Origin of the sequence: Olsenella sp. An188, from assembly GCF_002160255.1 — a bacterium.
Classification (GTDB): domain Bacteria; phylum Actinomycetota; class Coriobacteriia; order Coriobacteriales; family Atopobiaceae; genus Thermophilibacter; species Thermophilibacter avistercoris.
In genome coordinates this window covers 113,905-170,652 of record NZ_NFKF01000005.1, presented here as the reverse complement: position 1 = coordinate 170,652, position 56,748 = coordinate 113,905, and the positions used below count along the sequence as shown (strand labels likewise).

51 protein-coding genes and 1 tRNA gene (2 of these 52 cut by a window edge) are annotated in these 56,748 nt (G+C 69.6%); 13 read left to right on the top strand and 39 right to left on the bottom strand.

The window, feature by feature from the left end; genetic code table 11:
• A protein-coding gene (locus tag B5F23_RS07045; RefSeq protein ID WP_087353142.1) for a fructose-1,6-bisphosphatase crosses the window boundary here: on the top strand, window positions 1-835 show its end. The gene continues 1,070 nt to the left of window position 1, outside the view; 835 of the gene's 1,905 nt are visible here — the last part of the coding sequence; its start codon lies beyond the left edge, outside the window; its stop codon occupies window positions 833-835.
• 36 nt (window positions 836-871) lie between these two features.
• On the opposite strand, the gene B5F23_RS07040 is transcribed toward B5F23_RS07045, so the two are convergent.
• From B5F23_RS07040 to B5F23_RS06985, 14 genes are all read right to left on the bottom strand, one after another.
• Window positions 872-1,219 carry a hypothetical protein gene (locus B5F23_RS07040; RefSeq protein WP_143786386.1) on the bottom strand — a complete coding sequence of 116 codons (348 nt, stop codon included), beginning with the start codon at window positions 1,217-1,219 and terminating at the stop codon, window positions 872-874.
• Window positions 1,216-1,692: a hypothetical protein gene (locus B5F23_RS09585; protein ID WP_143786385.1), complete on the bottom strand. Its 477-nt coding sequence runs from the start codon at window positions 1,690-1,692 to the stop codon at window positions 1,216-1,218. Before B5F23_RS09585 ends, B5F23_RS07040 begins: the two co-directional genes overlap by 4 nt.
• A 98-nt stretch (window positions 1,693-1,790) precedes the next feature.
• Window positions 1,791-2,315: a hypothetical protein gene (locus B5F23_RS09580; RefSeq protein WP_143786384.1), complete on the bottom strand. Its 525-nt coding sequence runs from the start codon at window positions 2,313-2,315 to the stop codon at window positions 1,791-1,793.
• Between the two features lie 619 nt (window positions 2,316-2,934).
• Entirely contained in the window at window positions 2,935-4,887 is a 1,953-nt protein-coding gene (locus B5F23_RS07035) for a LuxR C-terminal-related transcriptional regulator (protein ID WP_087353138.1), read from the bottom strand.
• On the bottom strand, window positions 4,887-5,246 hold the full coding sequence (locus tag B5F23_RS07030) for a PLP-dependent transferase (protein ID WP_087353136.1): 360 nt from the start codon (window positions 5,244-5,246) through the stop codon (window positions 4,887-4,889). Before B5F23_RS07030 ends, B5F23_RS07035 begins: the two co-directional genes overlap by 1 nt.
• A gap of 2 nt (window positions 5,247-5,248) precedes the next feature.
• Window positions 5,249-7,012, bottom strand: coding sequence for a threonine--tRNA ligase (gene thrS / locus B5F23_RS07025; RefSeq protein ID WP_087353134.1), 1,764 nt, complete (start codon window positions 7,010-7,012; stop codon window positions 5,249-5,251).
• Between the two features lie 367 nt (window positions 7,013-7,379).
• A complete protein-coding gene (locus B5F23_RS07020) occupies window positions 7,380-7,811 on the bottom strand; it encodes a zinc ribbon domain-containing protein (RefSeq protein WP_087353133.1) in 432 nt (143 codons plus the stop codon).
• A 69-nt stretch (window positions 7,812-7,880) separates the two neighbouring features.
• The gene (locus B5F23_RS07015; protein ID WP_087353132.1) at window positions 7,881-9,287 is read right to left on the bottom strand and encodes a bifunctional folylpolyglutamate synthase/dihydrofolate synthase; all 1,407 of its coding nucleotides are present in this window, start codon (window positions 9,285-9,287) and stop codon (window positions 7,881-7,883) included.
• Window positions 9,288-9,480: 193 nt separating this feature from the next.
• Window positions 9,481-10,089: a GTP cyclohydrolase I FolE gene (gene folE, locus B5F23_RS07010; RefSeq protein ID WP_087353130.1), complete on the bottom strand. Its 609-nt coding sequence runs from the start codon at window positions 10,087-10,089 to the stop codon at window positions 9,481-9,483.
• Window positions 10,079-10,921 (bottom strand): formate/nitrite transporter family protein, encoded by an 843-nt coding sequence (locus B5F23_RS07005; RefSeq protein ID WP_241145827.1) that lies wholly within the window; start codon window positions 10,919-10,921, stop codon window positions 10,079-10,081. Before B5F23_RS07005 ends, folE begins: the two co-directional genes overlap by 11 nt.
• A complete protein-coding gene (locus tag B5F23_RS07000; protein ID WP_087353126.1) occupies window positions 10,918-11,772 on the bottom strand; it encodes a bifunctional 5,10-methylenetetrahydrofolate dehydrogenase/5,10-methenyltetrahydrofolate cyclohydrolase in 855 nt (284 codons plus the stop codon). The genes B5F23_RS07005 and B5F23_RS07000 overlap by 4 nt, the downstream gene beginning before the upstream one ends.
• Complete coding sequence (locus B5F23_RS06995) at window positions 11,772-12,410, bottom strand: cyclodeaminase/cyclohydrolase family protein (RefSeq protein WP_087353124.1); 639 nt, start codon at window positions 12,408-12,410, stop codon at window positions 11,772-11,774. Before B5F23_RS06995 ends, B5F23_RS07000 begins: the two co-directional genes overlap by 1 nt.
• 48 nt (window positions 12,411-12,458) lie before the next feature.
• Window positions 12,459-14,132 (bottom strand): formate--tetrahydrofolate ligase, encoded by a 1,674-nt coding sequence (locus B5F23_RS06990; protein ID WP_087353122.1) that lies wholly within the window; start codon window positions 14,130-14,132, stop codon window positions 12,459-12,461.
• Between the two features lie 97 nt (window positions 14,133-14,229).
• Complete coding sequence (locus B5F23_RS06985; RefSeq protein ID WP_241145826.1) at window positions 14,230-15,255, bottom strand: LacI family DNA-binding transcriptional regulator; 1,026 nt, start codon at window positions 15,253-15,255, stop codon at window positions 14,230-14,232.
• A gap of 148 nt (window positions 15,256-15,403) precedes the next feature.
• Between B5F23_RS06985 and B5F23_RS06980 the strand changes: the two genes are divergently transcribed.
• From B5F23_RS06980 to B5F23_RS06970, 3 genes are read left to right on the top strand one after another with little or no spacing between them, the layout of a single operon-like run.
• The gene (locus B5F23_RS06980; protein WP_087353119.1) at window positions 15,404-16,477 is read left to right on the top strand and encodes an aldose epimerase family protein; all 1,074 of its coding nucleotides are present in this window, start codon (window positions 15,404-15,406) and stop codon (window positions 16,475-16,477) included.
• Window positions 16,478-16,532: 55 nt separating this feature from the next.
• Entirely contained in the window at window positions 16,533-17,744 is a 1,212-nt protein-coding gene (locus tag B5F23_RS06975) for a galactokinase (protein WP_087353116.1), read from the top strand.
• A complete protein-coding gene (locus B5F23_RS06970; protein ID WP_087353114.1) occupies window positions 17,735-19,354 on the top strand; it encodes a UDP-glucose--hexose-1-phosphate uridylyltransferase in 1,620 nt (539 codons plus the stop codon). The genes B5F23_RS06975 and B5F23_RS06970 overlap by 10 nt, the downstream gene beginning before the upstream one ends.
• Before the next feature lie 109 nt (window positions 19,355-19,463).
• On the opposite strand, the gene B5F23_RS06965 is transcribed toward B5F23_RS06970, so the two are convergent.
• Genes B5F23_RS06965 through iorA form a run of 3 tightly spaced genes read right to left on the bottom strand, consistent with a single transcriptional unit; the run spans window position 19,464 to window position 23,297 of the window.
• Window positions 19,464-20,699: a phenylacetate--CoA ligase family protein gene (locus tag B5F23_RS06965; RefSeq protein WP_087353111.1), complete on the bottom strand. Its 1,236-nt coding sequence runs from the start codon at window positions 20,697-20,699 to the stop codon at window positions 19,464-19,466.
• Between the two features lie 52 nt (window positions 20,700-20,751).
• Window positions 20,752-21,399, bottom strand: coding sequence for an indolepyruvate oxidoreductase subunit beta (locus B5F23_RS06960; protein ID WP_087353109.1), 648 nt, complete (start codon window positions 21,397-21,399; stop codon window positions 20,752-20,754).
• Entirely contained in the window at window positions 21,396-23,297 is a 1,902-nt protein-coding gene (iorA, locus tag B5F23_RS06955; RefSeq protein WP_087353107.1) for an indolepyruvate ferredoxin oxidoreductase subunit alpha, read from the bottom strand. Before iorA ends, B5F23_RS06960 begins: the two co-directional genes overlap by 4 nt.
• 148 nt (window positions 23,298-23,445) lie before the next feature.
• Between iorA and B5F23_RS06950 the strand changes: the two genes are divergently transcribed.
• Window positions 23,446-24,171 (top strand): tRNA threonylcarbamoyladenosine dehydratase, encoded by a 726-nt coding sequence (locus tag B5F23_RS06950; RefSeq protein ID WP_241145825.1) that lies wholly within the window; start codon window positions 23,446-23,448, stop codon window positions 24,169-24,171.
• A gap of 4 nt (window positions 24,172-24,175) precedes the next feature.
• Here the strand turns inward: B5F23_RS06950 and B5F23_RS06945 are convergent, their stop codons facing one another.
• From B5F23_RS06945 to B5F23_RS06930, 4 genes are all read right to left on the bottom strand, one after another.
• A complete protein-coding gene (locus B5F23_RS06945; RefSeq protein WP_087353103.1) occupies window positions 24,176-25,657 on the bottom strand; it encodes a hypothetical protein in 1,482 nt (493 codons plus the stop codon).
• Window position 25,658: 1 nt separating this feature from the next.
• Window positions 25,659-26,306: an ABC transporter ATP-binding protein gene (locus tag B5F23_RS06940; protein ID WP_087353102.1), complete on the bottom strand. Its 648-nt coding sequence runs from the start codon at window positions 26,304-26,306 to the stop codon at window positions 25,659-25,661.
• A 48-nt stretch (window positions 26,307-26,354) separates the two neighbouring features.
• On the bottom strand, window positions 26,355-27,494 hold the full coding sequence (locus B5F23_RS06935) for a helix-turn-helix domain-containing protein (RefSeq protein WP_087353101.1): 1,140 nt from the start codon (window positions 27,492-27,494) through the stop codon (window positions 26,355-26,357).
• A gap of 374 nt (window positions 27,495-27,868) precedes the next feature.
• Entirely contained in the window at window positions 27,869-30,556 is a 2,688-nt protein-coding gene (locus B5F23_RS06930; protein WP_087353099.1) for a valine--tRNA ligase, read from the bottom strand.
• A gap of 386 nt (window positions 30,557-30,942) precedes the next feature.
• Here B5F23_RS06930 and B5F23_RS06925 point away from each other — a divergent pair, with 386 nt between their 5' ends.
• Window positions 30,943-31,707, top strand: coding sequence for a TatD family hydrolase (locus tag B5F23_RS06925; RefSeq protein WP_241145824.1), 765 nt, complete (start codon window positions 30,943-30,945; stop codon window positions 31,705-31,707).
• A 102-nt stretch (window positions 31,708-31,809) separates the two neighbouring features.
• Window positions 31,810-32,934, top strand: coding sequence for a glycosyltransferase family 8 protein (locus B5F23_RS06920; RefSeq protein WP_241145823.1), 1,125 nt, complete (start codon window positions 31,810-31,812; stop codon window positions 32,932-32,934).
• 136 nt (window positions 32,935-33,070) lie between these two features.
• Here the strand turns inward: B5F23_RS06920 and clpX are convergent, their stop codons facing one another.
• From clpX to B5F23_RS06880, 8 genes are all read right to left on the bottom strand, one after another.
• On the bottom strand, window positions 33,071-34,387 hold the full coding sequence (clpX, locus tag B5F23_RS06915; RefSeq protein WP_087353095.1) for an ATP-dependent Clp protease ATP-binding subunit ClpX: 1,317 nt from the start codon (window positions 34,385-34,387) through the stop codon (window positions 33,071-33,073).
• A gap of 5 nt (window positions 34,388-34,392) precedes the next feature.
• The gene (locus tag B5F23_RS06910; RefSeq protein ID WP_087353093.1) at window positions 34,393-35,010 is read right to left on the bottom strand and encodes an ATP-dependent Clp protease proteolytic subunit; all 618 of its coding nucleotides are present in this window, start codon (window positions 35,008-35,010) and stop codon (window positions 34,393-34,395) included.
• Between the two features lie 75 nt (window positions 35,011-35,085).
• Window positions 35,086-36,444: a trigger factor gene (gene tig, locus B5F23_RS06905; protein WP_206392310.1), complete on the bottom strand. Its 1,359-nt coding sequence runs from the start codon at window positions 36,442-36,444 to the stop codon at window positions 35,086-35,088.
• A gap of 52 nt (window positions 36,445-36,496) precedes the next feature.
• Window positions 36,497-36,583: transfer RNA gene (locus B5F23_RS06900), tRNA-Leu, on the bottom strand.
• Between the two features lie 441 nt (window positions 36,584-37,024).
• Entirely contained in the window at window positions 37,025-38,797 is a 1,773-nt protein-coding gene (locus tag B5F23_RS06895; protein ID WP_087353091.1) for an ABC transporter ATP-binding protein, read from the bottom strand.
• A gap of 120 nt (window positions 38,798-38,917) precedes the next feature.
• Window positions 38,918-39,313 (bottom strand): helix-turn-helix transcriptional regulator, encoded by a 396-nt coding sequence (locus tag B5F23_RS06890; protein WP_206392309.1) that lies wholly within the window; start codon window positions 39,311-39,313, stop codon window positions 38,918-38,920.
• Entirely contained in the window at window positions 39,259-40,113 is an 855-nt protein-coding gene (locus tag B5F23_RS09990; RefSeq protein ID WP_241145822.1) for a helix-turn-helix domain-containing protein, read from the bottom strand. Before B5F23_RS09990 ends, B5F23_RS06890 begins: the two co-directional genes overlap by 55 nt.
• Before the next feature lie 327 nt (window positions 40,114-40,440).
• Complete coding sequence (locus B5F23_RS06880; protein WP_087353087.1) at window positions 40,441-40,731, bottom strand: hypothetical protein; 291 nt, start codon at window positions 40,729-40,731, stop codon at window positions 40,441-40,443.
• A gap of 130 nt (window positions 40,732-40,861) precedes the next feature.
• Here B5F23_RS06880 and B5F23_RS06875 point away from each other — a divergent pair, with 130 nt between their 5' ends.
• On the top strand, window positions 40,862-41,422 hold the full coding sequence (locus tag B5F23_RS06875) for a hypothetical protein (protein WP_087353086.1): 561 nt from the start codon (window positions 40,862-40,864) through the stop codon (window positions 41,420-41,422).
• A 16-nt stretch (window positions 41,423-41,438) separates the two neighbouring features.
• Here B5F23_RS06875 and B5F23_RS06870 read toward each other — a convergent pair whose 3' ends face one another.
• The 8 genes from B5F23_RS06870 to B5F23_RS06835 all read right to left on the bottom strand — a co-directional run bounded on the left by B5F23_RS06870 (window position 41,439) and on the right by B5F23_RS06835 (window position 48,609).
• Window positions 41,439-41,756, bottom strand: a complete 318-nt coding sequence (locus B5F23_RS06870) for a YbjQ family protein (RefSeq protein ID WP_072370345.1) — start codon at window positions 41,754-41,756, stop codon at window positions 41,439-41,441.
• A complete protein-coding gene (locus B5F23_RS06865) occupies window positions 41,753-42,808 on the bottom strand; it encodes a sensor histidine kinase (protein WP_241145821.1) in 1,056 nt (351 codons plus the stop codon). Before B5F23_RS06865 ends, B5F23_RS06870 begins: the two co-directional genes overlap by 4 nt.
• Window positions 42,805-43,626 (bottom strand): hypothetical protein, encoded by an 822-nt coding sequence (locus tag B5F23_RS06860; protein ID WP_087353082.1) that lies wholly within the window; start codon window positions 43,624-43,626, stop codon window positions 42,805-42,807. Before B5F23_RS06860 ends, B5F23_RS06865 begins: the two co-directional genes overlap by 4 nt.
• A complete protein-coding gene (locus tag B5F23_RS06855; protein WP_087353080.1) occupies window positions 43,623-44,420 on the bottom strand; it encodes a hypothetical protein in 798 nt (265 codons plus the stop codon). The genes B5F23_RS06860 and B5F23_RS06855 overlap by 4 nt, the downstream gene beginning before the upstream one ends.
• Window positions 44,420-45,370: an ABC transporter ATP-binding protein gene (locus B5F23_RS06850; protein WP_087353078.1), complete on the bottom strand. Its 951-nt coding sequence runs from the start codon at window positions 45,368-45,370 to the stop codon at window positions 44,420-44,422. The genes B5F23_RS06855 and B5F23_RS06850 overlap by 1 nt, the downstream gene beginning before the upstream one ends.
• 149 nt (window positions 45,371-45,519) lie before the next feature.
• Window positions 45,520-46,221 (bottom strand): response regulator transcription factor, encoded by a 702-nt coding sequence (locus B5F23_RS06845; RefSeq protein WP_087353076.1) that lies wholly within the window; start codon window positions 46,219-46,221, stop codon window positions 45,520-45,522.
• A gap of 71 nt (window positions 46,222-46,292) precedes the next feature.
• Window positions 46,293-48,008, bottom strand: coding sequence for an ABC transporter ATP-binding protein (locus B5F23_RS06840; RefSeq protein WP_087353074.1), 1,716 nt, complete (start codon window positions 48,006-48,008; stop codon window positions 46,293-46,295).
• 208 nt (window positions 48,009-48,216) lie between these two features.
• Window positions 48,217-48,609, bottom strand: a complete 393-nt coding sequence (locus tag B5F23_RS06835; protein WP_158096142.1) for a LytR/AlgR family response regulator transcription factor — start codon at window positions 48,607-48,609, stop codon at window positions 48,217-48,219.
• A 282-nt stretch (window positions 48,610-48,891) separates the two neighbouring features.
• Between B5F23_RS06835 and B5F23_RS06830 the strand changes: the two genes are divergently transcribed.
• From B5F23_RS06830 to B5F23_RS06810, 5 genes are all read left to right on the top strand, one after another.
• On the top strand, window positions 48,892-50,043 hold the full coding sequence (locus B5F23_RS06830) for an ABC transporter substrate-binding protein (RefSeq protein WP_241145820.1): 1,152 nt from the start codon (window positions 48,892-48,894) through the stop codon (window positions 50,041-50,043).
• Between the two features lie 49 nt (window positions 50,044-50,092).
• Complete coding sequence (locus B5F23_RS06825; protein ID WP_087353071.1) at window positions 50,093-51,040, top strand: ABC transporter permease; 948 nt, start codon at window positions 50,093-50,095, stop codon at window positions 51,038-51,040.
• Window positions 51,040-51,876: an ABC transporter permease gene (locus B5F23_RS06820; RefSeq protein ID WP_087353069.1), complete on the top strand. Its 837-nt coding sequence runs from the start codon at window positions 51,040-51,042 to the stop codon at window positions 51,874-51,876. The genes B5F23_RS06825 and B5F23_RS06820 overlap by 1 nt, the downstream gene beginning before the upstream one ends.
• Before the next feature lies 1 nt (window position 51,877).
• On the top strand, window positions 51,878-52,909 hold the full coding sequence (locus B5F23_RS06815) for an ABC transporter ATP-binding protein (protein WP_087353067.1): 1,032 nt from the start codon (window positions 51,878-51,880) through the stop codon (window positions 52,907-52,909).
• 122 nt (window positions 52,910-53,031) lie between these two features.
• On the top strand, window positions 53,032-54,027 hold the full coding sequence (locus tag B5F23_RS06810; protein WP_087353065.1) for a histidinol-phosphatase: 996 nt from the start codon (window positions 53,032-53,034) through the stop codon (window positions 54,025-54,027).
• 14 nt (window positions 54,028-54,041) lie between these two features.
• Here B5F23_RS06810 and B5F23_RS06805 read toward each other — a convergent pair whose 3' ends face one another.
• Both B5F23_RS06805 and carB read right to left on the bottom strand, forming a co-directional pair.
• Window positions 54,042-54,884, bottom strand: a complete 843-nt coding sequence (locus tag B5F23_RS06805; protein WP_087353063.1) for a PHP domain-containing protein — start codon at window positions 54,882-54,884, stop codon at window positions 54,042-54,044.
• A 155-nt stretch (window positions 54,885-55,039) separates the two neighbouring features.
• Window positions 55,040-56,748, bottom strand: the 3' portion of a protein-coding gene (gene carB / locus B5F23_RS06800) for a carbamoyl-phosphate synthase large subunit (protein ID WP_087353061.1). 1,501 nt of this gene lie beyond the right edge of the window; 1,709 of the gene's 3,210 nt are visible here — the last part of the coding sequence; its start codon lies off the right edge, out of view — the gene reads right to left on this strand; its stop codon occupies window positions 55,040-55,042.

The window sequence follows — 56,748 nt, the reverse complement described above, 5'->3', positions numbered from 1 at the left end:
CGAGCGCCGCGTGATGGACAACCTCCTCGAGGCGGTGCGCACCTCAGACAAGCTCCGCGCCCACGTGAACTTCCTCTACGAGCACGGCAGCGCCTACCTCGTGAGCAACGACAACCTGCTCTTCCACGCCTGCGTCCCCATGAACGAGGACGGCACCTTCCACCCCGTCAACCACCAGGGGCAGCTCCTCTCGGGCCGGGCCTACTACGACTACGCGGACCGCCTCGCGCGCCGAGCCTGGCTCGAGCACGACCAGGTCTCGCTCGACTGGATGTGGTACCTGTGGTGCGGGCGCTACTCCCCGCTCTCCGGGCGCGTCGTCAAGACCTTCGAGCGCACCTACTTCACCGACCGCTCCACCTGGGAGGAGCCGCGCGACCCCTACTACGCGCTCACCGACGACCCGGCCACGTGCCGGCGCGTCCTCGAGGAGTTTGGCTGCGACCCCGAGCGCGGCCACATCATCAACGGGCACACCCCGGTGCACGCCTCCGCGGGCGAGCGCCCGGTGCGAGCCGGAGGCAGGCTCGTCGTCATCGACGGTGGCTTCTGCCAGGCGTACCACAAGACGACCGGAATCGCCGGCTACACGCTCATCGCCGACCCGCGGGGCATGCGCATCAAGGCCCACCGCCCCTTCGCGTCCATCGCCGACGTGCTCGACCTCAACGCGGACATCATGAGCGACGACGACCGCTTCGAGGTCGAGCCCCGACCCCTCACCGTGGGCGACACCGACACCGGGGTGGGCATCCGCTCCCAGATAGCCGACCTGCGCGCGCTGCTCGACGCCTACCGCGCCGGCGAGCTTCCCGAGCGCACCGCACGGTCCTAAGGATTTGGCGGCAGAACCGCGCGCCCAAGGCGTAGCTCATCGAGCGATGAGACGTTTCCCCGCAACGTCCCACAGCATGAGGAAGAGGGCCCACACAAGCGCCTTCATGCACAGCTGGGCAGCAGGAGCCACGAGGCGCACCACCACCTCAGAGAGGAGGCAGCCGATAAGCAGCCATATCTCAAGGGCCGGGGTCGGCGCTTCCGCCCCCTCCCCTCCAGAGCGCAGAAGGCTTCTGCCAACAAGAACGACGGTTGCCAACGCGATTGCCAAAAGAACGCCCGCAACCCATGGCAGGTCAGTCAAGGAGCCGAGCAGGAGGTACGACAGCCACAGCAGTCCGAGGAGCAGCATGAACCTTGCAAAAGACTTCACGTGACTCACGCCAAGCTCACCACCCCGTCAGCAATCCAGCGATCCATTGCTGACTCAAAGCCGGCAGTATCAGACCCCATCTCAAGCTTCTGAAATACCCGACCATCCTTAGTTCTATATATGCTTGGGAATGATAAGGGCTCTCCGAAAATGTTTTCCAGGAAATCTCGTTCTTCTTCTCGCCGCTCCGCGGGAACTTCGTACTCATACAACGTAATGTTGTGATTTAATAGATAATCATGTTCGGCAAAGTCGAGAGCTTCACAATATATGCATCCCTCAAGAGTCAGCTGAATCGTATATTCCTCATCCCTCTTAACCATCTCAATGAGCTCATTAATTGAATTTACCTTAACGACCTCCCCTCTAGTCCCTCGTCCAATACTTATAGAAAGAAGAGAGGCCAGGCATCCAATCAACAGGAAAACACAGTAGAGAAAGACTTCGCCCAAGCGTGGCATTTTCATAGACTTAAGTCTCATTATCTCATCCCAAAGGACTCTGATTTGTTGGGGTTTGTATATCAAAAATAAGGACGCACCCATTGGAAGGATGCGCCCAAATGTATCTTTACTTCATATCATCCGTAAACACACTTAACCCATTGGAACGAATGTGGAGGATAGAAGTCACAATCGAACTTCAAGGTTTGCTGATAAGGCCTGTCGAGCAGTCGGAGAGCAACGTCGGAGATCATTCCAGTAAGCCCACCGTCATAGCCAGTTATCTCTTCAACAATGCCATCAATCACCTTCACTACCACAGCGCCGAGCAGTCTTTTCCCGACATAAACCAGGACAGACAAAAGGGTGCCCGATATAGCCCGAGTCTCCACTTGAGACTGCACAAATTCATCGTATGACTCGTATGTGTTCACTACCTCAGGCTGACCATCTTCTCCCATCCGATATGTCACCCAGTTTCCACCGCGATTGTCCGCATATCGGAGATAATCTTCTGGTATAAGCTCGTACAGCGAATTGTTCTCTGCGCGAAGGACACATTCCCCCTCATCAGCAAGAGCAATTCTGGGAAGCACAAATCCTGCCAGACCAAAAGCTGCGACTCCGATAAACGCCCTTCTGGACATTTCGTTCTTTTTCATGCTTTCTCCTCTCTGAGCAGATGTCTAATCACACCCCGTACTTCTGACGTTCCCTCCCCTCCGCTACCGGGCCGTTATTACCAGCTGTACATTGCTACATCTGAACTCGTTACTCGCCTGCCGTCTGTTGGCTTTGACATGACAAAGTAGTACGCCCCAGGACCAACGCCCTCCCATGTCGCTTTTGTAAAGCCATTTCGCTTGAATTTGGCTGTCCCAAGTGAGGCGCTTGAATTGCCCTCAATCCGCATCAGGGTAACGTTAAACGTCCCAGACGCATTTGAGCTACAGGTCATCTCAATACCAACATTGTTTCCGTCGTAATAGTGAGTCGAAGTTTCGTACGTTGTGTATAGGACCATGGTCGAACCAAACCAAGCCCTTGGCATGGCGTCAACTTCCCTAATGTATGAGACGGTAGGATTTACGTCGTTGCTTAGTCCCTTTGCATGCGCGGGCAGCGCGCCCACGGTCACCAAGCCCGTAACCAAAACCATTGCAAAGACGGAACGCATCCTGGAGCTTTTCATCGCTGTCCTCCTCAACCCGTTGAGGAAAACGTAATCGAGCGAATGCCAGCCGTCGCGTCAGCAACCTATATGAAATCCGTCCGACACCGTCAACCTGCACTTTTCTTCAAAAGTTTCCTAAGCTCAATGCTGCTGTGCACACCGAGTTTTCGATAGGCAGTCGCTTTTGCCCCATTGACGGTACCCTGCGCAATGCATAGATGATGGGCGACCTGGCTCCGAGACATCCCAAAAAAGACGAGGACAACAACTCGCGCTTCCGTCTCCGTAAGTCCGTAATCTTCGAGAGACTTAAGAAGCCCCGCTTCCCTCTTAAGAGGACCCTCCCCAATTATTTTCGTTCTTTTATGAATCTGCCTCACAGAAGAGATAAAGGAAAAGCCGGCACCAAGCACAGCACCAACGAAGAATCCCTCCTGAAGGCCTGTATTAAGCAAGGCAGCCCGATGCGAAGAGAGGCCAGACCCGACCAGCAACAAAAAAGCGGGGCAACGAACGCACAGTAGACGCAGTCCGATACCTAGGCAAGATGCAAGTCGCAGTTGATGCGTCTGGGAGTCGGGGCGAAATCTAAATTCTTGAGCAATCCCTTCGCGCAATGCAGTAAAACAAATCAAGAACTCAGAAAGAGCAACGTTTACAAATCCCCAAGGTAATCCACCGTAGTTCACGGAGATAAGACATCCGAGAGATTGAGCGCATGCGCAGGTTAACACAAAAGATCTCGCACCTGAGCCAACAGGACAACGACCCCACAGCCTTTCGTCGAGCGTGCTCATTTGAGCAAGCGCAACGACAACGAGAGTGGCTCCCACAATGAGTAAGGCAGTTTCCTGGTATGGCAATGGGGCGGTCGCAACGAGTGGCAGTAAGGTCAGCGTAACGGGGAGCGCTTTCAATACAACAGGACGCATGTCACCCTCTCCGTGAAAGGCAGTGCCTTCAGAAACATTCTTATCGCGCATCGTTTCCAGATGAAAGGACAATTGATCAAGACTCTCGAAACCAAGTGCGTCCAGAGCGCGCCTCTGGAACGTGCTTACCGTCCCCCTTCCTATCCCAAGCTCTTTGGCGACCTCGGCACCCTTCATGCCCTTGAGTCGCAACACAATCACGTCGCGCTGACGGGCGCTTAACGAGTCGCCCCCGGGCAAAAGCGGGAGGAGATCGCACGCAGCGGCTTCATGGGGCTGGACGTGGGGGGACAAGTCTTCGCCCGCGCACCACCGCTTTCGAACATATGCGGCGGCAACGCAGAGCACAAGAGCGACTGAGGCCACTCCCAGCATCACGATGCAGGCGGACCCTAACGGGTCCGCGTCGGGGAAGTTGACGGGATGGTACAGAAGGACGTCAGAGAGCGCCCTGCAAAGGGCCGATGAGGCGTAGAGCCCACCCAAAAGCACAAGCGCACAGTCGAGAAAGCCAGAAATCCCACCGAGGGTGAGCGAGATTTGGCGGCAAACGCGCCAGGAGAGAATGCACGCGGCCACGCAGAGCACGGGGCCTCCCCAGGCAGGGAGGCCGAGCGAGACAACAAGAAGCAGCATGGGCACAAAGACACCGCCCAGGAGCAGGCCGAGCATGAGCGACCGCCTCTCCATGACGCCAGACGGAGCGAAGGCGTCGCCAAGGCACGTTCCGAACAGTACCCAGCCCACAAGGGATAGGGTAAGTGCGACATTGCCTACGAGCTCAAACACCGGCTGCCAGGCGAGCAACGAGTAGTCGCCAAGCCTCATGGGCAACCACGCCACCTCGCTTAGCACAATCAGCGGGACGGTAACGCAGGCAACAACGGGACAGGCCATGCGAAGCACGCGCTCTGCCCGTTTCGAGGCGCGGCCCTCGCTCAGCACCTCAACCAGGACGACAGCAGACAGGGCGGCCGCAAGGGGCTCAACCTGAAACTGAAGGGGTGCCACCAGAGCGGAAACCGAAAAGAGCGAGACGACAGGTGACCTCAGCACGCAGGGCATGGCGCCGAGCAAGGCCCCCCAAAGACACCAGAGGGTGCGCGCATGACCGTCGCGGCCGCCCATCAAAGGGTCCTCTCGAGCTCCATGACCTGGTCGCGCGCGTCGCGCGCGTCGGCCTCCCAGAGGAACCACTCCCCCGCCGGGGCACCCGCGGCGAGAAACGCCACGCGCGGCCCGAAGCCTCCCACGAGCGCGTTGGCCGCGCGCGGGAAGAGCTCGTCGGACTTGAGGCCGGGGTAGCGCACGGCCACGACGCGCGGGTGGCACGCCAGGTAGCAGGCCACGACCTGCGCCGCGTCCGAGACGGCGCGCCAGCGCTCGCGTCCGAGGTCCGTGGCCAGCGCCGCGAGCGCGTCAAGCGAGAGGGCGCCCGCGACCTCGGCCGCAGACGCCCTCCGGATATCCAGGTTCTTCTCGCCCACCGCTAGCGGCGCGCCGCGATCTCGGCGCAGACGTCGGTGACGAAGTCCTCGAGGTTGGCCACGTGGGTCTCGTTGGAGCGGTCGCGCACCGAGATCGTGTTGGACTCGACCTCCTTCTCGCCCAGGATGAGCATGTAGGGCGGGCGGTCGACGGAGCGGGCCTCGCGGATCTTGTAGCCGATCTTCTCGTCGCGCTCGTCGAGCACGGCGCGGATGCCGGCGGCCTCGAGGCGCGAGGTGACCTCGCGGGCGTAGTCGCGGCTCTTCTCGGAGACCGGGAGCACCTTGACCTGGCAGGGCGCGAGCCACGTGGGGAACTTGCCGGCGAAGTGCTCGATCAGGATGCCGATGAAGCGCTCGATGGAGCCGAAGCACACGCGGTGCAGCATGATCGGGCGCTGCTTGGAGCCGTCGGCGTCCGTGTACTCGAGGTCGAAGTTGAGCGGCATCTGGAAGTCCAGCTGCACCGTGCCGCACTGCCAGGTGCGGCCGAGCGAGTCCTCCAGGTGGAAGTCGATCTTGGGGCCGTAGAAGGCGCCGTCGCCCTCGTTGACCACGTAGTCCTTGCCGAGCTTCTCCAGCGCCAGGCGAAGCGCCGCCTCGGCGCGCTCCCAGTCCTCGTCGGAGCCCATGGAGTCCTCGGGGCGCGTGGAGAGCTCGAGGTGGTAGGTGAAGCCGAACTTCTGGTACACCGAGTCGATGAGGTTCACCACGCCCACGATCTCGTCGGTGAGCTGGTCCGGGCGCACGAAGAGGTGGGCGTCGTCCTGGTTGAAGCAGCGCACGCGGAAGAGGCCGTGCAGCGCGCCGCGCATCTCGTGGCGGTGCACCAGGCCGATCTCTCCGGCGCGGATGGGCAGCTCGCGGTAGCTGTGCGGGTGGGACTTGTAGACGAGCACGCCGCCCGGGCAGTTCATGGGCTTAACGCAGTACTCCTCGTCGTCGATGATCGTGGAGTACATGTTGTCCTTGTAGTGGTCCCAGTGGCCGGAGGTCTTCCAGAGCTCCTTGCTCATGATCATGGGCGTGGAGATCTCAACGTAGCCCGCCGCGCGGTGGATCTCGCGCCAGTAGTTGAGCAGCTCGTTCTTGAGGACCATGCCGTTGGGCAGGAAGAACGGGAAGCCGGGGGCCTCGTCGCGCATCATGAAGATGTCCATCTCGCGGCCGATCCTGCGGTGGTCGCGCTTCTTGGCCTCCTCGAGCAGGCGCAGGTGCTCGTCGAGCTCGTCTTTGGTGGCAAAGGCCGTGCCGTTGACGCGGATGAGCATCTTGTTGTTCTTGTCGCCCTTCCAGTAGGCGCCCGAGACGCCCGTGAGCTTGAAGGCCTTGAGGGCCTTCGTGTAGGTGAGGTGCGGGCCCACGCACATGTCGATGTACTCGCCCTGCTGGTAGAAGGTGATGCGGGCGTCCTCGGGGAGGTCGCCGATGTGCTCGACCTTGTACTTCTCGCCGCGCTCCTCCATGAGGGCGATGGCCTCGGCGCGCGGCAGCTCGAAGACCGTGAACTTGAGGTTCTCCTTCACGATCTTTCTCATCTCGGCCTCGATGGCGTCGAAGTCCTCCTCGGAGATCTTCTGGCCCTCGGGAAGGTCGATGTCGTAGTAGAAGCCGTTGTCAGTGGCCGGGCCGTAGGCGAAGTCGGCCTCGGGGTAGAGGCGCTTGATGGCCTGGGCCATGATGTGGGCGGCGCTGTGGCGAACGACGTGCGTGACCTCCTCGGCCGGGCACTCGTCGACGTGGCCGTCGTTGTAGAGGACCTTCATGGGAACACCTTTCGCTGGGGATGAACATAAAAAAGGCCCGAGCGCGAACGCGTCGAGCGATATGCGGCGCCTGTCCGTGGCCCGCTGGCCATGGGAAGGGACAGACGCCTAGATAGTCTGAGTTCGGGCGATATGTGCGATGAAGTGGCGCATCTTTGCCTTTCGTCTCGCGTGCACCCCATAGGTTTACCACATCTGGGCGTGGCGTATGCGCGAGGAAACAGATTCGCAGCATGCGGCGGCGCGGGCGAGAAGTACGTGCGGCCCGCGGACGTTCTTCTCGACGGGGGCTGGCCCGCCCGCAAGCCGTACGAAAAAGGCCCCCGCCGAGGCGAGGGCCCAACCAGGATCGCTGCTTGGCGCGGCGCTACTGGATGCGGGTGCGGCAGTACGGGCACACCTTCCAGTCCGCGTTGAGCGGGCGGTGGCAGGTGGGGCAGACGTTGCGCACCTGGGTGTTGCAGATCGGGCAGACCACGAAGTCGCGGTCGATGGGGGCGCCGCACTTGGGGCAGATGCCGTAGTGGCTGAGCTGGTGCTCGCGCAGGGCGATGTCGAGGTCCTGCTCCTCGCGGTCGATGAGGTAGGAGCTCGGGCGCAGGATGACGTAGGCGAGCAGGCCCACGATGGGGATGACGGAGATGATGGCCCACATCCACCAGGGCTCGGCGCCGCGGCGCTGCGCGTCGCGGATGACGTAGACGATGGAAAGGACGTAGAGCATGACCACGCAGACGACCATCAGGTAGAGGACCATGCGGACCTCGGGAGTGATGAGCTGGTCGAGCAGTTCTTGCATCTCGGGGACTCCTTAGGACATCGGGGCGCGTCGTTGCGACGCCGCAGACAGCGCAAATTGTAGCAAAAGCTAACTGAGAAGGCCCGCAAGCTCCCCCGCGAGCGTGATCGAACCGCACGCCACGTACGATTCTCCACATAATGCCGACGCGGCGGCCCCCACGCTGGGGTAGGTCCCCACAATCTGGGCGCCCGCCTCCGCAAACCGCGCGGCGAGCTCGTCGGCCGGGAACGCGCGTGGGCTCGACGTCTGCGTGACGGCCACGCGGGGAAACGCGTCGGCGAGAAGAGCGACGATCCCCTCGACGTCCTTGTCTGCCAAGACCGCGGCGAGAAGGACCGGGCGGGCGTCGCGATCCGGCGCCACCGCGTCGACGGCCGTGAGGAAGGCGGCCACCGACTGCGGGTTGTGACAGGCGTCGATCAGGACGGGCGGCTCGGGGCGCAGCAGCTGGAAGCGGCCGGGCGTGGGGCAGCGCACCACGGAGGTGAAGAGCGCCTCGGCGTCGAGGGCGCGACCGAGGTAGGCCTCCGCGAGCGCGACGGCGCAGGCGATGTTGGCAGCCTGGTAGGAGGGCTTGAGTGCGGCGAGCTCGGCGTAGGTCGCGCGCGGTGTGGTCACGGTGAGCTCGAGCGGACCTCCGATGCGGGCGGGGTGCCGGACGATCCGATAGCTCGCGCGGGGCAGCCCGGCATGCTCGCGCGGGGTGCCGGGGTGCATCTCGCCGGCGGCGTCCGCGGGGTCCTCGGGCCTCAGCAGCACCGGCTCCACGCCCGCCGCGCGCGCCTGGCCGAGAAGGACGTCCTCCATCGAGTCGGGCGTGGCGGTTCCCACGCCGAGCACGCAGGCGCGGCCGGGCTTGATGATGGCGGCCTTCTCGCCCGCAATGGCCTCGAGCGTGTCCCCGAGGATGCGGGTGTGGTCGAGTCCGATGCCCGTCACGGCCACGGCGCGGATGGACTTGGCCGCGGAGGTGGCGTCCCAGCGGCCGCCGAGGCCGCACTCGAGCACGGCCACGTCGACGCCCGCCTCGGCGAAGACCACCATCGCGGCCACCGTGAGCGTGTCGAACTCCGTGACGTCGTAGGGGCGCAGCCCCCGCTCGCGGCGACGCGCGTTCACGCGCTCGCCGGCCACGTGGGCGGCGCTGACGCCGTGCGCGAAGGCCTCCTCGGACACGGGGCACCCGTCCACCTCCATGCGCTCGGTGTAGCTCACGAGCTCGGGAGAGGTGTAGAGCGCGGTTGTGAGCCCCTCGCCGGCGAGGATGGCCGCGGTGAAGCGGGTGGTCGACGTCTTGCCGTTGGTGCCCGCGACCTGCACGCACTCGAAGGCCAGGTCGGGGTCGCCCAGCTCGGCGAGCATGTCCTCCACCGTCTCGAGCAATGGCTCGATTCCAAAGCGCAGCGCGCCGCGCACGATGCCGAGCGCCTCCTCGTACGAAATCTCCGGCACCTCGAACGGCAGCTTATACATCGATCGTCCTTTCACGAAAGTCTCAGAGGGTCGGGCAAGGAAGGTCCGGCGCTCAGACAGTTTCGCCGCACAGAGCGCGGCTGCAAAACTCGCGGCGGACCTTCCTTGCCCGACCGCCGCAGCTTCATCCCAGGGCGTGGGATGGGCCAACCTCGCGCAGGGGCGGCGGGCCCTCCGCGCCCGGCCCCCGGGGTCACAGCTGGAGCAGGCGCAGGGCTTCCTCGCGGGTCTTGAGGTCGCGCAGGCAGCCGCGCACGGCGGAGGTCACGGTGAGCGCCCCGGCCGCGCGCACGCCGCGCATCGTCATGCAGGTGTGCTCGGCCTCCATCACCACGAGGACGCCGAGCGGGTCGAGCTCGCGCACCATCGCGTCGGCCACCTGCCCGGTCAGGCGCTCCTGCACCTGCAGCCGACGCGCGTAGCCGGAGACGCAGCGCGCGATCTTGGAGAGCCCGGTGATGCGGCCGTCGCGCGGGATGTAGCAGACGTGCGCCTTGCCCGTGAACGGCAGCAGGTGGTGCTCGCACAGCGAGGAGAACGGGATGTCGCGCACGATCACCATCTCCTGGTTGCCCGGCTCGTGGAACTGCCTGCGCAGGTGCGCGCCCGGGTCCTCCTGCATGCCGCCGAGGATCTCCTCGCAGGCGCGCGCCACGCGGTCGGGCGTGCCCAGGAGCCCCGCGCGGTCCGGGTCCTCGCCGATGGCGAGCAGAAGCTCGCGCACCGCCGCCTCGACGCGCGGCTTGTCTATGGGCGCGAAGCCCTGCTCGTTCTTCTCGCCCGCCCTGGTGCTAGCCGTCATGACGCTCCTCCCCGGCCCTGCCGCGGCCGTAGACAAACCAGTAGGCGCAGCCCACCAGGGCCACGCCTCCCACCATGTTACCGAGCGTGGCCGCGCTCAGGTTGTGCAGCATGCCGGCGACGTCCACGGAGCCGGCGACGCCCGTGGCCTGCAGCATGAGCGCGTACGGCAGGAAGAACATGTTGGCAACGCAGTGCTCGTAGCCACTCGCCATGAAGCCCATGACCGGCAGCAGCGCCGAGAAGAACTTGTCGGAGACGGTGGTGGCGGAGTGGCCGACCCACACCGCGAGGCACACGAGCAGGTTGCACAGGACGCCCCGCGCGAAGATGGTCCCCCAGCCAAGCGCGACCTTGCCCTCGGCCACGGCGATGGCCGCCTCCGCGACCGCGCCGGAGTTGGCCGAGCCCGCACCCGCGGCGAGCACGAGGGCGGCGGCGAGCAGGCAGCCCAGCAGGTTGCCCACGTAGACCACGGCCCAGCTCGCGATCAGGCGCCCCCACGAGAGGCGCCCGGAGAGCGAGCCCATGACCATGAGGCAGTTGCCGGTGAACAGCTCGGCGCCCGCGCCCAGGATGAGGAAGAGCCCGAGCGTGAACGAGAAGCCGCCGAGCAGCTGCGTGGCGGCAAAGGGCAGCGTCGAGTCGGACTTGACGACCAGCATGAACGTGGCGCCCATGGAGATGAAGACGCCTGCCATGACGGAGAGCACGAGCGCGCTCACGAGGTCCGTACGCGCCTTGGTGACGGCCACGCGCTCTGCCTTGAGCTCGATGGAGGCCGGGGTCATAGCCCCGCTGTAGGACGACGAAGCCTTCTCGGTTACCTTCAACTAACAGTCCTTTCCGCGGCGGTGACGACGTGACTCGCGAGAACGGCGGTGGTGAGCGAGCCCACCCCGCCCGGGACCGGGCTCGCCGCGCGCGCGACCTGGGCGGCGGCGGGGTCGACGTCGCCCACGAGGCGGCCGGCGCCCTCGTCCCAGGTGGTCCCCACGTCGACGACGACCTGCCCCTCGCGCACGCACGCGGGACCGATGGCTCCCGGCGAGCCCGCGGCGGCCACGACCACGTCGGCGCGGCGGCACGCGGCCGCGAGGTCGCGCGTGTGCGTGTGGCAGCAGGTGACCGTGGCGTTTCTCGCCAGGAGCAGGGCGGCCACGGGCCGGCCGATCACGAGCGAGCGGCCCACCACGACAACCTCGGCGCCGTCGAGCGGAACCTCGTAGTGGTCGAGCAGGGCGAGAACCGCCTCGGCGGTGCAGGGGGCAAATCCCGTCTCGGCGCGCCCGGCCAGCGTGGCGAGAAGCGCCGTCTCGGTGATGGCGTCCACGTCCTTGGCGGGGTCGATCTCGCGGGCCGCGGCAGCCTCGTCGAGCTGGGCCGGCAGCGGCCGGAAGAGCAGGATGCCGTGGACGTCGCGCCGCGCGGAGAGCGCGGAGAGCGCGCCTTCGAGCTCGGCCTGTCCGCAGCCCGCCCCCAGCTCGTGGCGCTCGACCTCGATGCCTGCCGCTGCGCAGCGCTTCTCGGCGGCCCGCTCGTAGGCGAGGTCGTCCGCGCGCCCGCCCACGCGCACGAGGGCGAGCCGGGGCGCGACGCCCCTCTCGCACAGGGCCGCGGCGCGCGCGGCCGTGCGCTCGGTGAGCGCCGCGGCGGCGGGCGCGCCCCTCATGAGCAGCTCCATCAGGCGGACCTCCTCGCGCCGATGAGGCTCGTCATCTCGCTCGCGAGCGCCTCGGCGCGCGGCACGTACTCCTCGATCAGCTCGCTGCAGGTGGACTCGATGCGGTCGGCCACCTCGCGGTCGGCGAGGGCGGTGGTGTTGACGTAGACGTTGACGCTCGCGGTCTCGAGCGCGGCGCGGACGAGCAGCGCCCCGCAGGCGACGTCGGAGATGAGCAGGCGCGAGCAGTGGCGCCCCATCTCCTCGAGCAGGGTGACGGCCCGGCAGCACTCCCCCACCATCGCGAGCGGCGCCATGCAGGCGTCCTCGGTGGCGCGCTCGATCGCCGCGGGGCGCGAGGGGTCGTCGCGGGAGAGGGCGTAGGCGGCCGAGACGGGCAGGAACCCCTCGGCGTCCTCCTCGACGAGCTCGAGCAGGCGGAAGCGGACGTCCTCGGCCTCCTCCATGATGCGCTCGAGCTCGCTCTCGACGGCGGCGAACCGCGGCTTGCCCAGCGTGAACGCGCCCGCCATCGAGCACAGCGACGCGCCGAGCGCCCCCACGAGCGCGGCGGAGCCGCCGCCCCCCGGGACGCCCTCCCGCGCGGCGAGGCGCTCGGCGAACTCCTCGCAGGAGAGCTCGGTGAGCCTCTCGTCCATGTTCCTCCTCAGGTCGCGGGCGCGAAGGGGAAGGCCCCTCCGGGCGCCCTAGAACAGGCCGACGATGCGGCCGTCGGGCGTGACGTCGATCTTCTCGGCCGCCGGGACCTTGGGAAGGCCCGGCATGGTCATGATGTCCCCGGTGAGGGCGACGATGAAGCCGGCGCCGGCGGAGACGCGCAGGTTCCTCACCGTTATGCGGAAGCCCTCGGGCGCGCCGAGCCTCGTCTGGTCGTCGGTGAAGGAGTACTGGGTCTTGGCCATGCAGATGGGAAGCCCGCCGAAGCCCTGCTCCTCGAGCTGGGCCATCTGCCGGCGCGCGGGGCCCGTGAAGTCAACGCCGTCGGCGTGGTAGACGCGCCGCGCGATGGCCTCGACCTTCTCGGCGACCGTGCCGTCGAGCTCGTAGGCGTAGCCGAAGTGCGAGGGCTCCTCGCACAGGCGCACGACCTCGCGGGCGAGCTCCTCGCCACCCTCGCTGCCCTTGGCCCAGACCTCGGAGAGCGCCACGTTGACGCCGAGCTCGCGCACGCGGCGCTCAACGAGCTCCAGCTCGGCGGCGGTGTCCGTGGGGAAGGCGTTGATGGCGACCACGACGGGCAGCCCCCAGACGTCCTTGATGTTCTCGACGTGGCGCAGCAGGTTGGGCAGGCCGGCCTCGAGCGCCTCGAGGTTCTCGTTCGTGAGCTCCGCCTTGGGCACGCCGCCGTTGTACTTGAGGGCGCGAACGGTGGCGACGAGCACCACCGCGGACGGCACGATGCCCGTGGCGCGGCACTTGATGTCGAGGAACTTCTCGGCGCCCAGGTCCGCGCCGAAGCCGGCCTCGGTGACCACGTAGTCGGCCAGGCGCATCGCGGTGGTGGTAGCCATCACGGAGTTGCAGCCGTGCGCGATGTTGGCGAACGGGCCGCCGTGCACGAAGGCGGGGTTGTTCTCGAGCGTCTGCACGAGGTTGGGCTTGATGGCGTCCTTGAGCAGGGCGGTCATGGCACCCTCGGCGTGGATGTCGGCGACGGTGACGGGCTCGCGGTCGTAGGTGTAGGCGATCACCATGCGGGCGAGGCGCTCCTTGAGGTCCGCGAGGTCGGTGGCGAGGCAGAACACGGCCATGACCTCGGAGGCCACCGTGATGTCGAAGCCGTCCTGGCGCGGCATGCCGTCGGCCACGCCGCCGAGGCCGTCGACCACGTTGCGCAGCTGGCGGTCGTTCATGTCCACGCAGCGCTTCCAGACGATGCGGCGCGGGTCGATGCCGAGGGCGTTGCCCTGCTTGATGTGGTTGTCGAGCATCGCGGCGCAGAGGTTGTTGGCGGCGCCGATGGCGTGGAAGTCCCCGGTGAAGTGGAGGTTGATGTCCTCCATCGGCACGACCTGGGCGTGGCCGCCGCCGGCCGCGCCGCCCTTGACGCCGAAGACCGGGCCGAGGGAGGGCTCGCGCAGGCAGAGCATGGTCTGGTGGCCCAGGCGGTTCATGGCGTCGGCCAGGCCCACCGACGTGGTGGTCTTGCCCTCGCCCGCCGGCGTGGGGTTGATCGCGGTGACGAGGATCACCTTCCCGCGCTGCGGGCGGTCGGCCAGGGCGTGGATGTCCACCTTGGCCTTGGTGCGCCCGTAGGGCTCGAGCAGGTCCTCGGAGATGCCCGCGCGCTCGGCCACCTCCGTGATGGGAAGCATCTCCGCTTCCTGCGCGATCTCGATGTCAGACTTGTACTCGGCCATGTGTCCCCCTCGGACGTCAGCGTGTGAGACCACTACTATAGCGCGTGCGCCGGACATAGCGCGTGCGCCGGGCGCGGAGCACCCCTGGAGGGCGTGCCTACCTCAGGTCGCGCACGGTGCGCCGCTCCACGAGCGTGGGAGGGACGCGCACGGCCGCGGGCCGGTAGTCGGGCGCGGAGCCGAGAAGGACGTGCTCGAAGGCGGCGCGCCCGCGCGCGATGAGGTCGAAGCGCACCGTCGTGAGGTCGAAGTGGGGGACGCTCGCGCCGAGGGAGTCGTCGACCCCGACCACGCTCACGTCCTCGGGCACGCGGCGGCCGCCGTCGCGCAGCGCCTCCACGACCCCGAGCGCCATCTGGTCGTTCGCGACGTAGACGGCCGTGGCGCGCTCGTCGCGCGCCAAGACCTGGCCCGCCTCGTAGCCGCTGTCGGCGCTCCAGTCCCCCCTCAGCGGCTCGGCCGCCGCGAGCCCGCGCGCGGCGAGCGCCTCGCGCCAGCCCAGCTCGCGAAAGGTCGAGTCGACCGAGAACGCCGGCCCGGAGACGAAGCGGATCTCGCGGTGGCCGCGCCCCGCGAGGTACCCGACGACGAGCTCGGAGCATCCGCGCTGGTCGGAGTCGACCGTCGTGCAGGCGGGATGCTCGTACACGGTGAGCAGCACGGTGCTCAGGCCCGGGTGCGGGCGGAAGGAGTCGAAGTCGTTCGCCCTGATGCTCATGCTCACGATGAGGCCGTCAACCGGCAGGCCGACCATGCGCTCCGATGCGCCCGCGAGCGACATCGGCGTGTTGGCGCCCATCTCCACCATCGTGACGGCGTACTCGTGCTCGCGCGCCGCCGAGAGGATGCCGCGCAGCGTGGCGAGGTTGCCGAACTCGGTGACGTCGTAGAGGCACAGCCCGACCGCGTTGTAGCGCCCGCTGCGCAGCGACTTGCCGGCGAAGTTGGGGCGAAAGCCGAGCTCCTCCATCGCGCGCAGGACGCGCTCGCGGGTCCGCGCGCTCACGTTGGGGAGGTCGTTGGCCACGCGCGAGACCGTCTGCTGCGAGACGCCCGCGGCGCGCGCGACCTGCGCCATGGAGACGGGCCTCGCCGCCCGCGCTCCGTCCCTCTCGACCCCCATGGCGCCTCCCCTCGACCGTTCGCAGGCAAGTTTACGCCGGACGGCGGAAATCCGGCAATCCTGCGCACGTGATAAATGAGTACGTTAACATTGTGGCTGGGCGCCCCGGTGGCGAGGGCGCGCCACGCGGCCACGAGAGGAGACCAGCATGCGAGGCACCCCGTTCGGAACCCTGCCCGGGGGCGGGCAGGCAAGCCTCTTCGAGCTGCGCGCGGGGGACGTCCGCGCGCTCGTCAGCGACTTCGGGGCCACGCTCGTGGGCGTGGTCGTCCCGGACGCGCGCGGCCGGCTCGCGGACGTCGTGCTCGGCTACGCGGACGCGGGCGGCTACGCGGGAGAGAACGGGGCGTGCTACGGTGGCACCATCGGCCCCGTGGCCAACCGCACCGACCGCGCCGAGGTCCCGCTCGGCGGGCGCGTCTACCACCTCCCCGGAAACGACGGGCCCGGGCGCGCCAACAACCTCCACACCGACCTCGAGCGCGGCCTGCACAAGCGCCTCTGGGAGGTCACCCGCGCAGGTGACGGCGAGCTGGCCCTCTCCCTCGAGCTCGCGGACGGCGAGCTCGGCCTCCCGGGCAACCGCCGCTTCACCGCGTCCTTCTCGCTCGGCGAGAAGGACGGGGCGACCGAGCTCGTCGTGGCCTACGGGTGCGCCTCGGACGCACCCACCTACGTCAACATGACCAACCACGCCTACTTCAACCTCTCCGGGCACGGGAGCGGCACCGTCGACGGCACGCTCGTCTCCGTGGACGCCGACTCCTACCTGCCCGTCAGGGCCGACAGCGTCTCTGAGGGCGAGGTCCTCCCCGTGGACGGCACCCCGTTCGACTTCCGCGCGCCCAAGCCCCTCGGCGCCGACGTCGAGGCCGACGACGAGCAGATCCGCCGCGCGCGCGGCTACGACCACTGCCTGTGCGTGCGCGGCTGGAGCGAGGGCGCGCCGGCGCGCCACGCCCTGCGCGCGGAGGACCCGGCGAGCGGGCGGGCGCTCGACGTCCTTATCACCGCGCCCGGCGCCCACCTCTACACCGGCAACTGGCTCTCGGACGAGGGCGCCAAGGACGGCGCGACCTACGCGCCGCGCTCCGGCTTCGCCTTCGAGCCCGAGTTCTACCCCGACTGCGTCCACCACGACGACTGGCCCCAGAGCGTCTGCGCCCCGGGCCGTCCGTACGCCTCCACCATCGTCTACCGCTTCTCGCGACTCGGCGCCTGAGCGGACCACCGGCTAAATAGGGCCCCGTGCGGCGGGGCATGAGGAAAGGAGCACCATGTCAGCAGACCTCGGAAACGGCTCGGCCCAGCTCGCGGTCGCGCGCGAGCTCTTCGAGCGGGAGTTCGGCGACGCCGGGCACGGAGCGCTGCTCGCCGTCCACGCGCCCGCGCGCTCGGAGATCGCGGGCAACCACACCGACCACGAGGGCGGCCACGTCATCGCCGGCGCCCTCAACGTGGCGATCGACGGCGTCGCCGCGGCCAACGGGACCAACCGCGTGCGCGTCGCGAGCGCGGGCTACCCGACCTTCGAGATCTCCCTCGACGACCTCTCGGAGCGCGAGGACGAGCACGTCACCACCGCGGGCCTCGTGCGCGGCATGGCCGCGAGCCTCGTGGCGACCGGGCGCGAGGCGGCCGGCTTCGACCTCGCCATGACGAGCGACATCCCCTCGGGCGGCGGGCTCTCGAGCTCGGCGGCCGTCGAGGCGGCGCTCGGGCGCGTGATGGAGGCCCTGTGGGAGGGGCCGGAGGTCTCGGCCATCGAGCTCGCCAAGATGGGCCAGTTCGCCGAGAACCGCTACTTCGGCAAGCCGTGCGGCCTCATGGACCAGGCGGCCGTCTGCCTGGGCGGCCTCGCCTTCATGGACTTCGAGGACCCGGAGGAGCCCAGGACCGCCAAGCTCGAGCTCGACTTCGACGCCTGCGGCTACGCGCTCTGCCTCGTCGACGTGGGGTGCGACCACGCGCCCTTCACCGCAGACTACGCCGCCGTGCCCGTCGAGATGCAGCAGGTCGCGGAGGAGTTCGGCTGCCGGCGCCTCTGCGAGGTCGACGAGGCCGAGTTCGACCGCCGCGTCCCGGAGCTGCGCGAGAAGCTCGGCGACCGCGCCATCCTGCGCGCCGTCCACTACTGGCGCGAGAACGAGCTCGTGGACGCGCGCTGGGACGCCCTCCAGTCCGGCGACGTGGAGCGCTTCCTCGAGCTCACGCGCGACTCCGGCGCGAGCTCGGCGATGTTTCTCCAGAACGTCTCGACCGGCGGGTCCTTCCAGCCGGCGATGCTCGCCCTCGGCCTTGCGGAGCGCGCGCTCGACGGCCGCGGCGCCACGCGCATCCACGGCGGCGGATTCGGCGGGTCGATCCAGTGCTTCGTTCCGCTCGCGCTCGTCGACGAGTTCACCGCGCGGATGAACGCGTGGCTCGGGGAGGGCGCCTGCGTCCACTACTCGATCGCCGAGAGGGGGGCGTACGCGCAATGGCTGTAGACACCACGGACGTCCGCGCCTGCGTCCAGGCGCTCGTAGACTACGCGGCCACGCGCGGGCTCGTCGGCTGGGCCGACCGCGTCTGGTCCTACAACGCAACGCTCGAGGCCGTCGGGGCGCTCGGGCCCGGCCCCGACGAGGACTGGGTGCTCGCGGAGCGGCCCGGCGGCGAGACCGGGCTCGACCTCGAGGCGGCGCTCGCCGCCCTCGCCGACCTCGCCGTCGAGAACGGCCAGGTCGAGGACACCGCGGGCGGGCGCGACCGCGTCTCCATGCGCGTCATGGGCACGCTCATGCCGCGTCCCTCCGAGACGGTCTCCTCATTCGAGGGGCTTCTCGCCGACGAGGGCGCCCGGGCGGCGACCGACTGGTTCTACCGCGTCTGCTGCGACGCCGGCTACGTGCGCCGCGCCGCCATCGCGCGCAACATCCAGTGGAGCTCCCCCACCCGCTGGGGCGACCTCGAGATCACGATCAACCTCTCCAAGCCCGAGAAGGACCCGCGCGACATCGCCGCGGCGGGCGCGGCCAAGGCGACGGGCGAGAAGTACCCGGCCTGCCAGCTCTGCATCGAGAACGAGGGCTACCCCGGGCGCGGCGCGGCGGCGGCCGGCGGCGAGCACCCCGCCCGCCAGAACCTGCGCATCATCCCCGTGGAGCTCGACGGCGAGCGCTGGGGCCTCCAGTACTCACCCTACGCCTACTTCAACGAGCACTGCATCGCGATGAGCGCGCACCACCGCCCGATGCACATCGACGAGAAGGCGCTTCGCTGCCTGCTCGACTTCGTCGACCTGCTCCCCCACTACTTCATCGGCTCCAACGCCGACCTCCCCATCGTGGGCGGCTCCATCCTCTCGCACGACCACTTCCAGGGCGGCGACCACGAGTTCCCGATGATGCGCGCCGAGGTGGCCGAGACCTTCTCGATGGGGGCGTTCCCGGGCGTGGAGGGCGCCGTGCTCTCCTGGCCGCTCACCGTGCTGCGCCTGCGCTCCGACAGCCGCGACGAGCTTCTCGCCGCCGCGGTGCACGTGATCGACTCCTGGCGCGCCTGGACTGACGAGTCCGTCGACGTGGTGGCCGTCGACGCGGACGGCACGCGTCACAACACCGTGACGCCGGTCGTGCGGCGCGTCGACGACGAGGGGCGCGCGGGCGGCGGGCGCTACGAGGCCTACCTCGCGCTGCGCTGCAACCTCACGAGCGACGAGCACCCCCTTGGCATCTTCCACCCGCACGCCGAGTACCATCACATCAAGAAGGAGAACATCGGCCTCATCGAGGTGATGGGTCTCGCAATCCTCCCGCCGAGGCTCGTGGGAGAGCTCGGCGCGGTCCGCGAGCACCTGCTCGCCGCGAGGGCCCGCGGCGCCGAGGGGGCCGAGGTGCGCCGCGAGCTCGACGCCGACCCGCTGACGGCAAGCCACGCCGCCTGGGCCGAGGACGTCTTCGCGCGCCGCGCCGACGACCTCGACGACGCGCGCGCCGAGCAGGTCCTGCGCGACGAGGTGGGTGCCGTCTTCGGCCACGTGCTCGAGGACGCCGGCGTCTTCAAGTGGGACGAGCCGGGCGTGGCCGCGCGCCGGCGCTTCGTGGGGAGCCTGTAGGCCCACGGAGGGACCACCCTGCCGAGACGGGGCCGCCCGGGTTGCCGGGCGGCCCCTCTTTGCTGCCGCGCGCGGGGCGCAAGGCTCTTCTCGCCCAGGACGCGGGAGGCTACTCGTAGCGCTCGTCGAAGACGCGGCGGGTCTTCTTCTCGCTCCTGGGCAGGACGCCGAGCTCGACCACCTTGACGAGCGGCGTGAAGCCGATGCGGCGCTTGACCTCGTCGGAGACGGCGTCGGCGAGGTCGAGGAAGTCCTGCGTGCCGTCCGTCTCCACGTAGATGCGCATGGTGTCGCGACCCTCGAGGTGCGAGATGCGGATCTGGTACTCGCTCGAGAGCTGCGGGAACTCCTGGAGGACCTCCTCGATCTGGCGCGGGAAGACGTTGACGCCCTTGATCTTCATCATGTCGTCCGAGCGCCCCTGGATCGAGTCGAGGCGCGGGAACGGCGAGCCGCAGGGGCAGGCGCCGGGGATGATGCGGGAGATGTCGTGCGTGCGGAAGCGGACGAGCGGGGCGCCCTCCTTGACGAGCGTGGTGATGACGATCTCGCCGAAGGTGCCGTCGGGAACGGGCGCGCCCGTGACGGGGTCGACGATCTCGATGTAGATGAAGTCGTCCCAGTAGTGCATGCCGTCCTCGGCGTCGCAGGAGATGCCGATGCCGGGACCGTAGACCTCGGTGAGGCCGTAGATGTCGTAGATCTGGATGCCGAGCTCGCCCTTGATGCGCTCCCGCATGCGCCTTCCCCAGCGCTCGGAGCCGATGATGCCCTTCCTGAGGCAGATCTGGTCCCGGATGCCGCGCCGCTCGATCTCCTCGGCGAGCAGCAGCGCGTAGCTCGAGGTGGCGCCGAGCACCGTCGAGCGCATGTCCACCATGAACTGGAGCTGCTTCTCGGTGTTGCCGGGGCCCATGGGGATGCACATCGCGCCGAGTCTCTCGGCCCCCGCCTGAAACCCGATCCCCGCGGTCCAGAGGCCGTAGCCCGGCGTGATCTGAACGCGGTCCTCGGCCGTGACGCCCGCCATCTCGTAGCAGCGGCGGAACTGCTCGGCCCAGTCCTCGACGTCGCGGGCGGTGTAGGGGATGATGACCGGCGTCCCGGTGGTGCCCGAGCTCGAGTGGATGCGCACGACCTCGCTCTCGGGCACGGCCGAGAGGCCGAGCGGGTAGCAGTCCCTCAGGTCCTGCTTCTCCGAGAAGGGCAGCGCGAGGAAGTCCGCGGCGGTCCGGACCTCGGTGACGCCCGCCTCGGAGAGGCGGCGTCCGAAGTAGTTGCCCGAGGCGACGAGGCGTCCGACCTGCTCGTTGACGAGCTCGAGCTGCTTGGGGCTGATCTGCATGGCGGGGCTCCTTTGCTGCGAGGGAGGGATCGAGGGGGGCGGTCCTTTCGTCTCATGGGGCGATGGGGCGGTCCCAGCGCGTCGCCAGGGCGGCGAGGTCGAGGTCGACGAAGCGCGGGGCCACCACGTCGCGGACCGCGGCGGCCAGATCGTCTGCCGTGAGGCCGATCGCCCCGGCGCGCGCGGCGGCGCCGAGAAGGACCACGTTGAGCGCGCGGGTGGTGCCGAGCCCACGCGCGGCGGCCGCGGCGTCCACGACCACGAGGCGCTCGGGCGCGACGCTCGCGCGCAGGTAGGCCATCACGGCCGGCAGGTCGTAGGCGGGCCCGCCCGTGGCGGCCGAGACGGGCACGACGGGCGCGTCGCTCGTGACGAGCGTGCCGCCGCTCCGCAGGTAGGAGAGCTGGCGGGCGGCCTCGGCCGGCTCGAAGGCGATGAGCGCATCGGCGCGCCCGGGCCCCACGAGCGGGGAGCTCGCGCCGTCGCCGATCCGCACGTGGCTCACCACCGAGCCGCCGCGCTGCGCCATGCCGATGGTCTCCGCCGTGCGCACCTGCAGGCCGCGCGCCATCGCGGCGCGCGCGAGCAGCTTGGAGGCGAGGATGGTCCCCTGCCCTCCCACACCGGCGAGCACGATGCTGGTTGACGTTGCGCCGCCACCGGAGCCTGCGGCGGCGCGGTCCTTCTCGCGGGCGCTCACGGGCGCTCACCTCCCGAGATGGCGTGCGTGGGACAGAGCTGCTCGCAGAGGGTGCAGCCCGTGCACTGCGCGGCGTCGATGGCCACCTTGCCCGTGGCGGCGTCCGGCACGAGCGCCGGGCAGCCCAGCTCGCGCACGCAGCGCAGGCAGCCCACGCACCTCTCGGCGTCCACGGTGCTTCTCGCCTGCGGACGGGCGAGGACCACGCAGGGGCTGCGGAAGACGATGGCCTTGACGCCCGGCTCCTCGGCCACGCGCCGCACGGTGGCGACGGCCGCGTCCAGGTCGAGCGGGTCCACGGTCTCCACGACCCTGAGCCCTATGGCGAGAAGGACGCGCTCGATCGAGACCCTCTCCACGACCTGGCCCATCATCGTGCGACCCGTGCCCGGGTGCGGCTGGTGACCGGTCATGGCGGTGGTGGAGTTGTCGAGCACGACGAGCGTCATGTTGGCCTGGTTGTAGAAGGCGTTGACCACGCCGGTGATGCCCGAGGCGAAGAAGGTGGAGTCGCCGACGAAGGCGAAGGCGGCCGTGTCGGGCTCCACGCGCGTGACGCCCTGGGCGATGTTGATGCCCGCCCCCATGCACAGGCACGTGTCCACCATGTCGAGCGGGGCGGCGTTGCCGAGCGTGTAGCAGCCGATGTCGCCGCAGAAGACGGCCTTGCGGCCGCGCATGGCGCGCTTGACGGCGTAGAAGCTCGCGCGGTGCGGGCAGCCGGCGCAGAGGACGGGCGGGCGGACCGGGAGCTGCGGGGGCGCCGGCGGGTTCTTCTCCGTGCTCAGACAATCCTCTTCGCACGGAGGCGCCACTGGCGCCTCCGGCTCATGCGGAACTGCGCGCGGAGAAGAACCCGCCGGCTTTCGTCCCAGGAACCGGTCGAGCGCCTCGCTCACGCTCTCAACGGTGTTCTCGCCTGAGGGCTGGATGTCACCGGTGAGCTTGCCGCGGATCGTGACGTGAAGGCCACGGCGGCCGCAGGTCGCGATGAGGGCGCGCTCGATCACGGGGTCGAGCTCCTCCACGCAGAGCACCTCGTCAAGGCCGTCGAGGAACCTCTCGGCGAGGTCGTCCGGGAAGGGGTACGGCGTCGCCACGCGCAGGACGCGCACGTCGTCGCCCTCGCGCAGGGCCTCGTCGACGTAGGTGGCGCTGATGCCATGGGTCGCCACGCCGAGGCGCGGGCGCGCGTCCGGGCCGGCCGTCTGGCGCACCGCGTTTCTCGCGTAGGACGAGAGGCGGCGCGAGAGCTCGGCGTCGCGGGCCTCGATGGCCGCGTGGGCGCGCACGGAGAGCGCCGGGAAGATGACCCAGCGGCCCGGGTCGCGCACGAAGCCCTCCGGGGTGCGGCGCGCCCAGTCCCCCTCGTCCGCCACCAGCACGTCGGCCGAGCCGTGGTCCACGCGCGTGGTCGGGCGCACGATCACGGGGCAGCCCAGCTCCTCGGAGAGCTCGAAGGCCTCGCCCATCATCTCGTAGGCCTCCTGCGGGTCGGACGGGTCGAGCAGGGGGAGCTTGGCGTAGGCGGCAAAGGTCCGCGTGTCCTGCTCGGTCTGGGACGAGATGGGGCCGGGGTCGTCGGCCACGAGGACCACCATGCCGCCCTTGACGCCAACGTAGGAGAGGCTCATGAGCGGGTCGGAGGCGACGTTGAGGCCCACCTGCTTCATCGTGACGAGGCTGCGCGCGCCCGCGTACGCCGCGCCGGCGGCCACCTCCAGTCCCGCCTTCTCGTTGACCGACCACTCAACGTAGACGTGGCCGGGGTTTCTGCGCGCCACGGTCTCCAGGACCTCCGTGGACGGCGTGCCGGGGTAGCCGGCCACCACGTCCACGCCCGCCGCGAGCGCGCCCACGGCCATGGCCTCGTTGCCCATCAGGAACTCTCTGTGCATGGCGCCCCCCTCCGCGGGTGTTTGCACGCACTCTACCAGAGTGGAGCGCCGCCGCCGGAAGCGTTCTCCGAGCGGTAACGTGCGGGCGCGCCGGCCGCGTGTCGTACACTCTTGGGCGGCATGGCAGGGCGAGAGGGACGGAGGCACCGTGGCGGAGACGGCAACGGACAGGCTGCGGCTCGTCGTCGGGGACGAGGGGCTCGAGCGGCTCGCGCGGGCGCGCGTGGCCGTGATCGGCCTCGGCGGCGTGGGCTCATCCTGCGCGGAGGCGCTCGCGCGCGGCGGCGTGGGACGGCTTGTGCTGCTCGACCGCGACGTGGTGGCCCCGAGCAACATCAACCGCCAGGCGCTCGCGTTCACCAGCACCCTCGGCCGCCCCAAGGCCGAGGTCATGCGGGCCATGGCGCTCGACATCAACCCGGGCGCCGACGTCACCGCCGTGCACGCGTTTCTCGACAAGGACGCGCTAGGCGAGCAGATGGGGGCGCTCGGCGAGCTCGACTACGTGGTGGACGCCATCGACACCGTGGCGCAGAAGCTGCGCCTGGCCGCCTGGTGCCAGGAGCGCGGCGTGCCCGAGCTCTCCGCGATGGGCGGGGCCAACAAGCTCGACCCGTGCCGGCTGCGCTTCGCGCGGATCGAGGAGACCGTCAACTGCCCGCTCGCGCGCGTGATGCGAAAGGAGTGCCGCCGCCGCGGCATCCGCGGCCTGCGCGTGCTCTTCTCCGACGAGGAGCCGGTGCGCATGGAGGCCATCTCCGACGAGCGGTGGATGCGCGAGGGGCCACTTCTGGGCACGATGAGCTACCTGCCGCCCATCATGGGCCAGATGCTCGCGAGCCGCGTGATCCGCGACCTCCTGGGCTGGGAGTAGGGCGTCAGTCGCGCAGGGCGCAGGCGAGAAGGACGTCCACCGCAAGCGCGCACGCAAGCGCCGGGAGGGTGCCGAGCAGCCCCGCGAGCCCGACGGCGAACAGGGACAGCGCGCCGCACACGAAGCCCGTCGCCCGAAGCGAGCCCGAGCCCCGCGCGCGACGCGGGTCGTCGAAGGCCGCCGAGAGCGTGAGCGCGGCGAGCATGGCCCAGGCGAGAAGGACGGTCGGCACCGCCGTGCCCTCCCCGAGCGCGCCGGCCGCCAGGGCGATAACCGCCGCAGAGGCGGCCAGCGCCACCACGAGCGCGGGCAGCGAGTCGAGCGCGAGGAGCTGGAGCGTCCCCATGGGCAGCTGCGCGCGGACGAGGCGGTTTCGGCAGTCCTCCCGGAAGACGCGGGCGAGCGGGCACGGCTCGCGCAGGGTGAGCGTCGCGCAGAGGTACCACGAGAGCAGCACGCCCACGTTGACCCGCGCCGCGACGAGCAGCGCCCCCATCGGGACGAGCAGCGCCCCCCACGAGAGGATCCCCAGCAGCGCCGACGGGTCGCGCACCAGGCTCGCGAGGGCGTGGGAGACGGCCGCGGCGGGCCCGCCCCAGAAGCGCCAGGTCCTTCTCGCCCGGGGACGGCGCCCCAGGCGACGGCGGCGGTACGCCTCGCGGTAGGCCCCGGAGTCGACGAGGGCGAGGAAGCGCAGCGAGCGGCGTGCGGCGTAGAGCTCGTTGTCGTCCACGACGAAGGCCATGTCGGCGCGGGAGGCGAGAAGGAGCGCGCAGGCGGCCGCGGCGGCGTCGAGGGCGAGCGCGGCGGGAACGAGGGCGAGGCCCGCGAGGAAGACGAGCGTGGGCAGGGCGACGAGCAGGGCGACGGCGAGAAGCGCGGCGAGCGCGCCGGAGGCGAGCGTGACCGCGAGGCGGAGCCGCCGCGGAGAGGCGCTTCTCGCCAGGCCGACGAGGGTGGCCAGAAGGCGCGCGGCGGGCATCACCGCGGCGCCGAGCGCGGCCCAGGCGAGCCGGCTCGGGGCGAGCGCGAGCACGCCGAGCAGGTAGGCCCCCAGGGCCCCGACCAGGGCGGTCACGACAACGCCCCGGACGAGCTGGACGGCGAGCAGGGCGCGCGGGGGAACGGCGCGGGCGAGCCAGGCGATGTCGGGCCCGGTGAGGCGAAGCGGCGTCTCCCTCAGGGCGCAGAGCGACCAGGCGGCGAGCGCCGCGGCCGGGGCGAGAGCGACGAGGGCCATGGCGAGCGCGCCCGCCACCTGCCCCAGGGCGTCGCGCATCCCCTCCACGAGGTAGACGACCTGCCCCCACGAGAGCGCGAGCACCACCGCAAAGATCGCCAGCAGGTAGAGCTGGTAGGCGCGCTCCAGGAAGTCGCGGTCCTCGTCGATGTCCGTCCCGGCCGCAAACAGCAGGAAGCGCAGGTCGCTCCTCGCGTGGCGCAGCTCGAGGCGCACGATGAGGCCCAGGGGGCCGCGAGCGCCCACGCTAGGCCCCCGCCACGACAAGCTCGCCGTCGGCGAGCTCGAGCGAGAGGTCGGGCACGAGGCCGGGGACGTCGTGGTGGCAGCTCAGCAGCACGGCCGTCCCGTCGTGCGCCGCGGCGGCGATCTCCTCGGAGAGGACGAGCGACGCCTCGCGGTCGAGCGGGCCGTGCAGCTCGTCGAGCAGCAGGACGCGGGGGCGCAGCGCGAGGGCGAGCACGAGGGCGAGCTTCTCGCGCATGCCGCGCGAGTACGACGACGGCGGGAGCGTCTCGCGGCCCGTCAGCCCAAAGCGCTCGAGCAGCCCCTCCGCGCGCGGGCGGGCGGCGTCGGCGCGGTTTGCGGCTAGCACGAGCTCGAGGTGCTCGACAGCCGTGAGGTCGTCGTAGAAGGTGGGCACGTCGGGCACGAAGGAGAGCGTGCCCGGCTCCAGGCGCGTGCGGCCGGTGAAGGGGCTGCCCAGGAGGCGTATCTCGCCCTCGTGCGGCGCGAGCCAGCCCGCCAGGCAGCGAAAGAGCGTCGACTTCCCCGCCCCGTTGGGGCCGGTAAGAAACGCCACCTCACCGGGCGCAAGCGAGAAGCTCACGCCCTCCCAGACGGGCACGTCCCCGTACCCGAAGGCAAGGTCGCGTACCTGCAAAGCAGCGTCCATGCGCGCTCCCTCCGTCCTGTGACCGCGCAAGTATATCCCCGCCGTCGCCTAGTTCCAAGCCTCGACGCGCGAGCGGAGCGAGTCGAGCGACGCCCCGGGCACCAGGGCCTCCCACGCCGGGTCGGCAAGGCGCTCGGCAAGCGACGCCCGGGCGGCGAGAACCGCCTCGTCGAGCTGCGCGCGCTTGTGGTCCGCCCACGCCTCGCCGACGCGCGACGCCTCGAGCCGGTCGCGCGCATGCGGGAAGAGCGTCACCCCCTCGGCACCGCCTCCCTCCCCCAGGCGCTCCGCGGCGTCGACCGCGCGAGAGAGGGCCGCGAGCGCCTCGTCCTTCTCGCCAGACCTGAGCAGGGCGTCCGCCGTCTCGGCCTCGAGCGTCACCGGATAGAGCGGGTTGAGCGACTCGAGGGAGAGCGCGTCGCCGACGCGGCGGGCGGCCCCGGCGGCGGCACGGACGAAGGAGGGGTCCCCGCTCATGCCGATCTGCTGCAGGAGCGCCGTCAGCACGAACATGCCCGCCGAGAGGCAGCGCATCTCCAGGAGCTCCCAGGCCTCCTCGTCGCGGCCGAGCCGCCGGTAGCAGCTCGCGAGCAGCATCGTCGCCGTGGCGTCGTCGTGGCGGCGCACGAGCGGCTCGAGCAGCGCCGCCGCGCCCTCGGCGTCGCCCGCCGAGAAGAGCGCCGTTGCCCGGGACTGCCGGGCCAGCGCGAGCGTCACGGGGTCGTCGGCGCCCTCGAGCACGCGGTCGAGGAGCTCGAGCGCCTCGTCGCGCAGGCTCTCGGCCCCCGCGGCGTCGCCCTCCCCCTCGGCCAGCGCGGACCACGTGGTGAGCAGGGAGGACATCATGAGCAGGAGGTTCCAGTCCGAGAAGTGCTCCGACACGGCGCGCCTCAGGTGCCCCCGCGCCGCCGGGGCGTCCTCGCGCCCCTCCGCGCACACCCGGGCAAAGACCGCCGCGGCCTCCTCCTCGCTGAGCCGCGCCCTCCAGTCGAAGAGCTCGTCGATGGTGAGCGAGAAGTACGCGGCGATGCGCGGCAGCAGGGCGACGTCCGGGACGCTCAGGCCGAGCTCCCACTTGGAGACAGCCGCCTTGCTCACGCCGAGGTGATCGGCGAGCGCCCCCTGCGTGACGTGCGCGGCCCTGCGCTCGCGCGCGATGGTCCTTCCGATGTTGACGTGCGGATCCATGTCGACCTCCCAGGAGAGAGCGAGAGCGGTCTGGTGCCCGCCCCCAGTATGGAATCTCACGTCGGGGCGCTCAAGCGAGCGGAGGTTGACGTTTCACCGCGCCCGTCAACCGGTTGCGCCAACGGTTTGAGCGGTGTAGGAGCTTGCCGACACTTTTGCGACCGGAAGTGTCGGCACGTGCCTACAAGCCGCGCCGTGTAGGAGCCTGCCGACACTTTCCCGCCCCAAACTGTCGGCAAGCTCCTACAGACCCACACCCCCGCCCGAGCGAGGGCCACAACGCGAAGGCCCACCGGGCTTCTCGGCAGGCGACTTCTGAGCGAAGCGAAGTGAGCCTGCGAGAAGCCCGGCGGGCCTCCCCTGCGCGCAAGGACCTACGCGAAGTCCTCGATCTGCGCCTTGAGCTGCTCGATCGTGGCGGCGAGCTCGGCGGCCTGCGCGCGCTTCTTCTCCACGACCTCGGGCGCGGCCTTGGCGACGAAGCCCTCGTTGGCGAGCGTGCGCTCCACGCCCGCGAGGTCCTTCTCGGCCTTCGCGAGCTCCTTGGCGAGGCGCGCGGACTCGGCGGCGAGGTCGACGAGGTCGCCCACGCAGACGAAGATCTCGAGCGAGCCGTCGGCCACGGAGACCGAGCCCGCGGGCTTCTCGGCGTCCGCACCGGCCGCGAAGGAGCCCACGTGGCCCACGGAGCGCACGAAGCCCTCCTGGCCGGCGAGAACCGCCGCGTCCTCGGCGCCGCAGCGCACCACCACGTCGAGCTCGGCGCGCGGCGAGAGGCGGTAGCGGGCGCGCGTGGAGCGCACGCAGGAGATGACGCGCTTGGCGAGCTCGAAGTCGCGCTCGGCGGCGTCGTTGACGAAGCCGGCGTAGCGCTCGGGCTCCGGCCAGGCGGCGACCATGAGGAACCGCGCGTCGTGCGCGTCGAGGCCGCTGGCGGGCAGGGCGTCCCAGACGCTCTCGGTCACGAACGGCATGGCGGGGTGCAGCAGGCGCATGCAGGTGTCCAGCACGAAGACGAGGTTGCGCTGGACCTGGAGCTTCTCCTCGGCGCTGCCGTCGAGCAGGCGGCCCTTGCAGAGCTCGATGTACCAGTCGCAGACGTCACCCCAGAAGAAGCTCTGGATTTCGCGCGCGTAGTCGCCGAAGGCGTAGGTCTCCAGCTGCTCGGTCGCGTGCGCGACGGCGCGCGCCAGGCGGCTGAGCATCCACGCGTCCTCGGGCGTCACGGCGGCGGGCGCGCCCGGCTCGTAGCCCTCGAGGTTCATCTGGACGAAGCGGCTCGCGTTCCAGATCTTGGTCACGAAGCCACGGGCCTGCTCGGTGCGCGGGCTGTCGACGAGCTTGTGGGTCTTCTTGTCGATGTTGGCGTCGAACTTGACGTCCTGGTTGTTGGTGATGAGCGTGAGGAGGTTGTAGCGCATGGCGTCCGCGCCGTACTTCTCCATGAGCTCCATCGGGTCGACGCCGTTGCCCTTGGACTTGGACATGCGGCTGCCGTCCTTGGCCAGGATCGTGGCGTAGATGTAGACGTCGTGGAAGGGCACCTCGTCGGTGAAGTAGAGCGAACTCATGATCATGCGCGCCACCCAGAGCGCGATGATGTCGCGCGCGGTCACGAGGACCTTGGTGGGGTGGTGCTCGGCGAGCTCGGAGGTGTCGTCGGGCCAGCCCTGCGTGGCGAAGGTCCACAGCTGGCTGGAGAACCAGGTGTCAAGCACGTCCTCGTCCTGGTGCACGTGGTGCCCGCCGCACTTGGGGCACGTGTCCACGTCCTCCATGAGGGCATCCTCCCAGCCGCAGTCCTCGCAGTAGAACACGGGGATGCGGTGGCCCCACCACAGCTGGCGCGAGATGCACCAGTCCTTGAGGTTGTCCATCCAGGTGAGGTAGGTCTGGGTCCAGCGCTCGGGGTGGAAGGTCACCTCGCCGGACTTCACGACCTCGGTGGCGCGCTGTTTAAGCTTGTCCACGGCCACGAACCACTGCTCGGAGAGCCAGGGCTCGAGCGCGGTGTCGCAGCGGTAGCAGTGCATGACGGAGTGGTCGAGCTCCTCGATCTTCTCGAGCAGGCCGTGCTCCTCGAACCACGCAACCACGGCCTCGCGGCACTCGTCGCGCGTCATGCCGCTGAACTCGCCGTAGCCGTCCACCACCACGGCGTGCTCGTCGAAGACGTTGATCTGCTCGAGGTCGTGGGCCTGGCCCATCGCAAAGTCGTTGGGGTCGTGGGCCGGCGTCACCTTGACGAAGCCGGTGCCGAAGCCCGCGTCCACGTGCCAGTCAGCGAAGATCGGGATCTCGCGGTTGACGATGGGCAGCATGACCTTGGCGCCCACGAGCTTGACCTTGTCCGGGTCGGACGGCGAGACGGCCACGCCCGTGTCACCGAGCATGGTCTCCGGGCGCGTGGTGGCCACGGTCACGTACTCAACGCCGTCGACGGGCTCCACGAGCGGGTAGCGCAGGTACCACAGGTGGCCCTTCTCGTCCTTGTACTCGGCCTCGTCGTCGGAGATGGCGGTGCAGCAGGAGGGGCACCAGTTGACGATGCGCTTGCCGCGGTAGATCAGGCCGTCGTGGTACCAGTCGCAGAAGACCTTGCGCACCGCGCGGGAGAACTCGGGGCTCATCGTGAACTTCTCGTCGGAGAAGTCGATGGAGCAGCCCATGCGGCGGATCTGGGAGACGATGGTGCCGCCGTACTCGCGCGTCCAGTCCCAGCAGGCGTCGAGGAACTTGCTCCGCCCAATCTCCAGGCGGGAGATGCCCTCTTCTTTAAGCTTCTTGTCAACCTTGGTCTGCGTGGCGATGCCGGCGTGGTCGGTGCCCAGGATCCAGCGGGTGGAACGGCCGCGCATGCGGCTGTAGCGGACGAAGGTGTCCTGGATCGTGTCGTCCATCGCGTGGCCCATGTGCAGGATGCCCGTGACGTTGGGCGGCGGGATCACGACGGTGCAGTCCCCCACCCCCTTGCTGCGCTGGTAGCAGCCGGCGCTCTCCCAGGCCTTGATGAGCTCGGGCTCGGCGGTTGCGGGGTCGTAGGTCTTGGGCATCTCTTCCACGGCTTGTCCTCTCGTGGTGCGCGTTCGTATCGGTGTAACAGGATAGCACGCGCGCGGGCGGCGCGACGGCCGGCCCCGCACCGGGGCGCGCCCGCCTCCGCCAAAAAACGGGGGTGATTGTGCGTTTGGGCCTCCCCGCTCCCGGGCCAGGGCGCTTCTCGCCAGAAAGGGGGCGCGATTGGGTGGCATGTTTGATGCGGTGGCGCGCAGAGCTCGGCAGGCGAGAAGAACGACCCCAGGAAAGCGCAGCTCAGAGGCCATGCCCATCCCAACGTCGGTGACGGCGCTCCCCCGGCAGGCGCACCCATATCAAACATGCCGCCCAATCGGGGCCGGTTCCCGCCGGGGCGCGCGCTAGACTAGGCTGGACGGACGGAGGGAGGGCCGTGAGCGGGCATCAGCTCTATGACATGCACGTGCACCTGGGGTGGTTCGCCGAGGCGGGAGAGGTGGCCGAGCGCGCGGCGCGGCTCGGCGCCGGCATGCTGGCCGTCACGGTGACCCCGGCCGAGTACCTGCGCCTCAGAGACGCGCTGGCTGGCGAGAAGAACGTGGCGCTCGCGGCCGGCCTCCACCCGTGGTGGGTCCGAGACGCTCGCGACGCCGACGCCCTCTGCGAGCTGCTGACGGGCGTCCGCTGGGTGGGCGAGGTCGGGCTCGACGCGTCGCCGCGCCACGCGGCGACCTACCGCTCCCAGCTCGACGCCTTCGAGCTCGTCTGCGACGCGGCCGCCCGCGCGAGCGACCCGGAGGCCCCGCACGTCCTGTCCGTCCACGCGGTGCGCGCGGCGGGCGACGCGCTCGACGTCCTCGAGCGCACGGGGGCCGCCGAGCGCTGCCGCTGCGTCCTGCACTGGTTCTCCGGCACCTCCGAGGAGCTCTGGCGCGCCGCGCGGCTCGGGTGCCTCTTCTCGATGGGCGAGCGCGCCCTCGCCACCCGGCGCGGGCGCGAGTACGCGCGCGTGCTGCCGGGGGAGCTGCTGCTCAGCGAGACCGACCTGCCGCCCGAGCGGGGCTCCGCGCTCGGCGCCGAGGACCTCGTCGCCTCCCTGGAGCGCGCCGTCGCCCGCGTCGCGGCCGCCCGCGGAGCGGACGAGGACGACGTGCGCGCCCTTCTCGCCGCAAACGCCGGGCGGGTCCTTCTCCCCTAAGGCACGCGTGGCGCGCCGTCTGGAGGTTCTTCTCGCCGTTTGTGGGTGCCGCGCCCGAATGGTAGAGTTGACGAGACTCTGAAGGCGGCGCGAAGAGGACCCATGAAGCCACTGCGCAAGACAACGCACGTGAGGAACCCGCTCTCCTCCACGATGCTCGCAAGCTCGTCCGTTGACCTCGACCTTCCGCTCAGCGACGTGGTCGTCGTCTTTGCGTGCAGCGAGAACTTCGTGCCGTACCTGTCGGTGGCCACGCAGTCTATCGTCGAGAACGCGTGCGCGAGCCGACGCTACGACATCATCGTGCTCACGCGCGACATCTCGCCGGCGTCCATGATCACGCTCACCCGCCAGGTGAAGTCCGACAACGTGGGCATCGGCTTTCTGGACGTCGACGCCGCGCTCGGCGACATCGAGCTCCCCCACCACGGGCACTTCCGGCCCGAGACCTACTACCGCCTGCTCGCGCCGCAGCTGCTCCCCAACGTGGACAAGGCTATCTACCTGGACTCCGACCTCATCGTCGAGAAGGACATCGCGGGGCTCTTCGACGTGGACGTGACCGGCTACCCGCTCGCCGCGACGCGCGACGCCGACACGATCGGCCAGATCGAGGGCTACGACGCCACGGTGGGCCCCTACCTGAAAAACGAGCTCGGGATGCGCGACCCCCACGACTACTTCCAGGCGGGCGTGCTGCTCATGAACCTCGCCGAGCTGAGGCGCACCGTGAGCCCGGAGGAGTTTCTCGCCCTCTCCACGCAGCGCATGTGGCGCTGGCTCGACCAGGACGTGCTCAACCGCGTGGTCAACGGCAACTACGTGCGCGTGCACATGCGCTGGAACTACCTCATGGACTGGCAGCACCTGCGCCGCACCCACATCGTCTCCAACGCGCCGGCCGACGTGCGCGCCGAGTACGAGGAGGCCGCGGCGGACCCCGCCATCATCCACTTCGCGGGCCCGGACAACCGCCCCTGGCTCTATCCGGACGCGGACCGCGCGGACAACTTCTGGCGCTACGCGATGCACTCCCCCTACCTGGACGAGATTCGCGGCCAGCTGGAGGACTCGCGCGCGAGCGCGGCCGGGCTTGCCAAGCGTCTGCAGGTCATCGCCCTCTACAAGGGCATCATGCCGGCCTTCGACCGCGTCTGCCCGGCCGGCAGCAAGCGCCGCCGCGCCATCATCACCGCCTACATGGGCCTCGGCGGCGCGAACCTGTAGGTTGGGGCCGGGCACCAACTGCCGCTTTCACCGCAGTCGGAACACGGCGACATTCACGAAGACGGGGCGCCACCGATAGTCGGTGACGCCCCGAGCTCGTCGTACTCAGGTGGGACGGGTTGCCCCGCCCCGGCTGTCAGCCCGCCAGGCGGTGCTTGCCGTGGGCGGTGGTCACGAGGCGCGGCTGCTCCCTGCCGCCGACGCTCTCGGGCGTCACCACGACCTTCGTGATGTCGAGGTCGCTCGGCAGGTCGAACATCGTGTCCTGCAGCGTGGCCTCGCAGATGGCGCGCAGGCCGCGCGCGCCGGTGCCGCGCTCGAGCGCCTGACGGGCGATCTCCACGAGCGCCTCGTCCTCGAAGACCAGCTCCACGCCCTCGAGCTCGAACATGCGCTTGTACTGCTTGACGAGCGCGTTTCTCGGCTGGGTGAGGATGGAGACGAGGTCGGGCTCGGTGAGCTCGCGCGTGGAGGTGATGACCGGGATGCGGCCCAAAAACTCCGGGATCATGCCGAACTTGTGGAGGTCCTGCGGCATGACCTGGGCCATGAGCTCGTCCTCGTTCTGCTCGGCGCTGCCGGCGACCTCGGCCGCAAAGCCGACGCCCTTCTTGCCGATGCGGTCCGCCACGATCTTGTCGAGGCCGACGAAGGCGCCGCCGCAGATGAACAGGATGTTGGTGGTGTCGATGCGAATGAGCTCCTGCTGGGGGTGCTTGCGGCCGCCCTGCGGGGGCACGCTCGCCTCGGTGCCCTCGAGGATCTTGAGCAGCGCCTGCTGCACGCCCTCGCCGGAGACGTCGCGGGTGATGGAGAGGTTCTCGGCCTTGCGGGCGATCTTGTCGATCTCGTCCACGTAGACGATGCCCACCTGCGCGCGCTCCACGTCGCCGTCGGCGGCGGTGATGAGCTTGAGCAGGATGTTCTCCACGTCCTCGCCCACGTAGCCCGCCTCCGTGAGGGTGGTCGCGTCCGCGATGGCGAAGGGCACCTCGAGGAAGCGGGCGAGCGTCTGCGCGAGCAGCGTCTTGCCGGTGCCCGTGGGTCCGAGCAGGAGGATGTTGCTCTTGGCGATCTCGACCTCCTCCTCGCCCTCCTCGACCTCGTCGTTTCCGGAGAGGATGCGGCGGTAGTGGTTGTAGACCGCCACACTCATGGCGCGCTTGGCGCTCTCCTGGCCCATGACGTACTGGGAGAGCTCGTCGTAGATCTCGTGCGGCGTGGGGAGGTTCTTGATGGGGAGGCTCCCCTCCTCGGGCTCGGCGTCCTCCTGGGGCTCGAGGTCGACCTCGTCGATCATGTCGGAGCACGCGTGCACGCACTCGTCGCAGATGTAGACGCCCCCGGGCCCGGCGATGAGCTTGCTCACCTGGCTGCGGGTCTTGCCGCAGAACGAGCAGCGCATCTCCGCGCCCATGGTCCCCATGCCGTCAAACTGGTCGTTGCCTGCCATGTGGCTTACTCCTGGGTCTGCTCGGCGCGGGAGGTGATGACCTTGTCGACGAGGCCGTAGGCGCAAGCCTCGGAGGCGCGCATGTAGTTGTCGCGCTCGGTGTCGGCGTTGATGCGCTCGATGGGCTGGCCCGTCGCCTCGGCGAGGATCTCGTTGAGGCGGTTGCGAATCCAGCGGGTCTCGTCGGCCACGATCTGGATGTCGGTCTGCTGGCCCTGGACGCCGGAGCTCGGCTGGTGGATGAGCACCATAGCGTTGGGCAGGGCGAGGCGCTTGCCCTTGGCGCCGCTCGCGAGGATGGCGGCGCCCATGGAGGCGGCCATGCCCACGCAGATGGTGGAGACGTCGGGCTTGATGAAGTTCATCGTGTCGATGATGCCGAGGCCGGAGTAGACGTCGCCGCCCGGGGAGTCGATGTAGAGGGCGATGTCCTTGTCGGGGTCCTGGCTCTCGAGGTGGAGGAGCTGCGCGATCACGAGGTTGGCGGAGTCGCGCGTGACCTCCTCGCCGAGAAACACGATGCGGTCGTTGAGCAGGCGCGAGTAGATGTCGTAGCTGCGCTCGCCGCGCGGCGTCTGCTCGACGACGTAGGGGATGAGCGGGATGTTGGTCGGCTGGTGCATGTGCTCTCCTTCATTGGTAAGCGCCCCGGGCGAGCGGCGTGCTCGTCCGGGGCGCACGTTGCCATGGGTGCGGCGCTACTCGGCGTCGGCGTCCTCGGACTTCTCGCCCTCGGCCTTGGCGCGCTCGGCAACCTCGTCCACGACGTTCACCTTGGCGTTCTCGACGAGCCAGTCGAGGGCCTTGGTGCGGCGGATGGAGTCGCGGATGGCCGGCAGGCGACCCTCGTCCTTCCACTGCTTGATGGAGGCGTCGACGTCCTCGACGCCGGCGCGCTCGAACTCGGCGCGGACGTCGTCCTCGGTGGCCTCGACGCCGAGCTTGGCGGCCAGGGCGTCAAGCGCGAGGGACTGGCGGGCGCGCTCCTCGGCCTGGACGCGCAGGTCGGCGATGAAGTCGTCGGACTTCAGGCCGCGGGCGCGCAGGAACATGTCGAGGCTGACGTTCTGGCGCTGCAGCTGGGCGAGGAACTCGGAGGCGAGCTCGTTGAAGATCTCGTTCTGGTAGGCCTCGGGCACGGTCTCGAGGTCGAGCAGCTTGCCCACGGCCTCGACGACGCGGTCCTCCTTGAGGTTGGGGATCGTGGTCTTCTTGTCGCCCTCGATCTCCTCCTTGACGGCCTCGCGGAAGGCGGCGACGTCGTCGTAGCCGTACTTCTTGGCGATCTCGTCGGTGAGCTCGGGCTTGACGGCCTTCTTGATGGCGTTGAGCGTCACCTTGACGGAGAAGGTGTGGGAGTGGGTCTCGCCCTCGTGCTCGTGGGTGCGGGTCCACTCGATGGCCTTCTCCTCGCCCTTCTTCATCCCGACGATGCCCTCCTGGAGCTGCTCGGGAATCTGCTGGCCGTCGAGCGCGAGCATGCGGTTCTTGCCCGCGAGGTGGCCGGCGCCCTCGACGTTCTCGATGTCGACGGAGACGATGTCACCGGGGACGACCTCGCGGTCCTCCTCGACGTCCTCGTAGGTCACCTGGTAGGAGAGCAGCTGGTCGATCTGCCAGTCGATCTCGGCCTCGGTGGCCTCCTCGGGCGGGAGGTTGATCTCGGGGGCGTCGTAGGAGGTGAGCTCGGCGGCCGGGCGCACGCCGATGGTGGCGGTGACCACGTAGTCGGCGCCCTGGGCGGCGAGCTCGGGGTCGGCGCCCTCGGGGCCAAAGCTCACGCGGCCCACCGGGGTGACGTCGAGCTCCTCGAGCATCATGGGCTCGACGGCGGCGAGCAGGTCGTTGGTGGCCTGGGCGAGGACGGCCTCGCGGCCGATGATGCCGTCGATCACCGGGCGCGGGGCGTGGCCGCGGCGGAAGCCCTGGAAGTTGTACTTCTTGGCGATGTCCTTGTAGGTCCTGGCGATTGCCTTGTCGACGTCGGCGGCGGCGACGGTGACCTCGGCGGCCAGCTTGTCGTCGACGGGCTTCTCAGCGGTGACGGTGATCTTCAACGTTCCTCCAGTGTCTCGTGCCCGGCGGGATGCCCCGCCATCTTGCCTTGCGTGGTGCGGGCGAAAGGACTCGAACCTTCACGGGGTCTCCCCCACTGGAACCTAAATCCAGCGTGTCTACCAGTTCCACCACGCCCGCGGGTTTCACAGCCTTTGAATCATAGCAAACTTCTACATGGTACCCACATCTCGGCAGATAATTCACGCGCGGCGAGAAGAACCGGCGCTCCGGGGAGCGCGTCCGCGCCGGGCGCCGTCCCGGCTCAAGTCGCGCCCGGCCGGGGCCCGCGCGTCCGCGCCGGGCGCCGTTTTGCCCCAAACCATGCCCGATTGGGTGCGATGTCTGATATGGCGAGAAGAACCGCGCGCTCGCTACCTGGGTTTTTGCCGCCTGGGCATCAAAAGACGCACCCAATCGCACGGCTTTTCTCGCCAGCCCATCAAACATCGCGCCCAATCGCACGGGGTTCGCGGCACGGGAGGCGCTTCCAGAGACGCGGGGGCCTGGGGCCCGGGCCGGAGTCGGGGTGCTCCGTCCACCTGGGGTGCACTCCGCGCGCTGCCGGACGCCCCCGCCGCGCTAGCCCCTCCCGGCGTCCGCGCCCTTCTCGCCGTCCACGTAGTAGGCGGCCTGGGCCTCCCACATCCTCGCGTAGAGGCCGCCGGCGGCGAGAAGCCCCTCGTGGGAGCCCGTCTCCACGATCCGCCCGCCGTCGAAGACGACGATTCGGTCGCAGAAGCGGCAGCTGCTCATGCGGTGCGAGATGTAGATCGCGGTCTTGCCGGCCACCATCCGGTCGAAGCCGGCGTAGACCTCGGCCTCGCTGATGGGGTCGAGCGCGGCGGTGGGCTCGTCCAGGATCACGACCGGAGCGTCCTCGTAGAGCGCGCGGGCCAGCATGAGCCGCTGGGTCTCGCCGCCGGAGAGCGTCACGCCGTCGTCGTCGACGTCCTGTCCCAGGTAGGTGGCCAGGCCTCGCGGCAGCGAGCGCGCCTTGTCGAGCAGGTCGGCCTGCGAGAGCGCCGCCTCCAGGCGGGCGGTGTCGCCGCCCGCGGAGTCCCAGGCGCAGGCCACGTTGTCGGCCAGCGGTATCGAGAAGACCGCGGGGTCCTGGAAGACCACCGCGAGCTCCGCGAATAGGGCCTGCCGGTCGAGCTCGCGCACGTCCACGCCGTCGATCGCGACGCGCCCGGAGGTGGGCTCGACCAGGCCGCACGCGAGCTTCACGAGCGTCGTCTTGCCGGCGCCGTTGGGGCCCACGAGCGCGACCTTCTCGCCCGCGCCGATGGTGAGGGTGAGGTCGTGCAGCGCGTCCTTCTCGCCGTCGTAGGAGTAGCAGACGTGGTCGAAGGAAATCTCGTGGGCGCGCCCGGCCGTGGGCAGCGCGGCCACGGACCGCGGCCGGGGCTGGCACGAGCGCTCGAAGGCGCGCCAGGCGCTGACCTGCGAGCTCTTCTGCACCATGCGGGTGAGGGCGTCGAACAGGCCGCTCATCCACGCGCCGAAGCCGCCAACCATGCCCACGAGCAGCGCATAGGCCACGGCGTCGCGCGCCAGCGAGCACGCCACCGAGACGAGCCCGGCGACCTCCTCGTCGCGCCACTGGCCGGCCCAGACGCGGCGAACGCGCTCCGTGACGGCGTCGAGCTCGCCCGACATGATGGAGCGCATGCGGTAGACCAGCACGTCCTTGGCGCTTCTCGGCGAGAGGGCCTCGCCGACGAGGTGGTCGTACTGCCCCAGGGAGACCAGCTCCTCGTCAAGGCGCGCGGGCTCGCGGCGCTGGCGGACCACCGCGGCCACGACGGCGGGCACGGACACCGCCACGAGGAAGGCGAGAAGCGCCGGGCGGCCCCAGCCGACGATGACGCCGTAGGCCAGGACGCCTCCCAGGTTGGTGAGCAGGTCGAAGAGCCCCGCGAGCAGCGCCTCCGAGCCGCTGTCGGGACCGTTGAAGAAGCAGGTCTGGCAGGCGCCCAGCCCCTGCTTGGCTTCCTCGGTCTGGAGGTAGTCGTAGTCCGCGGTCAGGACGGCGGAAAGGTAGCTGCCCATCAGCGCGGTGCGCACGTTGCCACAGGCGCCGCGCCGGTGGTTGCCCGACCACGCCTGGCCCACGCGGGCGAGCTGGTAGGCGGCCACGTAGACGGCCAGAAGCGCGAGCGCGGCCGGCGCGGGCAGGCCGCTCGCGAGGATTCCCACCACGAAGCTGGGAAGCGCCGCGCCCAGGAAGGGCAGCGCGACGCCGAGCGCCACGCCGGCCGCGCACACTGCCACCGCGCCCCAGCCAAGGTGGCTGCGCATGGCGCGCAGCGCGTAGGCGACGTTGCTTGCTGTTGAGAAGCTCTTGCTCATGTGCACTCACATCCCTTCGTCCGAGAATGTGATACCGCCCCGGGGCGGGCGGCGGGGCGCGTGCGCACGAGTTGCGCGTTATTTCACGCGAGTTGTCGCGGTGACGGCGGGCGCGAGGGGCTACGACAGCATGAAGCGCGACAGGTCGCGGCGGCGCGTGATCCCGAGCTTTCTCAGCGCAGCGGAGACGTAGCCCTTCACGGTGTTGGGCGATATCCCCATGTGCGCTGCGATCTCGGCGTTGCTCCACCCGCGCGCCGCGAGCATGCAGGTCGCGAACTCGGTGGTGGTGAGGTTGTCGGCCACGTCGTCGCCGGTGGCGGGGTTGTGCACGCGCCTCCATCCCGCGGAGAAGCGGTAGGTGATGTCGATGATGCGGCGGAAGTCGTCGGGCCAGGCGGGCTTGATCGCCGCCTCGAGCATACCGCCGAGGAGGCCGTGGTGCTCGGCCAGCGGCTCGATCAGGCCGTCGGGGCGGGCGAGCTCCCAGGCAGCGAGCAGGTGGGCGCGCGCCACGTCGGGTCGCCTGAGGGCCATGTCCGACATGACGGCGACGAGGTGCAGGTAGATGGCCGGGATGGGATAGACGTCCCCCATCCCAGAAGGGCGGTCTCGGCCACGCCGAGGCTGCGCGCATGGTCCCCGGACAGGTAGGCGGCGTGCGCCTGCACGTAGAAGGCGAAGGCGCGCAGGCCCGGCGGCAGGAGGGGCATGACCTCGCGCGCCTCGGGCACGGGGTCGGGCGCGGGGAGGTGCAGCAGCACGCTCGCCGCCTGCGCGACGAAGCCCTCGGCGGCCCGCAGCCGCGGGTCCCTCTCGGACGCCTCCGCCACGGCGCCGCGCACGGCCTCGAGCGCTCCGCGCGTCCGATCGATCCTGCCGAGCGGGAGGTTGGCGTAGGCGCAGATGAGGTTGGCTGAGAGGCGGACTCCGAGGTCCTCGCTGCCGAGGTGGGGTTCGGCGGCGGCAAGGGCCTCGTCGGCGAGGCCGGTGAAGTAGGCCAGCTCGGCACGGGCGATGTCCCGGCGCGCCCCGTCGGCGAGGCCCTCCACCACCGCCCGGGCGCCACCGGGGGCGAAGGGCGTGTTCATGAGCGGCATGAGGCCGCCCATCGAGGCGCTAGCCGCCCCCTGCCCGCGGTCCGCCGCCGACCCGCCGCAGCGCAGGTCGCGCGGCTTGGGAGCGTCCGCCGGTATGCGCCACGAGCCGGAGAACTTCTCGGCGCCATCAACGCGACCGCGCGCGCAGTAGCCCTGCACGAGGCGCGCGGTGACGCCCCAGCGACGGGCGGCCTCCGCGACCGTGATGTAGTCCATGCGGCCCCCTCCGTGTTTTTTCCTCGGCCAGCATATCACGTGGGGCGCGACGGGCCGGCAACCCACGCGACGCCGTTGCGGCCCCTATGGGAGGGGCGACCGCGCACACCTTTCCTTTTTTGGGGTGCCGCTCGCCAAAATGAGAGGGTGTGCGCGGTCGGCGACGGCGCACTCCGGCCGAACGGCCCGCCCGTCGCCAAGCGAGGCGGACGCGCGGCAAGAAAGCCCCGGCTTGCGTGCTCTGGGGGTCGCGGATTTGCGCGCGTCCCGCGCGCAGCGAGCGGCGTCTGCCCAGCTGGGCGAGACGCACCCCGCGTAGAATGTACGTTAGCTGTGAGAGACCCCTCCGCGAGCGCGGAGGTAGCGGGCCACGGCAACCGCGGAGAACGCGCTCGCCCACGCGAACAGCCCGATCGCGACGTAGAGCCAGCCCTCGGCCGTGTCGAGCACCGTCGAGGCTTCGGCGGTCGCGTTGCCGGCGATCACCGCGAGCAGCGTCGCCGCGACCAGCAGGTAGCTCGCGGCCACAAGCCCCAGCGTGCGCGCGGACGGACGGCTGAGCGTGGCGGCGACCACGGGCAGAGCGAGCGCGGGGACGGCGAGGGCGAAGGGCAGCATGGGAGTCTCCTTTCCGGCGATCACCCTCACTATACCCCGCACCCGCCCCCCATCGGCGGTTCGGCAGGCGGGGGCGGAGGCTCGGCAAGTGCGATAATGGCGCGCGAGCACACGCGCGGAAGGGAGCCGCATGCAGCCCATCAATGCCAGGCCCTTGCCGGACGACCGGCACGCGTGCATCCTCTGGCTGTCGCGCGCGGGCTTCGTGCCCGGGGCGGACGGCAGCCCCGTCGAGGCCGAGCCCTCCCCCGCCTCCGCCGCCGCGCGCGTGGCCGAGGGGCTCCTCTCCTCGCGCCTCTTCCCGCCGGGGCGCCACGGTGCCGGCATGAGCCGGCTGCAGGTCAGCGAGATCTGCTCGCTCCGGCACGGGCTCGTGGTCGGGCCCGACATGAAAAGCGTCGCCGCCCTCCACGAGGCCATCGTGCTCGTCACGCCGCTCGCGGACGGCCGGCTGCCGGGCGTCGTCGCCGATGCGCTCACGCGGTTCGGCCCGCACGACCTTACGGGCTCCACCGTGCTGCTGGTCGTGACGCTCGCGGACAGCACGGGGGAGCCCGGCGAGGCGCTTCTCGCGGACCTGCGCTCCGTGCTGCCCGGCGCGGCGATCGCCGATCCCGTCGCCCTTCTCGGCACGACGGAGGACGAGATGGCGCCTCAGCTCGAGCCTCGCCTCGACGAGCTCGTCCGCTAGGCCCGAGTCGCCCGCCCTAGGCGCGGCGCAGGCGCACGGCCGTCCCCGAGCAGCAGGTCATGATCATGCCCTCGAAGGTCTCGTAGCCGATGCTCGCGCCCACGACGGCGTCGGCGCCGAGCTGGGCGGCGCGCTGCTGCATCTCGTCGAGCACCTCGTTGCGGGCCTGCTGGAGCTCCTCCTCGTAGCCCGCCGAGCGCCCTCCGAAGACGTTCCTGATCCCTGCGCCGAGGTCGCGGAACATGTTGATGCCGCTCACGGCCTCGCCGGTGACGATGCCCAGGTACTCCACGATCTGGTGCCCCTCGACGGAGTTGGTGGTGGTGACGATCATCGCGTCTCCTCTCTCGACGATGCGAAGGGGCCGTCCCCTCGCATCGCTAGCGTAATGACAAGGGCGGCGCCGTCGAGGCGAGCCGAGAGCCGCATCCCCTGGGCGGCGGCGAGCTGGGCGGCAACGGCGAGCCCGAGGCCGGAGCCGGCCGTCGCGCGCGAGGCGTCGGCCTGGTAGAAGCGCTCGAAGAGCCGATCGGCGTCGATGGCGCCGGGGTCGGCGACCGGGTTGGAGAACTCCACGTCGACGCGGTCCCCCTCGCCCGTCGCCACCCGCACGGAGAGCGGCCCGCTCCCGTGCCTCAACGCGTTTGCCACGAGGTTCTCCGCGATGCGCGAGAGCGCGTCGGGGTCGGCGAGCACCGTGGGCGCGGGGTCGCGCACCTCGAGCGCGGGCTCCCAGCCACGCGCCTCGAACTCGGGATAGTGGCCCAGGAGGACCTGCTCGAGCAGCGGGCGCAGCGCGACCGGCCCCAGCTCGAGCGGGGTGTCCGGGTCGGCGGCGCGCGCGTAGGAGAAGAGCTCGTCGAGAAGCCCCGACATCGCCGCGAGACGGGCGTCTGCCGCGGCGAGCTGGGCGTCCTTGCGCCCGGGATCGGCCTCCTCGCGCGCGAGCTGCAGATAGCCACGGGCCCCGGTGAGCGGCGTCCGCACGTCGTGGGAGAGCGCGGAGAGCCCTCGGGAGAACTCGTCGGCTGCCCGCAGCGCCTCGACGCGCTCGGCGTCCGCCGCGTCGAGCTCGGCGTTCACGGCATCCACGAGGCCCACCATCCCGGGCAGGCGACTGCCGCAGGTGAGTCGCGCGTTGCTCGCGCGCTCGCGGCTCACGAGGAAGCGCGACTGTCGGGCGAGCTCGCTCGCGTAGCACGCGAGCACGAAGAGCGCGCCAAACCCCATGCCGAGCGCGATGGCCACCACGAGCACGAGTCCCTCTGCCATGCGAAACCTCTCCACGACACGTCCCAGCCATTCCATCCTAGAGCCTGCGAGCAGCCATTCCGCCACCGAGTAGAGCCAGTGGTAGAGCGGCTCGAGGAGCGCGTCCGGGCTCATGCCACGTCACGCCTCGAGCCCACGGCGGCCGAGAGCGCCGCGCACGCGAGGCAGAGCGGCGCGCAGACGACGAGCGCGCGGAGGGCCGGGGCCACGCCGGTCGAGTCGGCGGCGAGCATCGCGGCCGCGCCCTGCTCAATCGAGCGCATCGTGACGTAGGGCGCCCACGCCAGCGCCGCCTCCAGGGCAGGTCTCCAGCCAAGGCCGAACATGTTGCTCACGAGCAGGAGGAACGAGAAGAACCCCTGCTCGAACACAGCCGAGAGCAGCAGGAAGGCGACGATGAACGCTATCGCTCGGCTGCGCGTGAGCTGGCCCACGAGCAGCACGACGAATGCGTAGGCGCACGCCACGAGCCATCCCTCGACCGCCCAGACAACAATCTGCCAGAGCGGCTCGACGTTTGCCACCGGGCGCATGGTCACGAAGGCCCCGACGCCGCTGAGGGCGAGGTAGGCGAGCAGGGCAGCGCCCGAGAGGATGACTGTGAGCAGGCACTTCTCGGCAAAAAAGGCGCTGCGCCCACGAAGTGACGAGAGGAGCGTGCGGTCAAAGCCGGAGTCCGAGTCGGCGGTCGAGAGATGCGCGGCCACGAATGGCGCGACCATGACAGCGAGCCCGATGCTCGTGCCGCGACCGGCGAGGCGGAGGGCGCCGGAGCTCGTAGTGAGGCCGTCGTAGACGACCCCGGGCTCGAGCGGCCACCAGATCGTGAAGACGGCCGAGCCCAGGGTGGCGAGCGCCACGAGCGCGAGCACCGCCCACGGCCATCGCGAGCGGGCCACACGGTAGAGGTCGGACCTGAGCAGGGCGATCATGCGACATCCCTCCTTGAGACGAGCAGCGCGTCGGCGGCGACGGTCGCCACGATGGTCGGCAGGCAGACGACGAGCGCTCGGACGGCCGGCGCCAGGCGCACCGCGTTGTCCGCCGAGAGGAGCGCCCCGGCGCCCTCGCCGATGGCGCTGACGACCTGCGCGGGCAGCCACGGGGCAACGGCGGCGGAGAAGTCGAGGAAGCTGCCCCCGGCAAGGTAGCAGAGGGCGTCGATCCCCACGACGACGCCCCCCTCGAGCACGCCCGTGGACGCGAGGACCGCAAAGCCCATGGTCACCGCCTCGCTGCGAGTGAGGTGCGCCACGAGCACGGTGAGCACCGCGTAGGTCGAGCCCACGAGCCAGTTGCAGCCAAACCAGACCGCCACCTGCCACGCGGGCTCGGGAGCGAGGACGGGCACGCCGGAGACCGGCACGGCAATAAGCCCCAGCACCAGCGCGACGACCAGCATGGCCATGGCGAGAAGGACCGAGAACGCGCACTTCTCGACAAACCACGCCACGCGCCCGCGGCGGCTCAGCGAGGAGAGGACCGAGCGGCCAAAGCCGATGTCATTCCGGTCGCTGCACACGATCGCCGCCATGACGGAGGAAAGAATCTCGATGCCGCCGAGGCTCAGCGCCGACCCGGTGAGGCTGTCGAAGGCGACGGGGCCCATGCTCGTCCAGCGCATGAGCAGGGCGGGAGCGAACGTCAGGAGCGCCATGAGGGCAAGGATCACCCAGGCCCAGCGGGAGCGCACGACGCGATAGGCGTCCGCGCGCAGCAGGGCCATCATCGGGCCTCACCGTCTTCAGCGTGCGAAGGTGCCTGTCCCTTTTGCACGCCCATGAGCTCGACGAAGTACTCCTCGATGTCGCGCTCGACGGTCGCGAGCTCGCGGACCTCGACGCCGGCCGAGAAGCACGCGGAGCTCACCTCGTCGAGCGAGGAGCCCGTGACCACGAGGGCACCGTCGGGCTCCGCGCGGAAGGCGGCGGACGGGAGCGCCTGCTCGAGGAGGGCCAGGCCGCGCTCGGGGCGGGCGAGGCGCACGCGCACGGAGCTGCCGCAGCGCTCGTGGAGCTCCACGTCGGTGAACTCCGCGGTGAGGCGACCCGCGGAGATGACGCCGAAGCGCGTGGCCACGCGGTCGAGCTGGTCGAGGACGTGGCTCGAAATCACGACGGTGACCCCGTGCTCGTGGTTGAGCCGCACGAGGGCGAGGCGCATGGCGCGCGTGGCCTCAGGATCGAGGCCGTTGAACGGCTCGTCGAGCATCAGCAGGTCGGGCGCGCCCACAAGCGCGAGCGCGAGCCCCAGGCGCTGCCGCATGCCGAGCGAGTAGGCCTTCACGCGGCGGTGGTCGCACGGGTCGAGGCCGACGAGCGCGAGCAGGTCGTCCGCAACGGCGCCGGCGTGCGTGAGGCCGAGGGCGAGGGCCTTGGCAACGAGGTTGTCTCGGGCGGTGAGGCTGGCCAGGACGCCGGGGCTCTCGATGAGGGCACCGATGCGCGAGAAGCCCTGCGGGGTGGCGCCGCCGCCCACGGGGTCGCCGAAGAGGACGACCTCGCCGGCCGTGGGGCGCGCCAGGCCGCAGACCATCTTCATCGTGGTGGACTTGCCAGAGCCGTTCCTGCCCACGAAGCCGTAGATGTCGCCCGCGGCGACGGTCATGTCGAGGCCGTCGACGGCAAGCTTGCTCCGGTAGCGCTTGGTGAGGCCGTGCGTCTCTATGACGTTCACGCTCGCTCCTTTCCTGAGGGTGCCCCCCATGATGGCGGGCGACCCTTCAGAAACCGTGAGCCAAGTCTAAAGAATGATTGAAGATGTCGGTGGGACGGGACCCGTCGCGTCGGTCGCGCCCGGGGCGGGCCGTCGCAGCCCCAGGCCCCTCACGCGAGCTTGAAGCCCATCCCCCAGACGGTCCTGAGGTACGCGTCGGTGCCGGTGGCGCGCAGCTTTGCGCGGATGTTCGACACGTGGACGGCGACCGTCGAGTCGTCGCCGGCAAAGGGCTCGCCCCACGCCAGCTCGAAGAGCTCCGCCTTGGAGAAGACGCGCCCGGGCCTGCGAACGAGCGTCTCGAGGATGTTGAACTCGATCCGGGTGAGCGCGGGCGCGCCGCCAGGCTCGCCGCCCTCCCCGGGGGCCACGACCAGCGTGCGCGCCTCGGGATCGAGCTCCCAGCGGCGCCAGCGCAGGGCCGTGCCGCCGGTCGCGGCCGGGGTGCCATGATGGCGCAGCTGCACCTCCACGCGCGCGGCGAGCTCGTCGAGGTCGAAGGGCTTGGGGAGGTAGTCGTCAGCGCCGAGGCGCAGCAGCCCGACACGGTCCGCCGGCGCGGTGCGCGCGGAGATCACGACGATGGGGGTCGATGCGCCACGACCGCGAATCAGCCCCACGAGCTCCTCGCCCGTGACCCCGGGGAGCATGAGGTCACAGACGACCACGTCAAAGGCCGAGGGGCCCTCGAGCAGCATGCGCGCCTCGGAGCCGGAGAACGCCTGGGTCACCACGTGCCCGTCGCGTGAGAGCCGCGTGGTCACGACGTCGTTGATCGCGCCGTCGTCCTCTATCACCAGTACCTGCGCCATGCGGCGGGCCTCCCGTCTGCGGGACGATTGCGGTAGTCCCGTGCAAAAGTGCCTGTCCCTTTTGCACGATTCTATCCGCTCACCGTGAAGAGCGCGTAGAAGTACCCGCGGGCGGCCATGAGCTCGTCGAAGGTGCCGCGCTCGACCACGCGCCCGTCGCGCAGGGCCACGACCTCGTCGTAGCGCGCGAGCAGCGACGCCTCGAGGCGGTGCGTCACCACCACGCGCGTAAGCCCCTCGAGGCCCAAGATCTCCTCGCCCACCGCGCGAGCCGTCTGGTTGTCGAGCGCCGCCGTGGCCTCGTCCACCAGAAGCACCGGCGTGCGTCGCAGAAGCGCCCGCGCAATCGACACGCGCTGCCGCTCGCCGCCGGAGAGCAGCGCGCCGTTCTCGCCGCAGCGGAAGTCAGCGCCCTTCTCGGCCACAAGCTCCGCAAGGCCGGCACGGCGCACGGCGTCGTCCACCGCCTCGTCCGGGAAGTTGCGAAACATCGTGACGTTGGCGCGAATCGTGTCGTCAAAGAGGAAGACGCTCTGGTCGATGAGGCTCACGAGGTCGTAGAGGCTGCCGGCCTCCACGTCGCGCAGCTCGTGGCCGTCGATCGCAATGGACCCCTCGTAGCCGTCGTAGCCGCCCATCAAAAGGTTGAGCAGCGTGGACTTGCCGGACCCGGAGGCGCCCACCACCGCGTAGCTGCGCCCGGCTGCAAACTCCAGGGAAACGTCGCGCAGCACGGGCTCGCCGGGCACATAGCCGAAGGTCACGTCGGAGACCTCGATGCCCCGCTCAAGTCGCGGCTCGATCTTCTCGCCCGCGCGCTCCGCGTTCTCGCGCGTGGCAGCAGCCAGCTTCTTAACCAGGCCCGCGGCGGCCTGGCGGCTTGCCCAGTACTGCGGCACGATGTTGATGGGCTGGATGAGGTAGTTGCATAGGTTCACGAAGATGAGCACGGTGCCGGCCGTGATCTGCCCCTCGATGGCGAGCCACGCGCCGATGAAGAACACGCCGAACTGCAGCACCATCGAGCACAGGTTGCTGGAGACCGCCGTGATCAGGCAGTCCCACCAGTAGCGGGCGCGCTTTGCCTCCTCGGCCGTCCCGCTCGCCACGTCAAAAAGGCCACGCGCCTGCGCCTCGGCCTTGAGGCTCTTGATGACGGAGAACCCGGCCAAGAGGTCGCGCAGCTCGGAGACGAAGGCCTCGTTGCGGTCGGACACGGCACGCTCGCGGACGGTGAGCTCGCGGCCCATGAGCACGGACGCCACGAGCGGCAGCAGCGAGAGCACCACGGCCGCCAGCGTCAGCGGCACGCTGTAGAAGAGCATCATCGCGAGCGTGCCTACGAAGAGCAGCACGTGATATATCAAAATGAACGACCGCTTGAGATAGCCCTCCTCGATGGAGGCCACGTCGTTGGTGAGCAGGCTGAGGTAGCTGCCCGTGTTCTCGCGCGAAAAGGCGCGGATGCTCTTCTCGGAGAGCCGCCTGAACGCCAGCGACTTGTAGTTTACGAGCGCTCGGCACACAAAGTCAGACTTGGCGCGGTACATGCCAACGCTGATCGCAAACGCAACCACCGTGAACACGATGCCAAAGGCGAGAAGAACCTGAAGCCGGCCGAGGTCGCCGGTGGAGATGACGTCGATGATCTCTCCGAGCAGCCACGATCCGATGAGCGCCGACGGGATGTCAAGCACCGTGAGCACGAGCGCAGCCACAAAGCGGGCGCGGTTGTGGTCGTAGAAGGCGCGGAAGTACTCCCGCGCGGCAGGTGTGATGGATGTCATGTCTCTCCCCTGTTCAAACGAAACCGGTATGTCAGGAGAGACCTAGAGCATGATGACCCTTCGCCGGGTGCAGGACGAAGCCCAGTGTACTGCAACGGCGGGCCCACCTCGGCGGCAAATGAGGGCGCGGGCGCCGCGCGGGCCCACGGCTTTCGGCGAGCGGCGCCGACCGACCGCGCCGTGCAAAAGTGACTGTCCCCTTTGCACGCTATGGTCGCCACGAGCCATGCCGCGGCCACGCCCCATCCGGCCCCGGAAAGGACCGCCCCCGGGACGTCGCCGGCTTGAGCAGGTAGGAGACCGCGTCCACGTCGTAGCCGTCGAAGACGTGGTCGATGATGCCGGTCACGAAGACGACCTGCGTGCGCTCCCCGCGCTCGCGCAGGAGCCGCGCGAGCTCCATGCCGCTCGCGCCGGGCATCTCTATGTCGAGCAGCGCCACGTCCGGGGCGCCGTCGTCGAGCGAGAAGATCAGCGCGTCGGCGGAGGCGAACGTGTCCACGCGCGCCTCGACGCCGCGCCCGCGCGCCCAGTCGCGCGCGAGGCCCGCGATGAGGTCAGCGGCGGCCCGCTCGTCGTCGCACACGGCTATCTGCAGCACGCCCTTCTCGCCCCCTCTCTCCGACCTAGCCGATAGCGCGCCTCCCGCCCGGACGGGTCGCGGCGGGAGCCCGTGCAATCCCTACGTAAGCGAACGCGCAGACTTGCGTAAGCCGACGGCACGACGAGGTCAGCGAGACGTAATGAAGCGTCAGCTTTTCGAAAGTGCGCTCCGAACGGGCGACACGGCGCGGCGAGCGTCCCATAGACTCACGCCGTGAGCAAGCCGTGCGACCGAAGCGCGGCGGACCGTTTCCCATGGCACGACCCGAAGGGAGCACCTGTGAAGAAGAGCACCACCCCCCTCGCCGGCACGCGCGCGCTCTCGCGCCGTTCCTTCCTCGGCATGGTCGGCATGGCCGGCTTTGCCTGCGCCGCCGGCCTCGGCCTCGACGGCTGCGACGACGGCAGCTCCGCCGCCGCTGCCGTCGACTACAACTCGATGAGCCTCGAGGACCTCATCGCCCAGGCGCAGGAGGAGGGCGAGATCGCCTCCGTCGGCATGCCGGACACCTGGGCCAACTGGGTGGAGACCTGGCAGGACATCGAGGCCGAGTACGGCATCACGCACGCCGACCAGGACATGTCCTCGTCCGAGGAGCTGGCGATGTTCCGCGAGGAGGGCACCGACGGCACCAAGGACATCGGCGACGTGGGCCAGTCCTGGGGCCCCACGGCCGAGGAGCAGGAGCTCACCCTCAAGTACAAGACCAGCTACTGGGACGAGATCCCCGACTGGGCCAAGGACGACGACGGCGACTGGGTCGTGGCCTACTACGGCACCATCTCCCTCATGTCCAACGACTCCACCGTCCCGAACGCCCCCACGAGCTTCCAGGACCTTCTCGACGGCGACTACAACGTCTGCGTAGGTGACGTCACGGCGGCGGCCGTGGCGCAGTACGCGGTGCTCGCCGCGGCCTACGCGCTCGGCGGCGGCATCGACGACATGCAGCCCGGCTACGACTTCCTGCGGCAGCTCGCCGAGCAGGGCCGCCTCGACGTCTCCGACGCCTCGCTCGCACGCATCGAGTCCGGCGAGATCGACGTCTGCATCAACTGGGACTACAACTCCCTCAACTACCGCGACCAGATCCTCGAGAACAACCCCAACGCGCAGTTCTCGGTCAACATCCCGTCGGACGCCTCCGTCCAGTCCGGCTACTGCACCATCATCAACAAGAACGCGCCGCACCCGGCTGCCGCCTGCCTCGCCCGCGAGTTCATCCTCTCCGACGAGGGCCAGGTCAACCTCGCCCGCGGCTACGCCACCCCGATCCGCGACGTGGAGCTGCCCGAGGACGTGGCCGCCCTGCGCCTGCCCGACGAGCAGTACGGCGACCACGTCCAGACCGTCGACGAGTCCGTCTGGAGCGGCGTGTGCCAGGACATGATCACCTGGTACCAGGAGAACATCATCCCCATCCTCGGCTAGTCACAAGAAGGAGGCAGGGCCGGGTGCCGCGGGCGCCCGGCCCACGCGTATGGAAAACACCGTCACCATCGGCGAGAAGGACGCGGCCGCCCGGGGCGCGACCGCCGCGTCGGGCTCCGGGACCGGGACCCGCGCGCAGGGCCGCGCAGGCTCCCGCAGGCGCCTCGGCTGGGTCGCCATCGTCCCGTTCTTCGTCGTCGTCGCGCTCTTCGAGATCATGCCGCTGCTGCAGCTGGCGCTCAACAGCGTCATCGGGCGCGACTCCGAGGCGTTCGGCCTCGAGAACTACGTCCGCGTCTTCACCACCCCGCTCTACCAGCAGTCCATCTGGAACAGCGTCTGGATCAGCCTGCTGTCCGCGGTGGTCGGCATCGTCGTGGCGTTTCTCGCCGCGCGCTTCGCCCACGAGGCGAGCCCGCGCGTGCGCAACGCCTTCACGATGATCCTCAACATGATGTCGAACTTCTCGGGCGTGCCCCTGGCATTCGCCTTCATGATCCTCATGGGCAACGCCGGCGTGCTCACGCTCATCGGCCAGCGCTTCGGGATCCCCTTCCTCGCCGACTTCAACCTCTACGGAGCCGACGGCCTCGTGATCATGTACATCTACTTCCAGATCCCGCTGGCCACGCTGCTGCTCATCCCCGCCTTCGCGGGCATCCGCAAGTCCTGGCGCGAGGCCGCCACGATCCTGCAGGCGTCGACCTTCGACTACTGGTTCAAGATCGTCATCCCCAACCTCATGCCGTCGATCCTCGGCACCCTCTCGGTGCTCTTCTCCAACGCGCTCGCGGCCTACGCCACCGCCTACGCGCTCGTGATGAACAACTACGCACTTCTCGCCCTGCAGATCACCTCGCGCTTCAAGGGCGACGTCCAGACCGACGCGGCCACCGGCGGCGCGCTGGCCGTGGTTCTCATCGCGCTCATGGTCGTGTGCACGCTCGTGAACAACTACTTCACGCGTCGCGCCGCCAAGGGAAGGGAGCTCGTCTGATGGCCGAGAAGAACCTGCGCACCGCGCACGCGCCCGCCCAGAGGACCTCGCTCGCCGGCAAGATCTTCCTCGGCGTCGTTGCCGCCTACCTGCTCGTCCCCTTCCTGGCGACGCTCGTGTACTCGCTGTTCGTGGAGTGGACCGACATCCTTCCGTCCGGCTTCACCCTGCGCAACTACCAGGAGCTCTTCACCAACACCGTGTTCTGGGCCTCCATCGGGCGCACGCTCGTCCTGTGCCTGGTGAGCGTCGCCATCACGATCGTGCTCATCCTGCTCGCGATGTACGTCGTCGTGGCCGTCAACCGCAAGGTCGCGCCGGTGATGCAGTTCCTCTGCATGATCCCGTACGCCCTGCAGGGCGTGATCCTCTCGATCGGCATCATCTCGCTCTACACCGGGACGGGCACGATCCTCTCCAACCGCATGTTCATGCTCTTCGGCGCCTACACGATCCTGGTGCTCCCCTACATCTACCAGGGCATCCGCAACGCGCTCAACTCCATCGACGCGGGCATGCTCATCCAGGCGGCCGAGATGCTCGGGTGCGGGCGCTTCCGCGCCTACGTGCAGGTGGTCCTGCCCAACATCCTCTCCGGCATCCTCGTCTCGAGCCTGCTCGCCGAGAGCATCATCTTCGGCGACTTCGTGCTCGCCAACAACATCGCCGGCACCAACTACCAGAACATCCAGGTGTTCCTCCAGGCGAACATGGACGTCTCGAGCGGTCTGTCGAGCGCCATCGTCGTCGTCATCTTCGTGGTGGTCGCCCTCGTGACCGCGCTCGTCCTGAAGCTTCAGGGCGCCGCCCAGAACAACGCTAAGGAGCAGGCATAACATGGCTTACATCGAGTTTAGGGACGTCGTGAAGCGCTTCGGCGACAACACCGTCCTCGACCACATCAACTTCGGCATCCAGCGGGGCGACCTCGTGACGCTGCTCGGCCCCTCCGGCTGCGGCAAGTCCACGCTGCTGCGCTGCCTCTCGGGCCTCGAGAGCGTCAGCGAGGGCCAGATCGTGCTCGACGGCCGCGACGTCACCAACGTGCCCGCGTCCAAGCGCAACATCGGCATGGTCTTCCAGCAGTACAGCCTCTTCCCCAACATGACCGTCGAGCAGAACGTGGCCTTCGGCCTCAAGATGAAGAAGGTGCCGAAGGACCAGATCGAGAAGAAGGTCGCCGACGCCATCGAGATGGTCGAGCTCAAGGGCAAGGAGCGCGCCTACCCGGCCAACCTCTCCGGCGGCCAGCAGCAGCGCGCGGCCCTCGCCCGCTCCATCGTGACCGAGCCCTCCGTGCTCCTGCTCGACGAGCCCCTCTCGGCCATCGACGCCAAGCTCCGCAAGGCGCTGCAGTCCCGCATCCGCGAGATCCACAAGGAGCTCGGCCTCACCACCATCTTCGTCACGCACGACCAGGACGAGGCCATGGTCATGTCCGACGTGATCCAGCTCTTCCACTCCGGCCGCATCGAGCAGGCAGGCAGCCCCGTCGAGGTCTACACGAGCCCCGTCTCGGAGTTCGCCGCGAGCTTCATCGGGAGCTACAACCAGCTCAGCGCCGGCGAGTTCTCCCGCCTGACCGGCGTCTCCGTCCCGGCCGGCAACGTGGTCGCCGTGCGCCCCGAGACCATCGGCATCTCCCTCGAGAGGCCCGAGGCCGCCGAGGGCGCCTACGTGGTGCGCGGAACCGTCGTCGACAGCACCCCGCGCGGCAACGTCTTGCGCTACACCGTCAACGTGGGCGAGACCACGCTGCGCGTCGACGTCCTCTTCCGCAGCTTCCACATGTTCAACGACCTCGACACCGTCTGGCTCACCCTCCCCGAGCACGACTGCCTCTGCATCCCCGCCGAGAGCGCCGCGTAGAGCGCGGGGACAAGCGACCCTTCCTTCCTTCCTTCCTCCGGCCCGTGCGTCCCCCGACGCGCGGGCCGGCCCACAAGAGCACCGTACGCCGCGCCACGCGACGTCAGACCCAGGAGCGAACCATGCCCTTCTCAGACCAGACCTTCCTCGCCCCCGGCGGCAACCGCTACAAGGGCAACCTGCACAGCCACACCACCAACTCCGACGGCTGCCTCACGCCCGCGGAGTCCGTCGCGGCCTTCCGCGCGCACGGCTACGACTTCCTGTGCCTCTCCGAGCACGACCTCTACACCGACTACTCGGACGCCTTCGACGACGAGGGCTTCGTCATCCTCCCCGGCCTCGAGGCCTCGGCCTACCTCTACGCGGACGAGTCCGAGTCCGTACGCCTGCGCTGCCACCACATGCACGGCATCCTCGGGACCGACGAGATGGTCGCCGCGGCGCCGCGGCGCTTCTCGCACATGGAGCGCCTCGAGCCCATCCGCTGCCACGGGAGCTGGGACGGCGAGGCCGTGGCCTCCGAGCTGGCGCGGCGCCTGGCCGAGCGCGGCTGCGCCGTCACCTACAACCACCCCATCTGGAGCCGCGTGGAGCCCGGCGAGTTCTGCGGGGCCGAGGGCTACTTCGCGCTCGAGCTCTTCAACTACGGCACGGTCAACGAGTCCGGAACGGGCTTCGACACCACCTACTGGGACCTCATGCTGCGCCGCGGGCGCCGCGTGCTCGGCTTCGCATCCGACGACAACCACAACGAGGGCCTGTTCGACGACGCCTTCGGCGGCTGGGTCGTGGTGCGCGCCGATGCCCTCACGAGGGAGGCGATCGTCCGTGCGCTTCTCGCCGGGGACTACTTTTCCTCGAGCGGTCCGGAGCTCCTCTCCTGGGGCGTCGAGGCCGGGCGGGTGTGGGTCGAGTGCTCGCCGTGCGAGCGCGTGAACCTCGTGGCGGGAGGCCCCATCAACGCGGGCGGCACCGTGATCGCGCAGGCCGGCACCGAGGGCCTCACGCACGCGGAGTTCGAGCTGCGCGGAGGCGAGACCTACCTGCGCGTCGAGTGCGTCGACGCGCGCGGGCGCACGGCCTGGTCGAACCCCGCCTTCGCGGACGAGGCGTAGCGCGCAGGCACTCCCTACCGCAGCGGCATGGCCTCCCAGGAGCCGTCCGCGCGCGGGACCTCGACCGTGCGGTAGCCCACCTCCCAGGCGTGTCCGTAGGCGGCGCGGATCCCGTCGCACATGTCGGCCGGGCGGTGGGCGTCGGAGCCCACGGTGATGGGCACCCCGGCGGCGCAGAAGCGCTCGAGCAGGCCGCGGGAGGGGTAGTAGTCCCCCACCCCCTTGCGCCAGCCGGCCGTGGAGAGCTCCACGCGCCTGCCCGTGTCGTGCGCGCACGCCACCATCTCGTCCCAGAGCGGCGCGAGGTCGACCGTTGCGGCAAAGCCCTCGTTTCGCATGCGCTCGGGGAGGTCGGGGTGCGCCATCGTGTCAAACGCGAGCGGACTCTCGCAGGCCGAGCACCACGCCGCCACGTAGCGGCGCCACACCTCGTCGGGGCCGAGCTCGCGCCATATGCGCTGGTCGGTGACGTCGTCGATCCACGCCCCGTCGTCCTGCTCGCCGAGCCAGTGCACCGAGCCCAGGCGCACCTGCGCGCCGGCGGACCAGCGCTCAACGTTCCCCTCGCAGCCGGGGTACCAGTCGCACTCGAAGCCAAAGACGCACTCGAGCTCGGGGTGGGCCGCGGCGGCCGCCTCCCAGGCGCCCCGGTGCTCCGCGAGCTCAGCCTCGACCACCTGGACGCTTCCGGACGGGTCCATGACGCGCGGGAGCGTGAGGTGGTCGGTGGACACGAGCACCGCGCAGCCGGCGGCCGCCGCGGCGGCGGCGTTCTCCTCGAACGTTGCGACCCCGTCCGAGAAGCGCGTGTGCGTGTGCGTGTCCACGATCGATCCGGGGTCGAGCGGTCGGGCCATGGTGCCTCCTTGGGGCCGCGGGTTCTTCTCGCCCCATTGTGCCGCATCGGGGCGCGCGGGAGTGTAAGCGTTTCACAAAGGCGGGCCGCCGGGCGAGAAGCCCGACGGCCCGCGCTCACGTCAACGACGCGTGTCGCCCGAGGAACGTCTCCAGCCTACAGGTCCTGGAGGGCGTAGACGTCGAGCGGGCCCTGCCGCAGCGCGGCGATGGCCTGGACGAGCGCCACCGCGCCGGACATGGTGGTGGCCATGTCGATGCCGCGGCTCACGGCCTCGCTGCGCATGCGGAAGCCGTCGCCGCGCGAGCTGTGGCCCTTGGGCGTGTTGATGAGGAAGGCGATCTTGCCCTCGGCCATCATGTCGATGATGTTGGGGCTGCCCTCGCTGATGGGCTTGACCACCTCGCAGGGGATGCCCGCGGCGCGCAGCGTCTTGGCGGTGCCGCGCGTGGCCACGAGGTCGTAGCCCAGGTTCACGAGCGACAGGGCCACCGGGGCCACCGAGCGCTTGTCGCGGTCGCACACCGAGACGAAGACGGTGCCGGACTGCGGGACCTGGTAGTCGATGGCCTCGCGCGTCTTGGCGTAGGCCTTCGGGAAGGTCTTGTCGATGCCCATGACCTCGCCCGTGGACTTCATCTCGGGGCCAAGCACCACGTCGGCGCCCGGGAAGCGGCTCCAGGGCATCACGGCCTCCTTGACCGCGTAGTAGCCCAGGTCGCGCCCCTCCTCCGGCAGGCCGAGGTCAGAGATCTTCTCGCCGCTCATGATGCGGGCGGCGCACTTGGCCAGAGGAACGCCCGTGGCCTTGGACGAGAAGGGCACGGTGCGGCTCGCGCGCGGGTTGAGCTCGATCACGAAGACCTGCTCGTCGCGGACCGCGAACTGCACGTTGAGCAGGCCCCTGATGTGGCAGGAGAGCGCCAGGCGGCGCGTGGTGTCGCGCACCTTGGCCACGATGCGGTCGGACAGCGAGAAGGGCGGGAAGCAGCAGGCGGAGTCGCCGGAGTGCACGCCGCACTCCTCGATGTGCTCGAGGACCGCGCCCACGTAGCACTCCTGCTCGTCGCACAGGGCGTCCACGTCGAGCTCGATGGCGTCCTCGAGGAAGGCGTCGAGGTAGACGGGGTGGTCCGGGGAGACCTTGGTGGCCTCCTCCATGTAGCTCACGAGGTCGCCGTCGTCGTAGACGATGCCCATGCCGCGCCCGCCGAGCACGTAGCTCGGGCGCACGAGCAGCGGGTAGCCCACGCGGCGCGCCACGCTCTTGGCCTCGTCGACGGTCTCGGCCGTGCTCGAGGGCGGGTAGGCGATCTCGAGGCGGTCGAGCAGGCTCGCGAAGCGGTCGCGGTCCTCGGCGAGGTCGATGGCCTCGGGCTGGGTGCCCATGATGGGGACGCCCGCGGCCTTGAGGCGCTTGGCGAGGTTGATCGGCGTCTGGCCGCCCAGCGTCACGATGACGCCCGCGGGCCTCTCGACCTCGATGACGTTCATGACGTCCTCGAAGGTGAGCGGCTCGAAGTAGAGGCGGTCGGAGGTGTCGTAGTCGGTGGAGACGGTCTCGGGGTTGCAGTTGACCATGACGGTCTCGTAGCCCTTGGCCGCCAGCGCGTAGGCCGCGTGCACGCAGCAGTAGTCGAACTCGATGCCCTGGCCGATGCGGTTGGGGCCGGCGGAGAGGATCACCACGCGGGGCTTCTCGGCCTCGTGGAACTCCGTGACGCCGCCCGCCTCGTAGGTGAAGTAGTGGTAGCTCGTGCGCGCCGCGAACTCGCCGGCGCAGGTGTCGACGGTCTTGACGCAGGGGCGCACGCCGAGCACCTCGCGCACCGCACGCACGGTGTCCTCGCGCTGTCCGGTGAGGT

Excerpts from the sequence above, each read along its gene's own strand:
- B5F23_RS06880 (WP_087353087.1), bottom strand. The coding sequence starts at position 40,731 with ATGCTGCCCTTCGCCCTCGCCGTCCCCGCGCTCGCTCTGCCCGTGGTC.
- B5F23_RS07015 (WP_087353132.1), bottom strand. The coding sequence starts at position 9,287 with ATGTATAAGCTGCCGTTCGAGGTGCCGGAGATTTCGTACGAGGAGGCG.
- B5F23_RS06870 (WP_072370345.1), bottom strand. The coding sequence starts at position 41,756 with ATGATCGTCACCACCACCAACTCCGTCGAGGGGCACCAGATCGTGGAG.
- B5F23_RS06910 (WP_087353093.1), bottom strand. The coding sequence starts at position 35,010 with ATGCACCAGCCGACCAACATCCCGCTCATCCCCTACGTCGTCGAGCAG.
- B5F23_RS06810 (WP_087353065.1), top strand. The coding sequence starts at position 53,032 with ATGCCCTTCTCAGACCAGACCTTCCTCGCCCCCGGCGGCAACCGCTAC.
- B5F23_RS06995 (WP_087353124.1), bottom strand. The coding sequence starts at position 12,410 with ATGGACGAGAGGCTCACCGAGCTCTCCTGCGAGGAGTTCGCCGAGCGC.
- B5F23_RS06820 (WP_087353069.1), top strand. The coding sequence starts at position 51,040 with ATGGCCGAGAAGAACCTGCGCACCGCGCACGCGCCCGCCCAGAGGACC.
- B5F23_RS06990 (WP_087353122.1), bottom strand. The coding sequence starts at position 14,132 with ATGGCCGAGTACAAGTCTGACATCGAGATCGCGCAGGAAGCGGAGATG.
- B5F23_RS06860 (WP_087353082.1), bottom strand. The coding sequence starts at position 43,626 with ATGATCGCCCTGCTCAGGTCCGACCTCTACCGTGTGGCCCGCTCGCGA.
- B5F23_RS09990 (WP_241145822.1), bottom strand. The coding sequence starts at position 40,113 with ATGGACTACATCACGGTCGCGGAGGCCGCCCGTCGCTGGGGCGTCACC.
- B5F23_RS06845 (WP_087353076.1), bottom strand. The coding sequence starts at position 46,221 with ATGGCGCAGGTACTGGTGATAGAGGACGACGGCGCGATCAACGACGTC.
- B5F23_RS06975 (WP_087353116.1), top strand. The coding sequence starts at position 16,533 with ATGTCAGCAGACCTCGGAAACGGCTCGGCCCAGCTCGCGGTCGCGCGC.
- folE (WP_087353130.1), bottom strand. The coding sequence starts at position 10,089 with ATGACGGCTAGCACCAGGGCGGGCGAGAAGAACGAGCAGGGCTTCGCG.
- B5F23_RS06940 (WP_087353102.1), bottom strand. The coding sequence starts at position 26,306 with ATGGACGCTGCTTTGCAGGTACGCGACCTTGCCTTCGGGTACGGGGAC.
- B5F23_RS06985 (WP_241145826.1), bottom strand. The coding sequence starts at position 15,255 with ATGGGGGTCGAGAGGGACGGAGCGCGGGCGGCGAGGCCCGTCTCCATG.
- B5F23_RS06855 (WP_087353080.1), bottom strand. The coding sequence starts at position 44,420 with ATGGCCCTGCTGCGCGCGGACGCCTATCGCGTCGTGCGCTCCCGCTGG.
- B5F23_RS06840 (WP_087353074.1), bottom strand. The coding sequence starts at position 48,008 with ATGACATCCATCACACCTGCCGCGCGGGAGTACTTCCGCGCCTTCTAC.
- B5F23_RS06865 (WP_241145821.1), bottom strand. The coding sequence starts at position 42,808 with ATGAGCCCGGACGCGCTCCTCGAGCCGCTCTACCACTGGCTCTACTCG.
- B5F23_RS06815 (WP_087353067.1), top strand. The coding sequence starts at position 51,878 with ATGGCTTACATCGAGTTTAGGGACGTCGTGAAGCGCTTCGGCGACAAC.
- B5F23_RS09585 (WP_143786385.1), bottom strand. The coding sequence starts at position 1,692 with ATGAGACTTAAGTCTATGAAAATGCCACGCTTGGGCGAAGTCTTTCTC.
- B5F23_RS09580 (WP_143786384.1), bottom strand. The coding sequence starts at position 2,315 with ATGAAAAAGAACGAAATGTCCAGAAGGGCGTTTATCGGAGTCGCAGCT.
- B5F23_RS06965 (WP_087353111.1), bottom strand. The coding sequence starts at position 20,699 with ATGCAGATCAGCCCCAAGCAGCTCGAGCTCGTCAACGAGCAGGTCGGA.
- thrS (WP_087353134.1), bottom strand. The coding sequence starts at position 7,012 with ATGAAGGTCCTCTACAACGACGGCCACGTCGACGAGTGCCCGGCCGAG.
- B5F23_RS06980 (WP_087353119.1), top strand. The coding sequence starts at position 15,404 with ATGCGAGGCACCCCGTTCGGAACCCTGCCCGGGGGCGGGCAGGCAAGC.
- iorA (WP_087353107.1), bottom strand. The coding sequence starts at position 23,297 with ATGCACAGAGAGTTCCTGATGGGCAACGAGGCCATGGCCGTGGGCGCG.
- B5F23_RS06970 (WP_087353114.1), top strand. The coding sequence starts at position 17,735 with ATGGCTGTAGACACCACGGACGTCCGCGCCTGCGTCCAGGCGCTCGTA.
- B5F23_RS06935 (WP_087353101.1), bottom strand. The coding sequence starts at position 27,494 with ATGGATCCGCACGTCAACATCGGAAGGACCATCGCGCGCGAGCGCAGG.
- clpX (WP_087353095.1), bottom strand. The coding sequence starts at position 34,387 with ATGGCAGGCAACGACCAGTTTGACGGCATGGGGACCATGGGCGCGGAG.
- B5F23_RS06805 (WP_087353063.1), bottom strand. The coding sequence starts at position 54,884 with ATGGCCCGACCGCTCGACCCCGGATCGATCGTGGACACGCACACGCAC.
- B5F23_RS06895 (WP_087353091.1), bottom strand. The coding sequence starts at position 38,797 with ATGAGCAAGAGCTTCTCAACAGCAAGCAACGTCGCCTACGCGCTGCGC.
- B5F23_RS07020 (WP_087353133.1), bottom strand. The coding sequence starts at position 7,811 with ATGCAAGAACTGCTCGACCAGCTCATCACTCCCGAGGTCCGCATGGTC.
- B5F23_RS06875 (WP_087353086.1), top strand. The coding sequence starts at position 40,862 with ATGCAGCCCATCAATGCCAGGCCCTTGCCGGACGACCGGCACGCGTGC.
- B5F23_RS06920 (WP_241145823.1), top strand. The coding sequence starts at position 31,810 with ATGAAGCCACTGCGCAAGACAACGCACGTGAGGAACCCGCTCTCCTCC.
- B5F23_RS07035 (WP_087353138.1), bottom strand. The coding sequence starts at position 4,887 with ATGGGCGGCCGCGACGGTCATGCGCGCACCCTCTGGTGTCTTTGGGGG.
- B5F23_RS06825 (WP_087353071.1), top strand. The coding sequence starts at position 50,093 with ATGGAAAACACCGTCACCATCGGCGAGAAGGACGCGGCCGCCCGGGGC.
- B5F23_RS07000 (WP_087353126.1), bottom strand. The coding sequence starts at position 11,772 with ATGGAGCTGCTCATGAGGGGCGCGCCCGCCGCCGCGGCGCTCACCGAG.